This window comes from Streptomyces sp. NPDC001137 (genome assembly GCF_040298885.1).
Classification (GTDB): Bacteria; Actinomycetota; Actinomycetes; order Streptomycetales; family Streptomycetaceae; genus Streptomyces.
The window spans coordinates 114,266-170,394 of the sequence record NZ_JBEPBA010000020.1; the positions used below are offsets into that span (position 1 = coordinate 114,266).

Below are 56,129 nucleotides of genomic sequence, written 5' to 3' on the forward strand. Positions count from 1 at the left end.
TCCGGGCGCGCATGGGGACCACACCTTCCTCCTCCAGCTCGAGGATGGTGCGGAGATACATCTCCGTAGTGTCGATCAGTCCGGACATACGTGCCCCTCGATGAGATCTGCCGGAAGCACGACAGCTTCACGGCGCGTGCGCTGGCCCTGGCTTCAATTCTGACGCATACCACTGACAACCGTGCCTCGCCGTTGGAACCACGGCGTTACGCCCCGGCACTCACCCCCCGTATTGACACGGCACTGGTCCAGACCGCACGGTGATCCGCGACACATCCGCGCCCGGCCCCCACACCGCCCCGGAAGGACCCGCATGAGCGACGGCAAACTGGCCGACCAGTTCTTCGACGCCGCGATCGACCTCCTGCAACGGGTCCGGGACGAGGAGGCACAGTCCATCACGGCGGCCGGCACCCTGCTCGCCGACACCGTCACCGGCGGCGGCCGGCTCTTCGCCTTCGGCGCCGGGCACTCCTCCCTCGCCGCCCAGGACGTCGTCTACCGCGCGGGCGGGCTCGCCCTGATGAACCTGCTCGCCGTACCGGGCGTCGTCGGCGTCGACGTGATGCCGGCCACGCTGGGCTCCGCCCTGGAGCGCGTCGACGGCCTCGCGACCGCCGTCCTCGACTCCTCGCCGCTCCGCGCCGGCGACGCGCTGGTGATCATCTCCCTCTCCGGCCGCAACGCCCTCCCCGTCGAAATGGCCGTCCACGCCCGCGAGCTCGGTGCGAAGGTCATCGGCGTGACCTCGGTGGCGTACGCGACCGAGACCCGGTCCCGGCACAGGTCCGGCACCTATCTGCGCGACCACTGCGACATCGTCCTCGACTCCAAGATCCCGATCGGCGACGCCACCCTCACCCTCGACACCGTCCCCGCCCCCTTCGCCCCGGCCTCCACGGTCGTCACCAGCGCAATCCTCCAGGCCGTCATGGCCACGGCAGCGGGCACCCTCGCCGAGCGGGGCATCGAACCGCCACTGCTGCGGTCCGGAAACGTGGACGGCGGCCACGAGTGGAACGCACGGGTGATGCAGGAGTACGGCGACCGGATCTTCTACCAGCAGTAGCAAGCACCCCGCGTCGCCAGCCTGCGGGCAGCCATCGCCGTCCTAGCCCGCGGGCATGCGTGCCGCCTAGGGCGGCTCCCGACCCAAAGAGAGGCGGCACCCCGCCGGCGCGGGCGAGCAAAACCCACCCCCGGCTCACCCCACCGCCGTGCACCGCCAGGCAGACGTCGGCTACCCCCGCCCCACAACCCCCGCCAAATCCAACGCCGCGGCAATCCGCACGGCGACATCCTCCGCGTACACCGCGTCCACCCGCTCGAACCGACTCCGCCCACTCCCCCGCAGAAACGTCACGACCCCCAACGTCCGCCCCCGGCTCCGCAACACCGCGCACAACGCGTGCACGGCATCCGCCGGCCACTGCCGGGCCTCCGCCCACTCCCGCGCCTGCTCCGCCGGCACCGCACCCACGCTCGCCCGCACGGACCCCGTCCGCTCCACGCACTGCAACGCCGGATGCCCCTGCCCGTACCGCACCGGCAACCCCGCCTGCCCGGTCAGCAGACTCGGCCCCGGTGCCCCGGACGGCGTCGCGGCAACCCGCACCAGCCGTACGGGACCCTCCTCCGCCCCGTCGGCCACCGCACCGCCCGCCACCCGGTCGATCAGCGCATGGTCGGCGAACCCGGCGAGCGCGAAGTCCAGATGCACGGTCGCCGCCTCACCCGGGTCCTCGCACTCCGCGGCCGCCCGGGCGGCCCGGTGCAGCTGATTGGTCCTGAACCGCAGCAGCGCGGCCTCCTGCTCGCTCTGCTTGCCCTCCGTCACGTCCTGGAAGAGCCAGGCGACGCCCAACGGCACCGGCTCCTCCGCGAGCGGCGACGCCAGCCGTACGAAGCCACAGCGCCAGCACCGCCGCTGATCGCCCTCAGGCGTCCGCACACTCACCCAGATCTCGGCCGGTGCCGGCGGCGCACCCTCCGCGAGCACATGCGTGAGCGCGCTCTCCAGCTCCTCCACGCCCTGGGCGAGCAGCTCCCCCAGCGGCCGCCCGAGCGCCGACGTACGCCCGATACCGAGCGCCCGCGCCGCATGGGCGTTCACCACCGCGGGCCGCAGATCGGCGTCGACCAGCACGACACCCCAACTCGCGTCCTCGAACAACGCCTCGCTCAGCGCGATCGACCGCTCCAGATCGATCTGCGCATGCACCTCGCTGAAGGCGCAGTACACACCCGCGGGCTTGCCGTCGGGCCCGCGCACCGCCGCGGACTGCGTCCGCACCAGCACCCGCCCGCCGTCCTTCGTCAGCAGCGCGAACTCGTGGACCTGCCGCCCCGGGGCCTCCATGGCGGACATCAGCCGCCTCTCGACCTCCTCGGCGTCCGCGGGCCGCACAGCCCACCCCGCGAAACCGTGCCGGCCCACCGCCTCGGCCGCGGTCCACCCCAGAATCCGCTCGGCCTCACGATTCCAATGGGTGACGACCCCGCCCGCGTCGAAGGCACACAGCGCCGCATCCATCCCGTCGAGCAGCGCGGCCAGCAGATCGGAGCCGTCAGGGCCCACCGGGCCGGCCCGCTCGGGCTCATCAGGCCCCAGCTCGTCGGTGGTCCCACTACGCCGGGAAGCACTCACCTGGACCCCCTGCCAAGCTGCGTCCGCACGTACGGCGCGTCGGTTCGCTCACTCGCAATCATCTAACTGGAACGTGACGCAGCACACACCGAGTTCCCCAAGATTGAGGGAATCGTTGTAACACCCGCCGATCCCTATGATCCGGCCATCACCAGCCGAAGATCAATCCACAGATCGCTCTCGCCGTCCAGCACATACCGGTCGGTCTCGACGAACCCGCACTTCTCGGCGAACCGCAGCCCGCCCTCGTTCGCCGCCAGCACACACGTCTCGACCACTCCGGCACCCAGCACACGCGCGTGCGCCAGCCCCTTCTCGTACAGCGCCCGCCCGAACCCCCGCCCCCGGAACCCGGGCAACACCCGCGCGATCACCGTGGCCACACCCTCATCACCCACCGGCGGCCGCACGGTCGAACACCCGACGAGAACATCCCCCAGATACGCGTTCTCCAGCCGATACCGCCCGAGCCGCTCCCGCGCCTCGTCCAGGGACATGGCGGCAGGCGGCACGACCGCGTTGTGGACGAACCGCCACTCCTCCAGCATGGCCTCGGAGCCCACGGCTTCGATCCGCAGCGCCGGGCGCCGCGCGTACACCTCGATCTCGATCCTCATCCGGGGATCGGAAAGCCCACACACCATCATCGTCGCCGCCGGCCGCACCTCCCCGAACGCCCGCCGCAGAACGGGCCAGCACGGCTCGAAGTCCTCCCGCTCGGGCAGCAGATACCGCACGCGTACGACATCGGTGAGCCCGGACCCCGCCTCTGCGAGCGCCGCCCCGATGTTCCGTATGCACTGCTCGGCCTGCTCGACCACATCGTCGGAGATCGTCATGGTGGCGTAGTCGAACCCCGTGGTCCCCGAGACGTGCACCCAGTCCCCGTCGACCACGGCGCGGGCGTAGCCGATCTGCTCCTCGAAGGTCGAACCGCTGAGGATCACTCGTCGTTCCGTCATGGTCGAAAAGCTAAGTGAGCAGGGCGACTTGTGATAGCGGGTTATGCCGGGCGAGCTAGCAGTGAGATCGGCTGATCATTCGAGGATTTTGAGTTCTTCGCACGAATGAGCGCCATCTGGCGGTTTGGACACCTGCTTACGGCTTGATCACTAGCGTCGGTCTCACACGTTGAAAGGAGGTCACTCGCTCCCCAGCCGGAAAGGCTGCCGAGTGACCAGCCCAAGTCATCACGATCCGAAGATCAGGGAGGTGCCCCAGATGACTACGTTTCCTGCAGGCGAGCAGACCCACCAGGCTGTGCTTCCTCAGCAGCCTGCTCTGGAATCCGTGGGAGCAGACACCCCTGGGAGCAGGGACGAAACGGCTCACGGACACCCCGCCACCGCGCGGGGCACCGGTAGGAAACATGGGCGAGGGGAGACCGGCGGGCACAGCACCAGGGCCCGTCGGCGTCACGCCAAGAACGTTGCCACGGCAGCGGACGCGGCAGAGAACGGGAGCGGTGACGCTCCCACGCACGACCAGTCGTACACGGGTGGTGTCGGCGCAAGCCGAGTCTTCGTCCTCTCCAAGGACGGACAACCCCTCATGCCCTGCCACCCCGCCCGCGCCCGCGAACTCCTGAGCAAGGGACGGGCCGTGGTCGCTCGGCAGGTCCCCTTCACCATCCGGCTGAAAGATCGCACCCTCGCCGACTCAGAAGTCGACGGCGTCCAATTACGCATCGACCCCGGCTCCAAAGGCACGGGGCTCCACCTCACAGACGAGAAGAAGGAGACCAACGGCCAAGGTGCCACTGTCACCGTCCGACGCGGGCTGATCTCGGTCGAACTCCAGCACCGCGGCGACCAGATCCGCATGTGCATGCAACAACGCGCCGGATACCGACACAGAAGGAGATCGGCCAACTGCCGCTATCGAGCCCCCCGCTACAACAACCGGCCCCACCCGACGGGATGGCTACCCCCCTCTCTGCGGCACCGCGTCGACACCACCTTGTCCCAAGCAACTCGTATGTGCCGCTATGCCCCCGTCACCGAGATCCACATGGAGAACGTCTCCTTCGACACCCACGCCATGAGTGCGGGCAGACCTCTCTACGGAGCCGAATACACACAGGGCCCGCTCGCCGGGACCACAGTCCGCGCCTACCTCAACGCCAAGTGGAACAGCGCCTGCGCCTACTGCGACGCCACTGAGGTGCCCCTGAACATCGAGCATCTACGGCCACGCAGCCGAGGCGGCTCAAACCGCATCTCCAACCTCGTCCTCGCCTGCGTGCCCTGCAACAAGGCCAAAGGCAGCAGATCCGTCGAGTCCTTCCTCGCTCACCGCCCCGACCGATTGGCCCAGATCCTCGAGCAAACTCAAGCATCGCTCCGCGACGCCGCCGCCATGAACAGCACTCAGCGGCGCCTCACGGAGGAATTGGAAAGTCTCGGCAGGCCCGTACACACCTGGCCGGGGGAGCTGACCAAGTCAAACCGCGATGCAATGCGCCTCGACAAGACGCACACACTGGATGCCCTGTCCGTCGGCCGTCTCGATCACGAGAGCGGGGACGCGATCGTACGGTTTCCCTCGCGGGTGCTCGTCGCCAAGGCCACCGGACGCGGCTCCTACGCACGCACCACTCCCGACCGGTACGGATTCCCACGTCTACGGCGGGCTCGTGCGAAGCGGCACTTCGGATACGTCACCGGAGATCTTGTGCGCGCCACCATGCCCTCCGGTAAGTGGGCCGGAACCTGGACTGGACGCATCTCCGTCCGCGCCAGGGGACAGCACAGTCTCAGTACACGAGCGGGGCGGATCAACGTCTCCCACTGGAATCTGCGGCTTCTACAGCGAGGTGACGGCTACGGGTACACCGACCGACCGGAAGCCCTGCCGAGATATCTCCAAAAATGCCTTGAGCGCCATCCGCTTGCTGCTTAGTGTGGCGACCACGTGAGAGAGGAGGTGATCGGGTAAATGAGTGAAACCCGGACGCGCGAGGTGGCTGCGGGCTAGCGGCCCGCCACCACACCCAGTGCGGTGCCGGACCAGCGTGTGCGAGCAACACGCAGCCGGCCTAATCCAACGCAGTCACCCGACCCGCGAGCTCGCCGGTACGTCCGGCCGGCTCCCCCGCCGCAAGGCAGGGGGAACCGAGCTCGCGGGTCGTCTGCGTTCTCGGGGTGCGGGAAGATCTGCGGCAGTGAGCAGCGCCACGTACAGATTCTTCGGTGAGCAGTACTCTGAGCACATGATTTTGCTCGTTCGACGCCGCCATGTGGACTACGTCCGCGTCACGAGCACGGGCTGTCGGCGCTCCGCCTGACCCAACCCCCGTTCTCTTCACCCTTTTCGGCACCGGGCCCCGCCCCACCCTCGGCGGCTGCCTCCTGCCCCGTTCACCTTGCGGACGCACCTCATGACGTACAGCGCGACGATCCCGTCGTACCAGCAGCTCCCGATCATCGACCTCTCGGCCGCCGACCGCGGCCCCCAGGCCCGTACGCTGCTCCACGCCCGGCTGCACAGCGCCGCCCACGACGTGGGTTTCTTCCAGCTCGTCGGACACGGAGTCGGCCCCGCCGAGACTGACGGGCTCGTACGAGCCATGCACGCCTTCTTCCGGCTCCCCGAAACCGACCGGCTCGCCCTCGACAACATCAACTCGCCGCACTTCCGCGGCTACACCCGCACTGGCGACGAACGCACCGCCGGTGCCCGCGACTGGCGCGACCAGCTCGACATAGGCGCCGAACGCCCCGCCCGCACGCCCGGCCCCGACGAGCCCGCCTACTGGTGGCTGCAGGGCCCCAACCAGTGGCCCGCCGCCCTGCCCGAACTGCGCACCGCCGCGCTCGCCTGGATCGACCGGCTGAGCACAGTCGCCCAGCGGCTGCTGCACGAACTGCTCACCGCGATCGGCGCCCCGGCCGACTTCTACGACCCGGTCTTCGGCACCCACGCCCACCCGCACCTCAAGCTCGTCCGGTACCCGGGAACCGCTGGTGACGGCGCCGACCAGGGAGTCGGCGCCCACAAGGACTACGGTTTTCTGACCCTCCTGCTGCAGGACCAGGTCGGCGGTCTGCAGGTGCAACGGGAGGACGGCGTGTTCCATGACGTGCCGCCCCTGGAGGGCGCCTTCGTCGTCAACCTCGGCGAACTGCTGGAGGTGGCGACCAACGGATACCTCGTCGCCACCAACCACCGGGTGGTGAGCCCGGCGGGGGCCACGGAGCGCTTCTCCGTGCCCTTCTTCTACAACCCGCGCCTGGACGCCCGCATCAAGCCCCTGCCCTTCCCGCATGCCTCCACCGCACCCGGCGTGACCGACGACCCGGCGAACCCCCTCTTCGCCGAATACGGCTACAACGAGCTCAAGGGCAAGCTGCGAGCCCACCCGCTGGTGGCGGAACGGCACCACGGGAACCTGCTGACGCCGGTGTGACAAGCGCTGGTGGGGGCGCGGGGCTGCATGATTTTCGGCTCCGCCGCGATGGGGCTCCCCCGCTCGAGCGAAGTCGAGAGTGGGGGAGCGGCCAGCCGTAAAGCATCCGCAGTCGCCCGCGCTTCTTAAGACACCCGGTCAGTGGGCGATGCCGTCGTACCCTTCGATCTCCCGCGGACTACGCGGCCCCGGCCCCACGTACCGCGCGGACGGCCGCACCAGCCGGCCCGTCCGCTTCTGCTCCAGGATGTGCGCCGACCAGCCGGCCGTACGGGCGCACGTGAACATCGAGGTGAACATGTGCGCGGGCACCTCGGCGAAGTCGAGAACGATCGCCGCCCAGAACTCGACGTTCGTGGCGAGGACGCGATCCGGGCGCCGTGCGTGCAGCTCCGCCAGTGCCGCCTTCTCCAGTGCCTCGGCGACCTCGAACCGCGGAGCGCCCAGTTCGCGGGCCGTACGCCGCAGCACGCGCGCGCGTGGGTCCTCGGCGCGGTACACGCGGTGTCCGAAGCCCATCAGCCGCTCGCCCTTGTCGAGGGCCTGCTTGACGTAGGCCTCCGCGTCGCCGGTCCGCTCGATCTCCTCGATCATGCCGAGCACACGGGAGGGCGCGCCGCCGTGCAGCGGGCCGGACATCGCTCCTACGGCCCCGGAGAGCGCCGCGGCGACATCCGCCCCGGTGGAGGCGATGACGCGGGCCGTGAAGGTGGACGCGTTCATGCCGTGCTCGGCGGCAGAGGTCCAGTAGGCGTCGACGGCGGCGACGTGCTTGGGGTCGGGCTCGCCCCGCCAGCGGATCATGAAGCGCTCGACGACGGACTGGGCCTTGTCGATCTCGCGCTGCGGAACCATCGGCAGACCCTGCCCGCGCGCGGACTGGGCGACGTACGACAGCGCCATGACGGCGGCTCGGGCGAGGTCCGCGCGGGCCTGCTCGGCGTCGATGTCGAGGAGGGGCTTGAGACCCCAGACGGGTGCCAGCATGGCCAGCGCCGACTGGACGTCCACGCGGATGTCGCCGGAGTGCACGGGGATCGGGAACGGCTCGGCGGGCGGCAGGCCGGGGTTGAAGGCGCCGTCGACGAGCAGTCCCCACACGTTTCCGAAGGAGACGTGACCGACCAGGTCCTCGATGTCGACGCCCCGGTACCGGAGGGCGCCGCCCTCCTTGTCCGGTTCGGCGATCTCCGTCTCGAACGCGACGACTCCCTCGAGTCCGGGTACGAAGTCGGACATCAGGCGGCTCCTCGTGATGTGTACGACGGATGGGTGGGGCAGATGTACTGCGGAAACGGCGGCTCGGCCGCTGGATCCCCGGTCGGTCGTGCGACTCGCGGTCCTCGGTGGCCACCCTGGTCATGCCCCGCGCGGCTGGTCGCTCAACCAGAACGCACCAGCACGATATCCCCGAGTGCCACTTTTGGGGAGGCTTCGCGGCACTCAGTGCCACAGGCGCTCGTCGTATACGACGGGCGCTCCTGCCGAAATCATGACGGACACCATGCGGAACGGCACCTGCTCATACGGCAGGATGACCGGGTGACCGACCGAGACGCCGCCCCCTTCGATCCCGCCTCCATGCGCAAGCAGTACCGGGCCGAGGGCCTCGCCGAGTCCGATCTGGCCGCCACTCCGGTGGCGCAGTTCGCGCGCTGGTTCCAGCAGGCCGCGACGCAGGCCCATCTCTTCGAGCCGAACGCCATGGTCGTCTCCACGGCGAACGCCGAGGGCCACCCCACCTCCCGCACCGTGCTGCTGAAGCACTTCGACGAGCAGGGTTTCGTCTTCTACACCAACTACGACTCCCGCAAGGCCCGTGACCTCGCGGAGAACCCGTACGTCTCGCTCCTGTTCCCCTGGCATGCGATGGCCCGCCAGGTCATCGTCACGGGCATCGCGCGCCGCACCGGCCGCGACGAGACCGCCGCCTACTTCCGCACCCGTCCGCACGGTTCGCAGCTCGGCGCCTGGGCCAGCGCCCAGTCGAGCGTGATCTCCACCCGCGCCGACCTGGACGCCTCGTATGCCGAGCTGGCCGCCCGCTACCCGGAGGGCGAGCAGGTCCCGGTGCCCCCGAACTGGGGTGGTTTCCGGATCGCCCCGCAGGCGGTGGAGTTCTGGCAGGGCCGCGAGAACCGGCTGCACGACCGGTTGCGGTATGTGGCGGAGGCGGACGGGGGATGGCGGGTGGAGCGGCTCAGCCCCTGAGTTCCCGGTCCAGGATGGCCGCCCACTGGGCGACGACCCGCTCCCGGCGGCCGGTGTCGTCCGTGAGCAGATTGGCGAGGCCGAGGCCGCGGGCCATGTCCAGGAGGCCCTGGACGGTTTCGCGTACGCCGGGGCGGGATTCGTCGGCGGCGAGGAGGTCCACGGCGATGCGGTGGGTTTCGCGGCCGACGTGCGCCTCCAGTTCGGTGACGCGCGGACGAAGCTGTTCCTCGTTGGAGGCGGCGACCCACAAGTGCAGCGCCGCCCGGAAGAGCGGGCCGGTGTAGAGGTCGACGAGGGCCGACACGACCGCCCGCCGGTCTCCGGCCGCTCCCTGCGGGAACAGGGCGCGCAGCGCCGTCGAGCGTTCTTCGGCGACGTATTCGACGGCTGCCGTGAAGAGGTCCTCGCGGGTGGGGAAGTGGTGTTGGGCGGCGCCGCGGGAGACGCCGGCGCGTTCGGCGACGACGGAGACCGTGGAGCCTGCCCAGCCGTGTTCGGCGAGGCAGGCCACGGCGGCTTCCAGGAGGCGCTGCCGGGTGGCTCGGCTGCGGTCCTGCTTGGGTACGCGGTCGGCGCGGTCGACGCCGTTGTCGGTGGTCACAGCACCCATGTGGGATCCCGTCGTTCCAGGAAGGCCGTCATCCCCTCGCGGGCCTGCGGGGAGGCGAACAGCCGGGCCGAGAGCGCGGTGAGGTCGGCCGCGTCCCGGTCGAATGTTTCGAGCACCTTAGCTGTGAGCAGCGCTTTCGTCTCGGCCAGGCCCTGCGGGGCGGCTCGGCGCAGTCCGTCCAGGATGGGTTCGAGTACGGCGTCCACGTCGTCGCCGGTGGCGGTCAGAAGGCCGATGCGGGCCGCCTCGGTCGCGTCCAGGCGCTCGCCGGTGAGGTAGTAGCGGGCGAGGGCCCGGGGGTCGGTGCGGGGCAGCAAGGGCAGGGAGATGACCGCGGGGGCCACTCCGATGCGTACCTCGGTGAAGGCGAAGGTGGACTGGGGCGAGGCGGCGGCGATGTCGCAGGCGGCCAGCAGGCCGAGGCCGCCTGCGCGCACATGGCCGGTGACGCGGGCCACGACCGGTTTGCGCAGCTCGACGATCTGCCGGAGCAGCCCGACGAGTGCGTCCGGGGCCGGAGGGTCGCGGAGGTCGGCGCCCGCGCAGAACGTGTTGCCGGTGTGGGTGAGGACGACCGCGCGTACGTCGGTGTCCTTGGCGCAGTCCGTCAGTGCGTCGGTCAGTTCCCCGACGAGTGCCGCGGAGAGTGCGTTGCGGTTGGCCGGGGAGTCGAGGCTGAGGGTCTCGATGCCACGCGCGCGTGCACGTCCGATCAACGTCATGTGCGCTCCTGAAGTGCTCGGAGTTCGCGGCGGAGGATCTTGCCGGACGCGGCCCGCGGGATGCCGTCGATGAAGGTGACCCGGCGGACGCGTTTGTAGGGGGCGACGCGTTCGGCGACGTACATCATGACCTCTCCTTCGGAGAGGTCGGTGGCGGTGGGCCGGCGGACGACGTAGGCGTGCGGGACTTCGTTGTTGTCGTCGTTGTAGACGCCGATGACGGCCGCGTCGGTGATGCCCGGGTGGGTGAGCAGGAGGGCTTCGAGTTCGGCGGGGGCCACCTGGAAGCCCTTGTACTTGATGAGTTCCTTGACGCGGTCGACGACGAACAGCCAGCCGTCGGTGTCGACGTGGCCGACGTCTCCGGTGTGCAGCCAGCCGTCCGCGTCGATCATCGCGGCGGTGGCGTCGGGGCGGCCGAGGTAGCCCTTCATGATCTGGGGGCCGCGGATGAGGATCTCGCCGGACTCGCCGGCGCCGAGGTCCTTGTCGGGGTCGTCGAGGGAGACGATGCGCATCTCGGTGCCCGCGATGAGTTTGCCGACGGTGCCGGGGGGTGCCTCGTGCATGGCGTCGAGGGGGACCACATGGGTGCCGGGTGACAGTTCCGTCATGCCGTAGGCCTGGCCGACGGGTGGCAGGCCGAGCCGCTCGGAGCAGGCGGCGGCGAGCTGGGCGTCCAGGGGGGCGGCGGCGCTGATGACGTGCTTCAGGGACGAGAGGTCGTACTGGGCGACCAGGGGGTGTTTGGCGAGGGCCAGAACGATGGGCGGGGCCACGAACAGGCTGGTGATGCGGTGGTTCTGGATGGCCGCGAGGAAGGTTTCGAGTTCGAAGCGCGGGAGGACGACGACCGTGGCGCCCTGCCTGAGCGGTGCGTTCATGAGGGCCGTCAGGCCGTAGATGTGGAAGAAGGGCAGGACGGCGAGGATGCGTTCGCCGGGGCCGGACGGCATGACGGGTTCGAGCTGGGCGAGGTTGGTGGCGATCTGGCGGTGCGTGAGCATGACGCCCTTGGGGATGCCGGTGGTGCCCGAGGAGTACGGCAGTGCGGCGACGTCCTCCGCCGGGTCGATGGCGACCTCCGGCTCGGGCGCGGCGGACGCCAGCATGTCGATCAGCGACCGGTGTCCGGGGGCGCTGTCGCAGACGAAGATCTCCTCGACGCCGCCGGCGAGTTCGGCGGCCCTGCGTGCCGATTCCAGCAGGGGTGACACGGTGACGATCCAGCGGGCCGCCGAGTCCTTCAGCTGCTTGGCGAACTCCTCGGCGGTGGCCAGGGGGTGCACGGTGGTGACGGTGGCACCCGCGCGCGTGGCCGCGTAGAAGGCGGTCGGGAAGGCGACGGTGTTGGGGCTGTGCAGGGCGAGCACGTCGCCCTTGCGTACGCCGGCCTCGGCGAGCGCGGCCGCGATGCGCCGGTGGAAGCGGTCCAGTTGCTCGTACGTGAGGGTGGTGCCGTCGGTGCCGTCGATGAGGGCGGGCGTGTCACCGTACTCGGCGGCCCGGCCCAGCACTGCTTCGTGGATGGGGAGCTCTACGGGCGAAACGTCTGCGTACTCGCTGCGGAACACGGTTCCTCCAAGGCAGCCACGACGGTCTAGTACGACTTGGGAAGGCCCAGAGTCTGGTGGGAGACGTAGTTGAGAATCATCTCCCGGCTCACCGGAGCAATACGAGCCACGCGTGCGGCCGTTATCAACGAGGCGAGTCCGAATTCGCGGGTCAGGCCGTTTCCGCCGAGGGTGTGCACGGCCTGGTCGACGGCTCGGACACAGGCCTCGCCGGCCGCGTATTTCGCCATGTTGGCGGCCTCGCCTGCGCCGACGTCGTCTCCGGCGTCGTACAGGTGGGCCGCTTTCTGCATCATCAGGCGGGCGAGTTCGAGGTCGATGTGCGCCTGGGCGAGGGGGTGGGCGATGGCCTGGTGGGCGCCGATGGGGGTTTTCCAGACGGTGCGGTCGCGGGCGTAGGTGATCGCCTGCGCGAGGGCGTAGCGGCCCATGCCGATGGCGAAGGCGGCGGTCATGACGCGTTCGGGGTTGAGGCCGGCGAAGAGCTGGAGCAGGCCTGCGTCCTCGTCACCGACGAGGGCGTCGGCCGGGAGGCGTACGTCGTCCAGGGTCAGCTCGAACTGCTTCTCCGCGGCCTGGAGTTCCATGTCGATCTGGCGGCGGGTGAAGCCGGGAGCGTCCCGCGGGACGATGAACAGGCAGGGTTTCAGGTTGCCGGTTCGGGCGTCTTCTGTGCGGCCTACGACCAGGGTCGCGTCCGCTATGTCCACGCCGGAGATGAAGACCTTGCGGCCGGTGAGGAGCCAGTCTCCGGTGTCCGGGTCGCGGCGGGCCGTGGTGGTGATGCGGTGGCTGTTGGAGCCGGCGTCGGGTTCGGTGATGCCGAAGGCCATGGTTCGGGTGCCGTCGGCGAGGCCCGGGAGCCATGTGCGTTTCTGGTCCTCGGTGCCGAAGCGGGCGATCACTGTGCCGCAGATCGCCGGGGAGACGACCATCATGAGGAGGGGGCAGCCCGCGGCGCCGAGTTCTTCCAGGACGATGGAGAGTTCGGCTATGCCGCCGCCTCCGCCGCCGTATGCCTCCGGCAGGTTGACGCCCAGGTAGCCGAGCTTGGCCGCCTCTGACCAGAGTGCCTCGCGGTCGAAGTCGCGGCCGTGGCGTTTGCCGAGGGCGGCGACTGCTGAGCGGAGGGCTTTTTGTTCTTCGGATTCGATGTGGGCCATCTCGGCTCCTTCGGGGTGCGGGTTGTATGTGGCTGGTCGCGCTCACGCGGCGGTAGCCGCAAATCGATGCAGTCCCGCGCCCCCTACGTTTCCTCCACCACCGCCAGCAATTCGCCGACCGATACCTGTTGGCCAGGTACTACTTCCAAGGCGCTCAGCGTCCCTGTGACCGGTGCTGTGATCTTGTGTTGCATCTTCATCGCCTCCAGCCACAGGAGGGGCTCTCCGGCCTTTACAGGCGCTCCTACGGTCAAGCCCTCGGCGACCTTGACGACCGTTCCCGGCATGGGCGCGAGGAGGGAGCCCGGGGCGTGCTGCGTCGTCGGGTCGGGGAAGCGGGGCAGGGCGGTCAGGCGGGTGGTGTTCACGTACACGTCGTCGCCGTACCGTGCCACCTCGAACTTCCGCTGTACGCCGTCCACTTCGAGTACGACGAGACGCGCGTCCGCGTGTACGACCCGTACCCCGTCCGCCTCCAGGCCCGCCCGCGTGTGGCGGTAGTGGACCTCGTGTTCCTCGCCCGCCATGGCGTACCGCTTGGTCTGCGGCTGGGAGGGGAGGTTGCGGAAGCCGCCGAAGCGGGAGGGATGGGAGCGGGCGTCGGCGAGGGCGGCGGCCAGGGGGGCGTACGGGTCCGGGGTCGGGGTGGTCAGTTCGTGGAGGTGGTGGTCGTAGAAGGCCGTGTCCATGGCGGCCGAGGTGAACTGCGGGTGGCGCAGGGAGCGGACGAGGAGGTCGCGGTTGGTGGTGGGGCCGTGGATCGTGGTGCGCTCCAGGGCTCCGGCGAGTGCGCGGACGGCCTCCGCGCGGATGGGGGCGTGGGCGACGGCCTTGGCGAGCATGGGGTCGTAGTGGACGCCGATGGCGTCTCCGTCGCCGTAGCCGGTGTCCAGGCGGATGCCTTCGGGGGCGGTCAGGCGGTGCAGGGTGCCGGTCTGCGGGGTCCAGTCGTTCGCCGGGTCCTCGGCGTAGAGGCGGGCCTCGATCGCGTGGCCACGCGCGCGTGGAGGGTCGTTCTCCAGGCGGTGGCCTTCGGCGACACGGATCTGCAGGGCCACCAGGTCGATGCCGAAGACCGCCTCCGTGACGGGGTGCTCGACCTGGAGGCGGGTGTTCATCTCCAGGAAGTGCGCCCGGCCGTCGGCGACCAGGAACTCGACGGTGCCGGCGCCCTCGTAGGCGACGGCGCACGCGGCCTGTGTCGACAGCGCGTACAGGTCCTCGACGAGGCTGTCCGGGAGGCCGGGTGCCGGGGCCTCCTCGATGACCTTCTGGTGGCGGCGCTGGAGGGAGCAGTCGCGGGTGCCGAGGGTCCAGATCGTGCCGTGGCTGTCGGCGAGGACCTGGACCTCCACGTGGCGGCCGTGCTCCAGGTACGGCTCGACGAAGACCTCGCCGTCGCCGAAAGCGCTCGCGGCCTCGGCGCGTGCGCCCTCCAGGGCGGCGTCGAGGTCCTCCAGGCGGCGCACGATGCGCATCCCGCGCCCTCCGCCGCCCGCGGCCGCCTTCACCAGGACGGGCAGATCGGCCTCGGTGATCCGCCCTCGTTCCAGGGAGGCGATGCCCATGAGCTCCTTGGCGCGTGTCTTGGACGCCATCGCCTCGATCGCCTCGGGGGGCGGTCCGATCCAGGTCAGGCCGGCGTCGATGACGGCGCGTGCGAAGTCGGCGTTCTCGGAGAGGAAGCCGTAGCCGGGGTGGACGGCGTCCGCGCCGGAGGCGACGGCCGCCTTCACGATCAGGTCGCCGCGCAGGTACGTGTCCGCGGGCGCCGCGCCGGGCAGCCGTACCGCCGTGTCGGCCACGCGCGCGTGGAGGGCGTTTTCGTCGGCGTCGGAGTGCACCGCGACCGTTCGGATTCCCAACTCACGGCAGGTGCGGAAGATACGGCAGGCGATCTCGCCGCGGTTCGCCACCAGGACAGACGTAATCATGAGCCTCACATCCGGAAGACGCCGAAGCCGCCGCGCGCACCCTCGTACGGCGCGGTGTGGATGGCGGACAGGCACAGGCCCAGGACCGTGCGGGTGTCGCGGGGGTCGATGACGCCGTCGTCGTAGAGCCGCCCGGACAGGAACATCGGCAGCGACTCGGACTCGATCTGCTGCTCCACCATGGCGCGCAGGGCGGCGTCGCCGTCCTCGTCGTACGGCCGGCCCTTCGCGGCCGCCGACTGCCGGGCGACGATGGACAGGACTCCGGCGAGCTGCTGCGGGCCCATGACGGCCGACTTGGCGCTGGGCCAGGCGAACAGGAAGCGGGGGTCGTAGGCGCGGCCGCACATGCCGTAGTGACCGGCGCCGTAGGAGGCGCCCATCAGGACCGACAGATGGGGCACCTTCGAGTTGGAGACCGCGTTGATCATCATCGCGCCGTGCTTGATGATGCCGCCCTGCTCGTACTCCTTGCCGACCATGTAGCCGGTGGTGTTGTGCAGGAAGAGGAGCGGGATGTCGCGCTGGTTGGCCAGCTGGATGAACTGGGCGGCCTTCTGGGACTCCTCGCTGAAGAGGACCCCCTGGGCGTTCGCCAGCACCCCCACGGGATAGCCGTGGAGCGTGGCCCAGCCCGTCGTCAGACTCGCCCCGTACAGCGGTTTGAACTCGTCGAAGTCGGAGGCGTCGACGATCCGGGCGATGACCTCGCGCGGGTCGAAGGGGGTCTTGAGGTCCTCCGGGACGATGCCCAGGAGTTCCTCGGCTGGGTACTTGGGGGGTTCGGCCGGTCCCGGATCGCCGTAAGCCTTGCGGTGGTTGAGGCGGGCGACCACCCGCCGGGCCTGGCGAAGGGCGTCCGGCTCGTCTACGGCGAAGTAGTCGGCGAGACCCGACACGCGCGCGTGCATCTCGGCGCCGCCGAGGGACTCGTCGTCGCTCTCCTCGCCGGTCGCCATCTTGACCAGGGGCGGGCCGCCGAGGAAGACCTTCGCGCGTTCCTTGACCATGATCACGTGGTCGGACATGCCGGGGATGTACGCGCCTCCGGCGGTCGAGTTCCCGAAGACGACGGCGACGGTGGGGATGCCGGCCGCCGACAGCCTCGTCAGGTCCCGGAAGATGGCGCCCCCGGGGATGAAGATCTCCTTCTGGGAGGGCAGATCGGCGCCGCCCGACTCCACCAGGCTGATGCAGGGGAGGCGATTGGCGAGCGCGATGTCGTTCGCCCGCAGGGCCTTCTTCAGCGACCAGGGGTTGCTGGCGCCGCCGCGTACGGTCGGGTCATTGGCGGTGATCAGGCATTCGACCCCCTCCACCACGCCGATGCCGGTGACGAGCGAGGCGCCCACCGCGTACTCGCTGCCCCAGGCGGCGAGCGGGGACAGCTCCAGGAAGGGCGTGTCCGGGTCGAGGAGCAGTTCGATGCGTTCACGGGCGAGCAGCTTGCCGCGCCTGCGGTGCCGTTCGACGTACTTCTCGCCGCCGCCCGCGAGGGCCTTGGCGTGCTCGGCGTCGAGGTCGGCCAGCTTGGCGAGCATGGCCTCGCGGGCCGCCCGGTAGTCCGGGCCGCTGGTGTCCAGGGTGGTCGGCAGAACGGTCACAGGAGGGCCTCCGGGATGTCCAGGTGGCGGGAGCGCAGCCATTCGCCGAGGGCCTTGGCCTGCGGGTCGAAGCGGTGCTGGGCGGCGACGCCCGCGCCGAGGATGCCCTCGACGACGAAGTTGAGGGCGCGCAGGTTCGGCAGGACGTGCCGGGTGACGGGCAGCTCGCGGCTCTCCGGGAGCAGTTCGCGGAAACGGTCCGCCGTCAGCTCGTGGACCAGCCACCGCCACGCCTCGTCCGTCCGCACCCACACGCCCACGTTGGCGTTCCCGCCCTTGTCGCCGCTGCGGGCGCCGGCGACGAGGCCGAGCGGGGCGCGCCGGGTGGGCCCGCCAGGGAGGGGTTCGGGCAACTCCGGGCTCGGGAGGTTCGCGAGTACGAGCGTGTCGTGTGCCGGGGCTATGGGAACCCGGCGCCCGTCGTAGAGGACCGCCACATGGTCGACGGCTCCATGGGGGACGTACACATCCTCGAAGACCCCATAAGGCGCGCCCTTTCCGGGTGGCGCCAGCACATGGAAGCCGGGGTAGCTGGCCAGTGCCAGTTCCACGGCCGCTCCGCTCAGTGCCCGCCCGACGATCCGCTCGTCCGGGTCCCGCACGACGAGCCGGAGCAGCGCGCTCGCCGTCTCCTCGGTCGGGGCGTCGGGACGGTCGGTGCGGACGAGCTCCCAACTGACCTCGTGCGGCCGGGACTTGGCGTCCGCGAAGGCGGCCTCCATCTGTTCCCGTACGAGCGTGGCCTTGGCCTCGATGTCGAGGCCGGTGAGGACGAAGGCGACCTCGTTGCGGAAGCCGCCGAGGCGGTTGAGGCCGACCTTGAGGGTGGGCGGCGGGGCCTCGCCGCGCACGCCTTCGACGCGGACGCGGTCGGGGCCGCTCTGGGTGAGGCGGACGGTGTCCAGGCGGGCCGTCACGTCCGGTCCCGCGTAGCGGGCGCCGGCCGTCTCGTACAGCAGCTGCGCGGTGACCGTGCCGACGTCGACGAAACCGCCCGTGCCGGGGTGTTTGGTGATGACGCAGCTGCCGTCCTCGTGGATCTCGGCGAGGGGGAAGCCGGGGCGCCGGAGGTCGCCCGCGCGTTCGCTGAAGAAGGCGTAGTTCCCGCCGGTGGCCTGCGCCCCGCACTCCAGCACATGCCCGGCGACGACGGCTCCCGCGAGCCGGTCGTAGTCGCCCGTTCCCCATCCGAAGTGCGCGGCGGCGGGCCCGGTGACCAGCGCCGCGTCCGTCACGCGCCCCGTGACGACCACGTCCGCGCCCTCCCGGAGGCAGGCCGCGATGCCGAAGCCGCCGAGATAGGCGTGGGCGGCGAGACTGTCCGGGTAGCCGGCCTTGAGGTCATCACCTTCGACATGTGCGACACGGACGGGAATGCCGAGCCGGTCCGCCAACCGCCGTACGGCGTCGGCGAGTCCGGCGGGGTTGAGGCCACCGGCGTTCGTGACGATCTTGACGGAGCGTTCGTGGGCGAGGCCGAGGCACTCCTCCAGTTGGCGCAGGAAGGTGCGGGCGTATCCGGCGGCGGGGTCCTTCAGGCGGTCGCGTCCCAGGATCAGCATGGTCAGCTCGGCGAGATAGTCACCGGTCAGCACGTCCAGCTCACCGCCGGTGAGCATCTCCCGCATGGCGTCGAAGCGGTCGCCGTAGAAGCCGGAGGCGTTGCCGATGCGCAGGGTCGCCGTCATGCGGTGCCGCCGCCCTTCGGCGGGCGTCCGTCACCCGGCGGGCCCGCGAAGGCCTGGGCGATGTCGAGCCAGCGGTCGGCCTCGGAGCCCTCCGTGCGCAGGGCGAGGTCGGTGCGGTGGGCGCGCTGGGTGACCAGGCGGCAGAAGTCGAGGGCGGGGCCGGTCACGCGGTCCGTGGCGTCCTCGGGGCCGTAGACCCACAACTCGCCGCTCGGGGCGGTCAGTTCGACACGGAACTCCTCGAACGGCGGAGTCAGCCCGTGCACGCCGAAGGCGAAGTCGCGGGTGCGGACGCCGAGGCGGACGATGTGCCGGAGCCGGTCGGTGGGGGTGCGGGCCACACCCAGCGCGTCCGCCACGTCCCCGCCGTGCGCCCAGGTCTCCATGAGGCGGGCGGTGGCCATGGAGGCGACGGACATCGGAGGGCCGTACCAGGGGAAACGCGCCCCCGTCGGCGCCGCACGGAGGGCGTCCGCCAGGGCCTTGCGCCCGGCCCGCCAGTCCGCGAGCAACTGCTCGGGCGGCTTCCGGGCGCCCTCCTCCGCGCCGTTGTCCACGAAGTCCCCGGGCTGGGCCAGCGCCTTCTCGACCTCGCGGGCGAAGGCGTCCTGGTCGGTCACGGCCAGCACGGAGGAGTGGTCGGTCCAGGCGAGATGCGCGATCTGATGGGCGACGGTCCAGCCGGGCGCCGGGGTCGCGAGCGCCCACTGCTCCGGGCTCAACTCGGCCACGAGCAGGTCGAGTTCCTCGCTCTCCGCGCAGAGATCGTCGATCACGGGCGTCGGGTCAGCCATGGGGCGAGCATGGCAGGAGGCCCAGAAACAAGCAAGCGTGCTTGCATTAATTTGTTTTCCACAGGCTGGAGACCTGTCCGCAACCGAATGGCTACCCTCGGTGAATGGAGGTGATCGCCGTGCATATCCGCGAACTTGATCCCAGTGCGTCTCCGCTGGACTACTACGGCTTCGAGCTACGGCGTGCTCGGGAGGCAGCGGGGCTGACTCAAGCGGCCCTCGGTTCGATCGTGTTCTGTACGGGGTCGCTGGTCGGCCAGGTCGAGACGACGCTGAGGGTGCCGACGCGGGAGTTCTCCGAGCGGGTGGATGCGGCGCTGGGGACGGACGGGACGTTTTCGCGGTTGGTGGGGCTGGTTCTGCGCAACCAGTTGCCGAGTTGGTTTCAGCCGTATGCGGAGATGGAGGCGCGGGCGGCGTACATCTCCGCGTTCCAGGCCCAGGTGGTCTACGGGCTGCTGCAGACCCCCGCGTACGCGCGAGCGCTCCTCGGGGTCCGCGAGGACGGCGACCTCGACGCCAAGGTGGCGGCGAGGCTGGATCGGCAGCGCATCCTGGACCGGGACGAACCGCCGGTGATGTGGGTGGTGTTGAGCGAGGCGGTGCTGCATCAGGAAGTCGGTGGCCGGGAGGTCATGCGGGAGCAACTGGCGCATCTGCTGACCATGCAGGAGCGAAAGTGGCTGGACATCCAGGTGCTGCCGTTCGGAGCGGGCGCGCACACCGGGTTGATGGGCTCGTTCAACCTCCTGCGCTTCGCGAACGACCCGGACATCGTGTACACGGAGGACTTCATCCAGGGGCACATGACGGCCAACACGGACGCTTTCAAGGAAGGTTCAGCCCGTTACGATCATCTTCAGGCCGCGGCCCTCTCGGTCGAGGACTCGGCAGCGCTGATCGCCGGTGTACGGGAGGAACGGTATGCAAAACCATCAGGACCTGACCGGAGCGCGGTGGCGTAAGTCGTCATACAGCGGCGACACGGGAGGTGACTGCGTGGAAATAGCACCCCTGGCCGCATGCATAGCCGTCCGCGACTCCAAGAACCCCCCGGCAGGGATCCTCACCCTCAGCCCCGCCGCCTTCTCCGCCTTCGTCCGAGGTGCCGTCGAGAACGCTCGCGGCTGAGTACGGGTGCTCATGCGTGTCGCCGCCCGGCGCGGCACGCTGCACGCATGACCGACACCCTCGTACGCCCGGCCCGCCGCCTGCCCTGGTCGCGCAGAACGCGGCTGGGCGTGGACCTCGCCCTCGCGATCCCGCTGTTCCTGCTGGAGGCGGGGTGGCTCGTGCTGGACTGGATATACGGCTACGGGCTGGAGGTATGGGCGGCGCAGGGGGACCAGGCGCGGATCAACGCTGCTGCCCTCGCGCACATGGAGCGGTTACGGGAACTGCAGATCGCCGTACTCGTCCTGGCGGTCGTCGCGGGAGTCTTCCGTGCTCGCTGGACCGTGGTCGCACACCTGCTGGTGGCCCTCCTGGCCGGCGGAGCGCTGACGGCCGCGCAGCGCGAGTGGAACCACGACCACTCCCCGCCACCCGGTTGCGTCCGCTACGGCGCGAACTGCTGAAAATTGGGGCGCGCCGCCCGCAGCCCGGGCAGTACGGTCCTCCGGTGATCGATGAGGACGGTTACTTCGGGGAATCCGTGGCGGCGGGGTACGACGAGTCGACGGCGGAGATGTTCGCGGCGGACCGGCTGGATCCGGTGGTCGACCTGCTGGCGGAGCTTGCCGGGAGCGGGCGGGCGCTGGAACTCGGCATCGGGACGGGACGAGTGGCGCTGCCGCTCGCGCGAAGAGGCGTCGAGGTGCACGGCATCGACATGTCCCGGGCGATGGTCCAGCGGATGCGGGCCAAGCCCGGGGGTGACGCGATCGGCGTGACGATCGGAGACTTCGCGACGGCCAAGGCGGAGGGCCGGTTCTCGCTGGCGTACCTGGTCTTCAACACGATCAACAACCTGACCTCGCAGGACGACCAGGTCGACTGCTTCCGCAACGTCGCCGAGCATCTGGAGCCCGACGGCCGCTTCGTCGTCGAGGTGGGCGTCCCCGATCTGCGCCGGCTGCCGCCTGGGCAGAACGCCGTACCGTTCCGGGTGGAAGACGGACGGCTCGGGTTCGATCTCTACGACGTCGCCACCCAGTCGATGAGCTCGCATCATGTGCGGATCGACGGCGAGGGCCACGGTTCGTATCTCGCCGTCCCGTTCCGCTACGTCTGGCCTTCGGAACTGGACCTCATGGCCCGGCTGGCCGGGATGCGGCCGTGCGAGCGGTGGGACGGCTGGACCCGCGAACCGTTCACCAGCGACAGCCGACAGCACGTGTCGGTCTGGGAGAAGCCCGGCGGCTGACCGCGTCCGGCACCGGCCGTCAGGCCTCCGGCACCGGCGCCTTCCCCCGCCCCACCTGCGTCCGCACCGCCCCCATGCTCGCCCCGATGACCAGGGCGATCGCGGCGGCCTGCCAGGCGGAGAGGGACTGGCCGAGGATGAGGAAGCCGGCGGTCGCGGCGAGGGCCGGTTCCAGGCTCATCATGATCGCGAAGGTGGACGCCGGGAGGCGGCGCAGGGCCAGGAGTTCCAGGGTGTACGGGAGCACCGAGGACATGATGGCCACGGCCGAGCCCAGCGCGATCGTCGTCGGGTCGGTGAGCTTCGCGCCGGATTCGGCGATCCCCAGCGGGAGCATGAGCAGCGCCCCGACCGCCATGGCCAGCGCCAGCCCGTCCGCCTGCGGGAACCGTCGGCCCGTACGCGCACTGAAGACGATGTACGCCGCCCACATGGCGCCCGCGCCCAGCGCGAAGGTGACGCCGAGCGGGTCGAGGCCGTCGAAGCCTCCGCCGCCGAGCAGGAAGACGCCGGTGAGGGCGAGTCCGGCCCAGACGACGTTGAGCGCGCGGCGGGAGGTCAGGACCGACAGGGCGAGCGGACCGAGGACCTCCAGGGTCACCGCCGGGCCGAGCGGGATGCGGTCGACCGCCTGGTAGAAGAGGCCGTTCATCGTGCCCAGGGTGATACCGAAGACGATCACTGTGCCCCAGTCGGTGCGCGAGTGGCCGCGCAGCTTGGGGCGGCAGACCAGCAGCAGGACGACGGCCGCGGCGAGGAGGCGGAGGGTGACCACGCCGAGCGCGCCCGCCCGTGGCATCAGGTTCACCGCCAGGGCGGCGCCGAACTGCACCGAGACACCCCCGGACAGGACCAGGCCGACCGGGCCGAGGGAGCCACGTCGGTGCGGGGCCGTCGGGGTGTGCACCGCTGACGGAGAGGTGGTGGTGCTGGGGCTGGTCACGGGCGGTCCAGGTGCTCGGCTCGGGGTTCACGGTTTGTTCATCGCGATGCACTGCCAGGTCCAGGGTAGTGCACTTGGTCAGGCGTGTGAACCCGTTTTACAGCTGTCCTGCATGCTGGACACGGCGGCCTCAGATGCCGGACCAGGGCTCCTCGTCGTGGAAGACGGGGCCTTATGAAGCTGAGAGCGAGCGCCCCTTCCCCAGTCCGTCCGCCAGCACCTCGGCCAGATGCCTTCCGCGCACCCCGGCGAGCTGCTCCAACTGCGTCCGGCAGGAGAACCCGTCCGCCAGCACGACCGTCTCCTCAGCCGCATCCCGCACCGCCGGCAGCAGCTGTTCCTCCGCGCAGGCCGCCGACACCTCGTAATGGCCCTTCTCGAAGCCGAAGTTGCCCGCAAGGCCGCAGCAGCCGCCCGCCAACTCCCCGGTGAGCCCCGCGGCTTCGCGCAGCCGGCGATCCGCGCCGTCGCCGAGGACCGCGTGCTGGTGGCAGTGGGTCTGGCCGGTGACCGGGCGGTCGAGGGCGGGCGGCACCCAGTCGGGGGCGTAGCGCTCCAGCGCCTCCGCGAAGGTCAAGACCGAGGCGGCGAGGCGGGCGGCGCGCGGGTCGTCGTGCAGCAGCTCCGGCAGGTCCGTGCGCAGGGCCGCGGCGCAGCTGGGTTCCAGGACGACGAAGGGCGGGAAGGTCTCGGCCGCGCCCGGGGGGACCAGGACGTCGAGCTGGTCGAGGGTCCGGCGCAACACCTCCCGGGCGCGGTCGAGTTGGCCGGTCGAGAGGTACGTCAGCCCGCAGCAGACGGGGCGGTGCCGGGGCAGCCTGGGCAGCGGGGCCGGCGTCAGCCCCGCCGCCTCCAGGACCCGCACGGCCGCCTTCCCCACCTCCGGCGAGAGGTGCTCCGTGAAGGTGTCCGGCCACAGCAGGACAGGCCTGCCGAAGGACTCCTCGTACTCCAGTCCCAGCTCACGGATCATCCGCCGCTCCCGCGCCCTGGCCCGGCGCCCGAACCACCGGGTGAACGTCTCGGTCGCCACCCGCGGAATCCGCCGCTCGGGCGCGATCCCGCCCAGCCGCTTGGCGAGCGCCGCGGGCGGGCCGACGGAGGCGAGGAGGTTGACGAGCCGGGCGGTGCGCGTGCGGGCCACCAGCCGCAGCCACACCGGCAGCCGTCCCATGCTGTAGTGCGCGGCCGGGCGGCGCCGCCCCGCGTAGTGGTGGTGCAGGAACTCCGCCTTGTAGGTGGCCATGTCGACCTCGACCGGGCAGTCGGAGCGGCACCCCTTGCAGGACAGGCACAGGTCGAGCGCGTCCCGCACCTCGGCCGACCGCCAGCCGTCGGTGACGACCTCGCCGGCCAGCATCTCGTGCAGCAGCCGGGCACGCCCGCGCGTGGAGTGCTCCTCCTCGCCGGTCGCCCGGAAGGACGGGCACATGACGGACGTCCCGGGCGCGGAGGTCGTACGGCACTTGGCGACGCCCACGCAGCGCCGTACGGCCGCGGAGAAGTCGCCGCCGTCGGCCGGGTAGCCGAAGGCCACGTCGACGGGCTCGCGCGGCAGCACGGAGAAGCGGAGGTTCGCGTCGAGCGGGGCCGGACGGACCAGCATGCCGGGGTTGAGGAGGTCGTCGGGGTCCCAGACGCCCTTCACCCGCCCGAAGAGGGCGACCATGTCCTCGCCGTACATCCTCGGAAGCAGTTCCGCCCGCGCCTGCCCGTCCCCGTGCTCCCCGGACAGCGATCCGCCGTGCGCCACGACCACGTCCGCGAGCTCCTGCGAGAACCGCCGGAACCGCCCGACGCCCGCCTCGCTCAGCAGGTCGAAGTCGATACGGACGTGGATGCAGCCGTCCCCGAAGTGCCCGTACGGGGTGCCGCGCAGCCCATGGGAGGTCAGCAGCCGCCTGAAGTCCCGCAGATAGGCGCCGAGCCGCGCGGGCGGCACCGCGCAGTCCTCCCAGCCCGGCCAGGCCTCGCTCCCGTCCGGCATCCGGGTCGCCGTACCACTGGCGTCCTCCCGGATCCGCCACAGCGCCCGCTGACCGCCCGGATCGGTGACGACGAGCGAGTCGACGACATCGGCGGCCCGGACGATCGCCTCGGCACGCGCGCGTGCCTCCGCCTCCGTCTCCCCGCCGGTCTCCACGAACAGCCAGGCCCCGCCCCGCGGCAGCCCCGCCGTGGCCGGCACCAGATCGGCCGCCATCCCCTCCACCGTCAGCGGACCGTACGGCAGCAGCCCGGCCGCGGCCTCCGCCGCCGCACTCTCGTCGGCGTACGCCAGCACGGCCAGCGCACGCGCGCGTGGCGCCTCGACGAGCCGTACGACGGCCTCCGTCAACACCCCCAGCGTGCCCTCGCTCCCGCAGAAGGAACGGGCGACATCGGCCCCCTTCTCCGGCAGCAGCGCGTCCACCGCGTACCCGGAGATACGGCGGGGCAGCTCCGGAAACCCGGTCCGCAGCCGCGCCAACTCCCCCTCCACCAGTCCCCGCAGCCCGTCCGGCGCCCCGCCCCACCCCTGCCCGAGCCGCAGCCGCTCCCCGCGCCCGGTGACCACGTCCAGCTCCCGCACGCTGTCCGCGGTGGTCCCCCACGCCACCGAGTGCGAGCCGCACGAGTTGTTGCCGATCATCCCGCCGAGCGTGCAGCGGCTGTGCGTGGAGGGATCGGGGCCGAACCGGAGTCCGTGCGGCGCGGCGGCCTCCTGCAACCGGTCCAGAACGAGCCCCGGCTGGACGACGGCCGTACGGGCCTCGGCGTCCAGTGACACGATCCGGTTCATGTGCCGGGTGAAGTCCAGCACGACACCGGTCCCGGTGGCCTGCCCGGCGATGGAGGTGCCACCCCCGCGCGGCACGACGGGCACCCCGTGCGCCCGGCAGACCTCCAGCACGGCGGCCACGTCGTCGGCGTCTGACGGGGCCACCACCCCCAGCGGGACACGCCGATAGTTGGACGCGTCCATCGTGACCAGCGCCCGGGCGGCAACGTCAAACCGCACCTCACCCCGGACAACCTCGCGCAAACGTGCCTCGAGATCCACCATGGGGCCAGCCTCTCAGCCCGTCCGGCGTTTGAGGACGAGGCCGTTCAGGCCGAAGGGGCGTCTGGGGGCGCAGCCCCCGGTTCCGACGCGCACGACACCGCCGTCTCACCCGACGGACGAGGTTTCACCCACGTTTCGCGAAAGAGCTAACCTCACCCCGTGGCTGAGATCCAGATTCCCGCTGACATCAAGCCCGCCGACGGACGTTTCGGCGCGGGCCCCTCCAAGGTGCGGACGGAAGCGCTGGACGCGCTGGCCGCGACCGGTACCTCCCTCCTCGGCACCTCCCACCGCCAGGCCCCGGTCAAGAACCTGGTCGGCAAGGTGCGCGAGGGCATCAGTGAGCTGTTCTCCCTGCCCGAGGGCTACGAGGTGATCCTCGGAAACGGCGGCTCCACCGCGTTCTGGGACATCGCGACCCACGGCCTGATCGAGAACAAGTCGCAGCACCTCAATTTCGGCGAGTTCTCCTCGAAGTTCGCCAAGGCGGCCAAGCTGGCCCCCTGGCTGGCCGAGCCGACGGTCATCGCGAGCGACCCGGGCACGCACCCGGACCCGCAGGCCGAGGCGGGCGTCGACGTCTACGCCTTCACCCACAACGAGACCTCCACCGGTGTCGCCATGCCGATCAAGCGCGTGGCCGGCGCCGACGAGGGCGCGCTGGTCCTGGTCGACGCCACCTCCGGCGCAGGCGGCCTCCCGGTGGACGTCTCCGAGACGGACGTCTACTACTTCGCCCCGCAGAAGTCCTTCGCCTCCGACGGCGGCCTGTGGATCGGCGTCTTCTCCCCGGCCGCGATCGAGCGCGCCGAGCGCGTCCACGCGTCCGGCCGCCACGTCCCGGAGTTCTTCAGCCTCCCCACGGCGATCGACAACTCCCGCAAGAACCAGACGTACAACACCCCGGCCCTCGCCACCCTCTTCCTGCTGAACCAGCAGCTGGAGTGGCTCAACGGCCAGGGCGGTCTGGACTGGGCGGTCCGCCGCACGGCGACCTCCGCCCGCACGCTCTACGGCTGGGCCGAGGACATCAAGTACGCCAACCCGTTCGTCACCGACCCGGCCAAGCGCTCCCAGGTCATCGGCACGATCGACTTCACCGACGAGGTGGACGCGGCCGCCGTCGCCAAGGTCCTGCGCGCCAACGGCATCGTCGACACCGAGCCCTACCGCAAGCTGGGCCGCAACCAGCTGCGCGTCGCGATGTTCCCGGCGATCGACCCGGCGGACGTCGAGGCGCTGACGAAGTGCATCGACTACGTGATCGAGAAGCTGTAACTCCCGCGTCAAACCCCGTAGTTCCGCAGCTTGTTGCAGGGCCCTGTCGGTGACGGGGCCCTGTTCCTTGGGTACGGCCGTGGCATGAACAGACCGATACCGGGCACCGTGCAGATCGCGGTGCGCCACATCCTCAGCGACAACACGACCGGCGTGCTGACCAAGACCCGCACGATCACCTGGCGGGACACCCGGCACCGGGTGCGCCGGCCGGCATCGGGCAAGCACACCGTGGAACTGACCTGCTCGGCGTGCGACGTCGCCGTCCTGGCCGAGGTCCGCGACGAGGCCGGCACCCGCAGGACCACCACCATCCTGCGGACCCTTGCCGCACTGTCCGTGCTCGTCCTCGTCGTGGCCTTCGGTTACGCCGTCCACGAAGGCGGCAAGACGCTGCCCGAGGGTCAGTCGGAGCCGGTCCTGTTCCCCATCAGCATCATCGCGATCGCCCTCATGTTCCTCGCCGCTCCCCTGTTCTTCCTCAGGAGCCTGCGCTACACCGGCGTCAGCATGCTCAACGCCCCCAAGCTCCACGGGATCATGCCGGTGCGCGGCTGACGTCCTTCGACGACGAGCAGGGCGCCCGGTGTTCACCGGGCGCCCTGTTTGTTCGGTCCTGCTTCAGTGCTGCTTCAGCGCTTGTCGGCTCAGCCGCGGAAGCCGAGGAGACCGTGCAGACGGGCCCCGCTCGGCGCCGTGGCCGGCTGTCCGGCGGTCGCCGCGGACATCACCGAGGCCGCGGCCTCCGGCTTGGGGTCGGGGGTCTTCTTGCAGACCGCGTCGGCCACACCGCTGCCGCGCGGCACCGTGCCGTCGGTGAGGTACTTCACCAGGTACTTGTCGAGGCAGGCGTTGCCGCTCAGCGAGATGCCGTGGTTGCCGCCGCCCTGCTCCACCACCAGGCTGGAGTGCTTGAGCAGACGGTGCACGGTGACGCCGCCCTGGTACGGGGTGGCCGCGTCGTCCGTCGCCTGGAAGAGGAGCACCGGCGGGAGCTTGGAGTTGGCGACGTTCACCGGCTTCAGGGTCTTCGTGGGCCAGAACGCGCACGGCGCGTTGTACCAGGCGTTGTTCCAGGCCATGAACGGGGCCTTGGAGTACACCTTCCAGTTGTCCTTCTGCCACTGCTTCCAGTCGCGCGGCCAGGAGACGTCACGGCACTGCACGGCGGTGTAGATGCTGTAGCCGTTGTCACCGGAGGCGTCGATGGCCGCGATGCTCTCGTACGCCTTGACCAGCAGGTCGGTCTTCTTGTCGTTCACGTAGGACGCGAACGCCTTGGCCAGCGTGGGCCAGTAGCCGTTGTAGTACCCGCCGGGGATGAAGATGTCCTCCAGCTCGGAGGCCCCCACCTTGCCGCCGGCCGGCGTCTTGGCGAGGTCCGCCCGCATCGCGTACCACTTGGCCTCGATCTTGGCCGGGTCGGTGCCGAGCTTGTACGTGCTGTTGTACTTGGCGATCCAGGCCATCAGCGCCTTGTGCCGGGCGTCGAAGGCGTAGTCCTGCCCGATGTTGTCGTCGTACCAGACCCCGTCGGGGTCGACGATGGAGTCCAGCACCAGGCGGCGCACCCGGTTCGGGAAGAGCTTGCCGTAGACCTGGCCCAGGTAGGTGCCGTACGAGTAGCCGAAGTAGTTGATCTTCTTCGCGCCGAGGGACTTGCGGATCGAGTCCATGTCCTTCACGGCGCTGATCGTGTTGATGTACGGCAACACGTCCTTGTACTTGGTGCCGCAGGCCTTGGCGAAGGACTTGGCGCGCGCGAGGTTGGCCTTCTCGATCGCGGCCGTGCTGGGCACGGAGTCCGGGCGGACCGGGTTGAAGTAGCCCGGCACGCAGTCCAGGGCGGGCTTGCTCTTGCCGACGCCGCGCGGGTCGAAGCCGATGACGTCGTACTGGCTCGCGACCGCCTTGGGGAGCGCGGACGCGACGAAGCCGGCGAGGGTCAGGCCGCTGCCGCCGGGGCCGCCGGGGTTGACCAGCAGCGGGCCCTGGTAGCGGTGCGCTGTGTGCGGCACGCGGGACAGGGCGATGGTTATCTTCCGCCCCGTGGGCTTCGCGTAGTCCAGGGGCACCTTCACCGACCCGCACTGGAGGGTCGGGTAGTCGTCCGTGCCGCACTTCTTCCAGGTGATGCTCGACGCCTGCGCGGACTGCGCGGACTGCGCGGACTGCGAGGCGTCGGCCTGGGCCGGGACGGCGGTGAGCGAGCCGGCGAGGACGACGGTGGCACCGCACAGCACGGCTGTACTTCTTCTCATGAAGGTCCTTCAGAGCATGGGGGGTTGGGCAAGGGTCGGAAGGTTGGCGGTCCTGGCGCGATCTTTTCGGAAAAGCATGCCGCCGGAGAACATCCCGACCGAAAATTTGAACCAGCTGTGATCCGGCGGCCCCGGCCGCGTGGACGACACGGAGGGGGTGCCCGGCCGATTGCCGGGCGCCCCCTCCCTCATGCCACCGGACGGGTCGCGTCGCTCAGGCCGCCGTGCAGATCACGGTCGGCACGCTCCCGCCTCCCGGCGCCCCGCCGAACCCGAGGCTCGCCGAACCGCCCACGGCCACCGTCCCGTTGTGAGCGGCGTTCGTGGCGGTCACCGTCGCCCCGGACTGTGTGTACGACGCGTTCCACATGTTCGTGACCTTCTGCGAACCGCTCCAGGTCCAGATCACCTTCCATGAACTGATCGCGCTCGTCCCGGTGTTGGTCACCTTCACCTCGGCGTTGAAGCCGCTGCCCCAGTCGCTGCTGACGGTGTAGGCGGCGGTGCAGGCAGCCGTGCCACCACCGCCGCCACCCCCGCCCCCTCCTCCGCCGCCGTTCGACGGGAAGCCGGGCGCCTTGATGCTCGCCAGATACCCGTCCTTCACGGTGTCGACGGTCTGCCAGTCGTCCTTCAGGATCCCGCCCGTGTCACCGGAGTTGGGGTTCCAGGACCAGAACGTCCAGTGGAAGGAGTCGGCCCCGTACGTCGACGTCGGCCGCAGATAGTCCACGAGGGCCGCCAGCCACTTCTGGTCGACGGTCGACTGGAGCGTCGTACCGAACTCGCCGACCCACACGGGCGCGATGTTCTGCTTGAAGATGTAGCCCCAGTACTTGTCCCAGACGCCCGGCATGTTGGCGGGGAACGCCGGATCGCTGAACCAGGGCTGCTGGGCCACGCTGGTCGCGTAGTCGTGGGCGGAATACACGACCCGGTTCGCCACGTCGAGCCGCACCGGGTACTGGGCGACGCCCATCAGGTTGCCGCCCCACCACCCCGACACGCCGGCGTACGTCTGCACGCCCTCGACGAAGATCAGCAGGTCGGGGTTGACGGAGAGCACCGCGTTGCCGGCCCGCTCGGCGGCCAGCCGCCAGTCGGTCGCCGTGTCGCCGCAGCCCCAGCAGGCCGGATCGTGGGGCTCGTTGTGCAGGTCGATGCCGATGACGGCGTCCTGGCCCTTGTAGCGGGCCGCCAGCGCCTTCAGATCGGCGATCCATGTCGACTCGGGGACGGCCGCCGTGTACCAGAGCGCCGACTGCCCGCCCGAGTCCGGCCGGTGCCGGTCGAGGATGACCTTGAGGCCGTCCTGGCCCGCGTACGCCACCAGCTTGTCCATGACCTGGAGGGAGCTGAGCCCCTGTAGATCGGCGTTCTTGCCGCTGCTGAAGTCGATGCTGTTGGGGACAGTGGACGACTTGAAGATGTCGTCGCTGTAGGGCAGCCGGATGGTGTTGTAACCCAGTGACTTCATCTGGTCGATCATGGACTTGTAGTCGCGGGACCAGAGACCGTGGACGACGTGGTTGCCGGTCTCGAAGCCGAACCAGTTGATCCCGGCGATCCGGACCGGCTGCCCGGCCGCGTCGAGTATCTGGCGGCCGCTGGTGTGCCAGTAGCCGGCGCCGGGGGCGGCGGCCGCGTGTGCTGTGGAGGCGCCGAGCCCCAGCGGTAACAGGAGCGCCGCGGCAACGGCGCACAGCGCTCTTCGCAGGCTGCGGAACATGTCGCTGCTTCCTCTCGGGAGGCGCGGGCCCGGAGCGAGTGGGAGCGCTCCCACAACCCGGCACCTCCATGGAAGCCATGTCACATGGACACGTCAAGCTCTACGGCGTCGGTCAGCGGCGCAGCAGCCGCCGGATCCCGAAGACCACCGCTGCCGCGACGGCGACGGCGAGCGCACCGACCTTGAGATTGCCGCCCACACCGCCGCTGCTCCCGCCCGAGGCACTGGAACTCCCGCTCGCGGAGGGCGACTTTGAACCCCTGCTCCCGCCCGGCGCGTCCTGCGCCTGCACGGAGCTGTCGGCGCCCTCGCTGCCGTACATGAGCTTCGAGCCGTCGACGGAGTAGGTGACGGACTCGCCCTGCCCCTGAAGCGGAACGTTCAGCCGCCCCTTGCGTTTGAGCTTGCCGCCGTTCCAGTCGTAGTAGATCCCGCCGAAGTAGCCGCGCACGGCGAGCTGGTTGTCGTCCGGGGAGATGGCGGCGTCGGTGGCCCAGAGGTCGACGGTGGCGACGGGCCTGAAGTAGTTGGTGCCGGAGGCGGAGAGCGTGGCCGGTCCCTCGTACAGGTGCCCGCCGTTCTCGTTCTTGTCGATGATGTAGGCGCGCCCGGTCTTGGGATCGACGACGAGCGACTCGGCGTTGCGCGCCCCGTCCGAGTACTTGACCACGTACTGCGTGGCCCGCACGGTCTGGTCGACCAGCTTCTTCGGCTCGGGCAGCCGGTAGATCCACACATACGGCCACTTGCCGCCGAGGTTGTCGCCGATGTCGCCGACGTAGATCTGGTTGTCTGGGCCGATGGAGATCGCCTCGACATCGCGGGGTGAACCGATTCCGCTGAGGGTGACGCGGGCGACCGTCTTCCCGGTACTGCTGTCGACGGCGTAGATGTACGGGCCGTCGTCGCTGTCGTTGTGGGTCCAGTAGACGCCGGGGTGCAGATGGGAGGCGGCGAGGCCGCTGGACTCGGTGATGCGCGAGTCCTTGATGGTGAACCCCTGGTCACCCTTGCCGTCGCCGTCGGCGGCGGATGCGGGCACGGCGAAGGCGCCCACGAGAAGGACCCCGGCGAGGAGAGCGAACGGTCGGCGCATGTCCCCAAGCCTGCCATCCCGGCCCGCTGTTCACGGGCGGGGCGCGGGCAGGGGCGCGTGGCAGGCCTCACACCCCACCCGTCCCATTGGTCCCTCCCTGAACCCTCCCCGATCGTCCATCATGAGCGGATGCTTAGGTTCATGCCGGTCGGCGACTCCATGACGATCGGAAGCGCGGGCGAGCACACCTGGCGCTACCGGATGTGGGAGCACCTGCGCGAGACGTACGGCGCCCCGTTCGCCCTGGTCGGCCCGCGCGAGACGCTCTACGACAAGGCGGCGGACGCGCCGGTGTCCTACGAGTACGCCGACCCCGACTTCCCGCGCGCCCATCTGGCGGGCTGGGGCGAGGGCTGGCTGCACATGGCGCCGCTGATCGGGGAGGCGGTGCGTACGCAGCGGGCGGACGTGCTGCTGGTGTCGCTGGGCCTGATCGACCTGGGCTTCTACACGAACGCGGAGCAGACGGCGGAGAACGTGCGGGCGTTCGTTGTGGCGGCGCGGGAGGCGAACCCGCGGGTGCGCATGGTGGTGCTGCCGGTGATCCCGAACGTACGGGCGGAGTCGGACCCGCCGTTCGCGGCGGAGGTGACCCGTTTCAACGAGCTGCTGGCGAAGACGATCGCCGACGTCGACGAGCCGTCCTCACCGCTGCTGCTCGCGTCGGTGCCGGAGTCGTACGACATCCACTTGGACACGTACGACGGCACGCATCCCAACGCGAGCGGTGAGCATCGGCTGGCGGAGGCGTTCGCGGAGGCGATGTATCAGGCGTGGGACCTGGGCGAACCGTACGTGGCTCGAACAAGGTGACTTGATCGGCGCGTGTCCCGGTCACCGTGCGTATCGTTGTACTGCGCGGCTGCACTCGAACGTGGGCAGCCGGGGAGGAGCGCCACGATGACCGTCCTGGAGGACAGGATCGAGATGGCCGACGCCGACGCCAACACCAAGCGTTTGGACGAATGGTTCGAGCGCCTTGAGCGTATGCCCGTCCCCGAGGGATTCAGGGTCGAGATCGTCGGGGGCAACGTCCACATGACGCCACAGCGGGACACTCACTGGGAAATCATCCGCGAGATCCTCTTGTCCTTCGTGGACCGCTTCGGGAGGAAGACCAGGATGTTCTCGGACGTCCGCATCGACTTCCCGGGCTTTGAGAACGGCTTCTGTCCCGACCTCGCCAAGCTCAGCGACGCGGCGCAGAAGGACGACACGGGACACTGGCGGTACCAGGACGTCGAGTTCGTCGCCGAGGTCATCTCGAAGGGAACCGCCGCCAACGACTACGGCCCCAAGAAGACGGCGTACGCGGTCGCCGAGGTCCCCGTCTACGTCATCGCCGATCCCTATCAGGGGCGGTGCCACGTCTACACCGACCCCAAGGACGGCGACTACGCCGTACGGACGTCCGTGGACTTCGGCACCGACATCGACCTCACCGGCACCATCGTCGACCTCACCCTCAAGACCGACGACTTCCCCCGCGACTGAACCCGGCGCCCTCCCGCGCACGGCGGAAAGCCGGTGGGAAAAGCCAGTGACCGAAGATCACGCCGGCGGCAGACTGCCCCCATGACCTCCCCAACGCCTGATGCCAAGGCCGACCTGCACTTCTACCTTCAGTCCGCCCGCGATGCCCTGCTCTGGAAGCTCGAAGGGCTCTCGGAGTACGACATCCGCCGCCCGCGCACACCGACCGGCACCAACCTCCTGGGCCTGGTGAAGCACGCGACCGGCGTGGAGCTGGGCTACCTCGGCGACACCTTCGGGCGGCCGTTGTCCGGCGGGCCGCTTCCCTGGATGGCAGCGGGCGGTGAACCCAACGCGGACATGTGGGCCACCGCCGACGAGTCCCGGGAGTACGTCGTGGACCTCTACCGCCGGGTGTGGGCACACGCGGACGCGACGATCGACGCGCTGCCGCTGGACACGATCGGCAAGGTGCCGTGGTGGCCCGACGGCAGGGACGAGGTGACCTTGCATCACGTCGTGGTCCGTGTGATCGCCGACACGCACCGGCACGCCGGGCACGCCGACATCCTCCGCGAACTCACGGACGGCGCGGTGGGGATGAACCAGGGCAACGACAGCATGCCGTCGAGTGACGCGGCCTGGTGGGAGAGCCACCGGGACCGGCTGGAGCGTGCGGCGCGGGAGGCCGGCGGGAAGCCGGCCTGATCACCGTTCAGCTTCGGGAGGCCGTGCCGCCACCGGTGGGGCGCGGCTTCGAAGCGGCCGAACCGCCCTTGGACGCAGGGGACTTGGCATTTGCGGGCGTCTGGCGATGACGGTGGCGCGAGATGTTCCTGCGTGGGGGCCGGGTCAGCGTGATCTGGCGGACCAGTTGCTGGAAGCAGGCCAGGGACGCGAGCGTCGGCAGGGCCGCCGCGGCGACGCCGGTGAAACTCCTGTCGGCCTCGGCCACGCAGAGTGACATCGCAAGGAAGGAGAAGAGCAGAACGACGAACCAGGAGTGCACGGCCCTGCGTTGGTGAAGGGCGCTGCGCAGGATGGAGAGCGAGGCCACCATCCAGGGGCCGTAGACCAGAAGCGGCCACCAGGTCAGTATTCCGCCCTGCGTGGCCGAAGCGACGTGCCGCAGAGGCGCATAGGCCACCATGCCGCCGAACACGCTCACCATCGAGACGATCACGGCGGCGAGCGCGGCGATCAGAAAGCTGACGGTCTGCAGCCATGTGAAACGGAAGCGCAGCCGGAACCGCACTTTCCGATGCCGGACGGTTCGGCGCCGGATGGGGGGCAACTCGGCGGTGATCCTCGCCAGGTTGTCCATCGACTCGCCCGTGTAGTCGACATCGGGCGGCGGCGGCTCGCGACGAGGCGGCGGCGACACGCTGCCCGCCTGCTCCGCCGTCACGGCGTTCTGCAGGAGGGACGTGAGTTCCTCGACCGGGTCCCAGCCCTCCACCAGGGGGCCGGTGGCGTACATGTCCTCTGCGGGGCCCCGGTGCCGGCCGGTGGCCAGCCCGGTGGGGTAGTCACCGGGATACCGTTCGTGGGGGGTGAAGGAAAGATCCAGGTATTCGTCGTTCATGGAGGTCCGCCCCCGTCATGTAACCGCGTGGCAGCCGGACCGTCCCTGATCGTTCCACCGCCGCCCGAGTTCCTCCTGCGCCGTGTCCAGAATTCCCAGGAACTCGCTGAAGAGGGTCCCGGTGACCTGCAGTTCGATCCGCGCACCGTCCCCATGCAAGGTGCCGCACGCATCGGCCGCCGAGTACGCCGCCGCGGGCGTGAAGGTGTAGCGCCCCACTGTCACCGCACGGGCGGGGGGCAGATCCTCCGCGGTCGCTCCGGAACGGTACGGGTTAAGGAACCTTGCTTTCGCCATATTCCGCTAACGCCGCGTCCCCTCCTCCGGATGCGCGGCAAACGAGTGAGGCCAATTCGACGAAAACATCGACTAGAGCGTTTGTAATCCAGCAGTTTGTCTTTTGAATTCTTCTCGGACAGCGAAGATCATTTGGAGGGGTAGATCATTTCCTGCGGAATCCCTTGCCTAGAGTGCGCTCCAAGTCGTTGGCTGGGTGGTCATGAAGTACACGCAGCTCGGACGCACCGGACTCAAGGTCAGCCGACTGGTCCTCGGCACGATGAACTTCGGACCGCAGACGAACGAGGCCGACAGCCACGCGATCATGGACGCGGCGCTGGACGCCGGCATCAACTTCTTCGACACCGCCAACGTGTACGGCTGGGGCGAGAACAAGGGCCGTACGGAAGAGATCATCGGCAACTGGTTCGCCAAGAGCGCGGCCCACCGCGACAAGGTCGTCCTCGCCACCAAGGTGTACGGCAACATGGCCGCCGACGGCGAGTCCTGGCCCAACCACGACAAGCTCTCCGCGCTGAACATCAGGCGCGCGGTCGACGCCAGCCTGAAGCGGCTGCGGACCGACCACATCGACGTCTACCAGTTCCACCACGTCGACCGCCGCACCCCCTTCGAGGAGATCTGGCAGGCGATCGACGTCCTGGTCCAGCAGGGCAAGATCCTCTACGTCGGGTCCTCCAACTTCCCCGGCTACAAGATCGCCCAGGCCAACGAGATCGCGGCCCGCCGCGGCGGCACCATCGGTCTCGTCAGCGAGCAGTGCCTCTACAACCTGGCCGAGCGCCGCGCCGAGATGGAGGTCATCCCGGCCGCGCAGGAGTACGGCCTCGGGGTCATCCCCTGGTCACCGCTGCACGGCGGCCTGCTCGGCGGCGTGATCAAGAAGGAGGTCGAGGGCGGGCGCCGGGCGAGCGGCCGGGCCGCGGACGCCCTCGCCAACACCACGATCCGCGCCCAGATCCAGGCGTACGAGGACCTGCTCGACAAGCACGGCGTGGAACCGGGCGAGGCCGCCCTGGCCTGGCTCCTGACCCGCCCCGGAGTCACCGGCCCGATCGTGGGCCCGCGCACGGCCGAGCAACTGGAGTCCGCGATCAGGGCGGCGGAGCTGGAACTGAGCGACGAGCTCCTGGCCGGCCTGGACGAGGTCTTCCCGGGCCCGGGCCCGTCCCCGGAGGCCTTCGCCTGGTAGCGCCCTGAGCAGGAGCGCCCCTATAGGGGCGCGGGGAACTGCGCGACAAGCCACATACGGCCCGCACCCGGCAACGAACGCGCAGTTCCCCGCCGCTCCCCCGCAAAGCCCTACCTACCGAGGGCAGCCGTCACCGCAACCACGACGAACAAAAGAACAAGCGCACCGGCCATGATCCGGTTCCGGGTTTTCGGGTCCACGCATCGAGCCTAACCGGCGCCCCCGAGCCCCCAACGGGCGACCGCCTCGTAACGCGGCTGCTCCCCCGGCACCCCGGACCTCGGCAGCTTGCTCCGCACCAGCACCAGCTCCCCCACCGTCCACGTACGGCTCGTGAACTCCCCGAGGGCGGCGACATACGGCCGTACGTCCACCGCGTCCCGGCTCCGCGCCACCGTCAGATGCGCCTTGTACCGCCGGTGCTCCCCCATCGCCACCCCCGCCTTCCGCGCCGCGGCCTCCGCGCGGTCGGCGAGCAGCCGCAGGGCCGCCAGTCCCCCCTCCGCGCCCACCCACAGCGCCCGCCCGTGCCCGAACTGGCCACCGCCCCGCAGGGCCAGCTCGAAGGGCTCGGATCGTCGTGCCGTCCGCTCCAGCCGGGCCGACAGCTCCGGTACGAGGTCGTCGTCGACCTCTCCGTAGAAGGCGAGCGTGAAGTGCCACCCGGGACGGCTTGTCCAGCGCAGCTCCTCCGCCCCGGGCAGCTTCTTCAACTGGGCCACTTCGGCGGCCAGTTCACCGACAACGTCCTCGGGCGGCAGCACGGCGGCGAAGAGTCTCATGGGCCCAGTCTGCCGGGCGTGTCCCGGGCGCCGTGCGTATCGTTGTACCGCGCGGCGGCACCCGTCCATCGGGGTCGCCGGGGAGGAGCGCCAACGATGTCCCTCCTGGACGACAGGATTGCGATGGCCGAGAGCGGTGAAGAGCTCACACTCGACACGATGTTCGAGTGGCTGGAGAAGATGCCCATCCCCGAGGGTTACAAGACGGAGATCGTCGGGGGGAGCATCAGCATGGCGCCGCAACGGGACACCCACTGGGAGATCATCGCCGCCATCTACGACCAGCTACGCGCCAAGTACCCCCGCCGGCGCCTGAAGTCCGACGTCCGCATCGACTACCCGGGGCACCTCAACGGATTCGCCACCGACGTCACACTGCTGGCAGAGGACGCGGAACCGGACGCCAAGCGCCGCTGGCGCTGCCAAGACGTCGAACTCGTTGCCGAAGTGATCTCCAAGGACACCGCTCACAACGACTACGGTCCGAAGAAGGCCGCCTACGCCGCGGCCGAGGTCCCGGTATACCTGATCGTCGACCCCTACAAGGGCAAGTGGTATCTCCACACCGTGCCGAAGGACGGCGACTACCACGGCGAGGTGAGCCTCGACTTCGGCGACGAGATCGACCTGACCGGGACCGTCGTCGGGCTCGTCCTCAAGACGGACGAGTTCCCCCGCGACTGACCTGGCCGGTCGCATCACGCCGCCGCGGCCAGCTCCTCCCGTCGCTCCCGCGGCACGAACCGCACCTGCGGGTGGCCGTGGCTCCAGCCGACCGACAGCCGCAGTCCGCCGACCCTGGCCAGGATCACACCGATGGTGACGGCCGCCGCGGTGGCGATCGCGCCGCCCACGGCCAGGCCCGCCCGGACGCCGTACGCGTCCGTGACCCAGCCCGCGATGGGTGCGCCGATCGGGGATCCGCCGAGGAAGACCATCATGTAGAGGGCCATCACCCGGCCGCGCATGGCGGGGTCGGTGGCCATCTGGATGCTGGTGTTGGCGGTGACGTTGATCGTCATGCCGAACATGCCGATCGGGGCCATCAGCAGGGTGAACAGCCAGAGAGAGGGTGCGGTCGCGGCCACCAGTTCCAGGGCGCCGAAGGCCGCCGCCGCCCCGATCATCACCCGCATCCGGGCCGTGCCGCGCCTTGCGGCCAGGAGTGCGCCCGCCAGGGAGCCGACCGCCATCACGGTGTTGAAGGCGCTGTAGGACCCGGCGCCCGCGTGGAAGACGTCGTCCGCGAAGGCCGAGAGGTAGACCGGGAAGTTGAAGCCGAAGGTCCCGATGAACCCGACCAGGACGATCGTCCAGATCAGGTCGGGGCGCCCGGCGACATAGTGGAGTCCCTCCCGCAGCTGGCCCTTCCCGCGCGGTGCCCGCTCCACGACGTGCAGCTCGCGCGCCCGCATCAGCAGCAGACCGGCGACCGGGGCGACGAAGGACAGGCCGTTGAAGAGGAACGCCCAGCCGGTGCCCACGCCGGTGATCATCAGACCGGCCACGGCGGGGCCGACCAGCCGGGCGGACTGGAAGTTGGCGGAGTTGAGGCTGACCGCGTTCTGCAGCTGGTCCGGGCCGACCATCTCGGAGACGAAGGACTGGCGGGCCGGGTTGTCGACGACCGTGGCGAGGCCCACGGCGAAGGCGGCGAGGTACACGTGCCAGACCTGGACGTGGCCGGAGAGGGTGAGCGCGGCGAGCGCGATACCGGTGACGGCCATCGAGGTCTGCGTGAAGAGCAGCGTGCGGCGCTTGGGCAGGCGGTCGACGAGGACCCCGCCGTAGAGGCCGAGGAACAGCATCGGCAGGAACTGCAGGGCCGTCGTGACGCCGACGGCCGTGGCGGAGCCGGTGAGGCTCAGGACCAGCCAGTCCTGGGCGATGCGCTGCATCCAGGTGCCTATGTTGGAGACGACCTGGCCCATGAAGAACAGGCGGTAGTTCCTGACCTTCAGCGAGCTGAACATCGAGGACTTGCGGGACATCGGGGGTGAAGCGGGGGTAGTAGGTGTCGGTGCGGGGGCGGAATCTGCTCCGGGTCCCGTACTCAAAAGGGTTCGCCTCCTCGTGACTGCGACTGCAACGGACACCGGAGGAGCTGCTTAGAGATGTGCGAGCTTCTCCAGCACGGGGGCGGCGGCGCGCAGTTTCGCCCACTCGTCCTCGTCGAGGCCGCCGACCAGGTTGGCCAGGAACGCGTTCCGCTTGGCGCGGCTCTCCGCGAGCATGGCCTCGGCCTGTTCGGTCTTGGTGACGACCTTCTGGCGCCGGTCCTCGGGGTGCGGCTCCAGCCGGACCAGCCCCTTGGCCTCGAGCAGCGCGACGATGCGGGTCATCGACGGCGGCTGCACGTGCTCCTTGCGGGCGAGCTCGCCCGGTGTGGCGCTACCGCAGTTGGAGAGGGTGCCCAGCACCGACATCTCGGTGGGGCTGAGCGACTCGTCGACCCGCTGGTGCTTGAGTCGACGGGACAGCCGCATGACAGCTGATCGCAGGGAGTTCACGGCGGCAGCATCGTCGCCATGGCTGAGGTCCGACATGTTCTTTAGCGTAACTCATTACTCTCGCTAAATACCAGGCGGGACGCGCCCGGCGTCCGTGACACGCGCCACTGAAGGGGAACATCACTCATATGGGTGATCGAGACGCGGAACGTGACACACCGCGCCGAAGGGTGCCGCGACCCTCGTAGGCATGGGGACCAGTGTGCTCAGCCTGCGGATAGACAAAGAGCTGCTCGAACGGCTCCGGCACCACGCCGCCAAAAGAGGAATGAGCGTCCAGGACTATGTCGTCCGGACGCTCATTCGGGATGACTTCGACGAGCGCTTCCAGTCCGCCGTGGAGGAGACCGAGAGGTTCTACGGCGTCACGTGAGACCGAGCGCGGGCATGAGGTAGTAGAAGCCGAACACCGCCGCGACGACGTACATCGCCACCGGGACCTCCCGGCCCCGGCCGGCCGCCAGGCGCAGCACCGCGAAGGTGATGAAGCCCATGCCGATGCCGTTGGTGATCGAGTAGGTGAACGGCATCATCACCATCGTCACGAAGGCCGGGATGGCGATCGTGTAGTCGGCCCAGTCGATCTCCTTGATGGAGCCGGCCAGGATCAGGAAGCCCACCGCGAGCAGGGCCGGGGTGGCCGCCTGGGACGGCACCATGGTGGCGACGGGGGTCAGGAACAGGGCGAGGGCGAACAGCCCGCCGGTGACGACGTTCGCGAAGCCCGTACGGGCGCCCTCGCCGACGCCCGCCGTGGACTCCACGAAGGCGGTGGTGGCCGAGGAGGAGCTGGCGCCGCCGGTCGCGACCGCGAGGCCGTCGATGAACAGGACCTTGTTGATGCCCGGCATATAGCCCTGGGCGTCGGTCAGCTTGGCCTCGTCGCTGACGCCCATGATCGTGCCCATCGCGTCGAAGAAGCACGACAGCAGCACGGTGAAGACGAAGAGGACGCCGGTCAGCACACCGACATGGGAGAAGCCGCCGAACAGGCTGACCTTGCCGATCAGACCGAAGTCCGGGGCTTCGACAGGATTGCCGGGCCACTTGGGCGTGGTGAGGCCCCAGGTCGGGACCTTGGCGACGGCGTCGATGATCAGCGCGAGGACCGTCATCGTGACGATCGAGATCAGGATCGCACCGGAGACCTTGCGCACGATCAGCACGAAGGTGAGCAGCGCGCCCAGGATGAAGACCAGGACGGGCCAGCCGGTGAGGTGTCCCGTGCTGCCGAGCTGGAGCGGGACGGTGGTCTGGGCGACGTCCGGGATCCGGGAGACGAAGCCCGAGTCCACCAGACCGATCAGCATGATGAACAGGCCGATGCCGATGGAGATCGCCTTGCGCAGGCTGTAGGGCACGGCGTTCATCACGCGCTCGCGCAGTCCGGTGGCCACCAGGAGCATCACGATGAAGCCGGCCAGGACCACCATGCCCATGGCGTCCGGCCAGGACATCCGGGGAGCGAGCTGGAGCGCGACGACCGAGTTCACACCCAGACCGGCGGCGAGCGCGATCGGCACGTTGCCGACGACGCCCATGAGGAGGGTGGTGAACGCCGCCGTCACGGCGGTCGCCGTGACCAGCTGGCCGTTGTCGAGCTGGTGCCCGTACATGTCCTTCGCGCTGCCCAGGATGATCGGGTTCAGCACGATGATGTAGGCCATCGCGAAGAACGTGGCGAAACCGCCGCGGATCTCGCGCGGCAGGGTGCTGCCACGCTCGGAGATCTTGAAGTAGCGGTCGAGGGCGCCGGAGACGGGCGCCTTCCCCGGGTGTTCGGGGGTGGGGACCTTGGCGGGGGCCGAGGTGGACATTGGAGGTTCCTACGAGCAGAAGTGGACACGCGCAAACGGTTTCAGTATGAACATATGAGTCCGGTGGCGCTATCTCCGCGCGTAGACCCCATTGCCTCGTAAGCTGTGCGCATGGCGAAGTGGACCCCCCAGCACGAGGCGCCGGAGCCCCTTGAGGGCCCCGTGGTCGCCACCATCACCGGCGGCACGATCCTCTGGTTCGTCCTCTTCCTGGTGCAGCTTCCGTTCTACGGCTGGTTCGAGGACCACGGGCACCTGTGGTGGCTGTGGACGTGCCTGGCGGGGGGCGTGCTCGGGCTGTACGGCGTCTGGTTCGTCCGGAAGCGGGACGCCGCCATCAAGAGGGCGGCGGCACTGAAGTCGGAGTCCGCCGAACAGCCCGTACCGGAGTAGGCCGTACAACCACCGCACGAGTTGGCTCCTCCCCAGGTCGGATCTTCCGGGCACTCGGCGGGTGAAGGCGTAAATCCGCACGTACCGTCGAATGCATGACGCACATCGACGCGGGCGCGGAGCTCGACCCTGTGCACCCTGTTCCTGTTCCGGTGCCGGCGCGGGGGCTGACCGCGGCCGAGGTGGCCGAACGGGTCGCTGGAGGGCAGGTCAACGACGTTCCGGTGCGCAGCAGCCGGTCGATGGGCGAGATCGTCCGGGCGAACGTCTTCACGCGGTTCAACGCGATCATCGGTGTGCTCTGGCTGATCATGCTGTTCGTCGCGCCGTTCCAGGACAGCCTGTTCGGGTACGTGATCATCGCCAACACCGGGATCGGCATCATCCAGGAGTGGCGGGCGAAGAAGACCCTCGACTCGCTCGCGGTGATCGGGGAGGCGCGGCCCACGGTGCGGCGGGACGGGGTGGCCGGCGCGATCAGTACGTCGGAGATCGTCCTTGACGACCTGATCGAGATCGGGCCGGGGGACAAGGCCGTCGTCGACGGGGTGTGCGTGGAGGCCGACGGGCTGGAGATCGACGAGTCGCTGCTCACCGGTGAGGCCGACCCGGTGGTCAAGAAACCCGGGGACCAGGTCATGTCGGGCAGCTTCGTGGTGGCCGGCGGGGGCGCCTTCAAGGCCACCAAGGTGGGCCGCGAGGCCTACGCCGCCCAGCTCGCCGAGGAGGCCTCCCGCTTCACCCTGGTCCACTCCGAGCTGCGCACCGGTATCTCGACGATCCTCAAGTACGTGACGTGGATGATGATCCCGACCGCGCTCGGCCTGGTCGTCAGCCAGTTGGTGGTCAAGCAGCACGGCTTCAAGGACTCGGTCGCGCGGACGGTGGGCGGCATCGTCCCGATGGTCCCGGAGGGGCTGGTGCTGCTGACCTCGGTCGCCTTCGCGATAGGTGTCATACGACTTGGCCGAAAACAGTGCCTCGTCCAGGAGCTCCCCGCCATCGAGGGCCTCGCCCGCATCGACACCGTCTGCCTCGACAAGACCGGCACCCTCACCGAGGGCGGCATGGACGTCACGGAGCTCAGGCCGTTGCAGGGCGCCGACGAGTCGTACGTACGCAAGGTCCTCGGCGCCCTCGGCGAGTCCGACCCGCGGCCCAACGCCTCCCTCCAGGCGATCATCGACGCCTACCCGGACGTCGAGGACTGGCGCTGCACGGAGTCCCTGCCCTTTTCCTCCGCCCGCAAGTACAGCGGCGCCACCTTCAGCGAGGGCAACGGCGAGTCGAGTACATGGCTGCTGGGGGCGCCCGACGTGCTGCTGGCCGCCGGCGATCCCGCCCTCAAGGAGACCGGGCGGCTCAACGAGCAGGGCCTACGGGTGCTGCTGCTCGCCCGGGCCGGCCGCGACCTGGACGATCCCGAGCCCGCGAACGGAGCGAGGCCCACCGCCCTCGTCGTCCTCGAACAGCGACTGCGCCCCGACGCGGCGGACACCCTGCGCTACTTCGCCGACCAGGACGTCCGTGCCAAGGTCATCTCCGGCGACAACGCCGTGTCGGTCGGCGCGGTGGCCGCCAAACTGGGGCTGACCGGCACGACCGTGGACGCCCGCCACCTGCCCTCCGAGCAGGAGGAGATGGCGAAGTCCCTGGACAAGGGCACGGTGTTCGGACGGGTCACCCCGCAGCAGAAGCGGGACATGGTGGGCGCCCTCCAGTCCCGCGGGCACACGGTCGCGATGACCGGTGACGGCGTGAACGACGTGCTGGCCCTGAAGGACGCCGACATCGGCGTGTCCATGGGCTCGGGTTCGGAGGCCACCCGGGCGGTCGCGCAGATCGTGCTGCTGAACAACAGCTTCGCGACGCTGCCGTCGGTGGTGGCGGAGGGCCGGCGGGTCATCGGCAACATCACGCGGGTGGCGACCCTGTTCCTGGTGAAGACGGTCTACTCGGTGCTGCTGGCGGTGCTGGTGGTGTGCTGGCAGGTGGAATACCCGTTCCTGCCGCGCCACTTGACGCTCCTGTCGACCTTGACGATCGGCGTCCCGGCCTTCTTCCTCGCCCTGGCCCCCAACAAGGAACGGGCGAAACCCCACTTCGTACGGCGGGTGATGCGGTACTCGGTCCCGGGCGGGGTGGTGGCCGCGGTGGCGACCTTCGTGACGTATCTGATGGCCCGTCACTACTACACGGGGCCGGGTCAGCTGGACGCGGAGACCAGCGCCGCCACGCTGACCCTGTTCCTGATCTCCATGTGGGTCCTGGCGATCATCGCCCGCCCCTACACCTGGTGGCGGATCGCCCTCGTGGCCTCGATGGGCGTGGCGTTCCTCTTCGTGCTGACCGTGCCGCAGCTCCAGCACTTCTTCGCGCTGAAGCTGGTCGGCGAGACGATGCCGTGGGTCGCGGTCGGCATCGCGGCGGTGGCGGCGGTCGCCCTGGAGCTGCTGTGGAGGGTGGTCGACCGCCGCTTTCCCGCCTAGCGGGTGAGGATGCTTACTGCACGTCGACGAAGTCGCCCGTGGCGTTGACCGCCGGGGTGGTCGAGGTGCCCGCGAAGGAGTAGCGGTAGTAGCCGTCGACCGTGGCGGTGGTCGTCGTCTTCAGGTCACCCGTGGTGCTGGTCTTGATGGTCTTCAGCGTGGTGTAGGTGCTGGAGCCCTTCTTGCGGAACTGCAGCTTCACCGGCTGGGTGCTGTAGCCGTGGTACTTGTTGTCCTCCCAGTTGGCGCGGGAGAGCTTGCCGACCACGGTGATGGTCTTGCCCTTCTTCACCGGCTCCGGGGTGGCGTTGACCGTCAGCTTGGAGTTGCGCTGGACGAGGGTGCTGCCCAGGTCGCCCTGCACGGAGAAGTCCCCGGTGCTGTACTGCAGCGCGATCGCGCCGGCCGACCACTTGCCCGCGTCCGAGTTGAGCAGGTCACCGGCGGTGTCCTCCTCGTTCAGCGGGAAGATGTCGATGTCGCCCGTGCAGGTGGCGGTGGTGTCCGAGGTGGCCGTGCAGGTGGCGGGCAGTTCGCCGCCGAGCACGTTCTCGGCGCTGTTGATCGAGCTGCCCTTGTAGATGAGGGGGCCGCTGTCGAAGTCGCTGGAGTTGATGTCGTAGTTCGCCCCGTGGGTCAGCGTGTAGGTGACCGTGGTGGCGACGTGGTTCGTGGTGCCGACCTTGACCGCCTTGGCGATCTTGAGGTCGGAGAAGGTGACACCCAGGTCCGCGGCGGCGGCGTCGCTGCTGAACGCGGTCTTGCCGGAGTGCGCGGCGAGAATCTTCGCGGCCTCCGTCTTGAACGACGGGGCGTCGGCGGCGTGCGCGGTCGGCAGGGCGAAGGCGGAAAGGGCCAGGGCGCCGGAGACGGCGGCCACGGTGGCACGTATGCGCATGTGTTCCCCAAGTGGAGAAAGTGATCGTGGAGCCTGTTGGCTCAGGGGGTCAGATCCGTGACGGTTGTGAAAAGTTGTACGGCCGAAGACGATTTTTGGCGGGGATTGCAAATCCCTTGCCAAGATCGGAAACCAGCCCTCCCGGAGTTCCCTCCGGGACGGGATACCGAAAGGTGCCGCCATGAGGTTCCTCGTCACCCGCTACGCCCAGGACGAGGACACACCGCGGTCGGTCACCGACGTCTCGTCGGTGGGCGCCGGCGCCTTCGCGGCGCTGTTGGAGATTCCCGCGGCCCGGCTCACCGACGTGTATCCGCTTCAGCGCGAGCACGCGGACGGGTTCCACCGGCTGACCGGCCTCGCCCTCGACCTGGACCGCTTCGTGTACTTCCTCGAGGTGGCAGCGGACTGACAGGGCGGGCCCGTCAGTCGAACCACCGGTCCCGCGCCAGCTCCTCCGTCCGGGACGGGTCCTCCAGCAGGGCCGCCACCTCGAAGCGCCGCGGCCACTGGCCCGCCGCCCAGGCGAGGCCGGCGGCGACGCCCTCCAGGGTGGCCGCGTGCAGGACCCCGTCCGCCGTCAGGCGCCAGTCCAGCTCCACGCCGTCGACGACGAGTTCCTCGTGTTCGACGTAGGTCGCGGGGGTGCCGGCCCCCAGCAGGACCCGTACCGAGTCCGGTACGTCGTGTTCGGTGCCCTCGGAGGTGACTTCTCCCGTCACGGACTCGCTCAGGCGCCGCACCTGGAACAGTTCGGCCAGCTCGGCGGCCCGGGAGGGGCGTACCGGCAGGAGGGGCACCCCCTCGGTGAAGGGCAGCAGGTCCGGGGAGTCGACGACCACGGCGTCGGCGGCGTCCACGACCTCGACCCGGCCGTCCACGACGGCCCGCAGCTCGTCCGGCAGGGTCACCTGCTCGGGGTCCAGGTCGGCCAACGCGCCGTAGAGGGCGTGCAGTTGGGCTCCGGTGACCTCACGGTCCGGGTCGGCGAGGCGGTCCAGGAGTTCGGCTGCGCCGCCCGGCTCGTCGAGCAGGGCCGACACCGAGGTCCGTACGCCGAGCGCCCGCAGCACCTGTTCGTCGTCGAAGCCGGTCGCGTCGGCCTCGTCGTACAGGCCCCGCAGGAGGGGGTCGCCGCCGGAGGCCAGCAGGCCGGCGGGGCGGCGGCCGTCGAGGACCGGGTGGCCGCGCAGCCACCAGGCCGTGTAGGGGCGTACGACCTCGTGCGTGCCGTCGGGCAGCAGGATCCGCACCGGCTGGGTGAGGGCGTCGCGCAGGGGCGGCTGGGCGAGCAGGGCGAGGGCCTGCGGCCACTTGTCGTCGTCGACCAGGTCCAGGTCCCGTACGGCGACCAGTTCGGTGGCGACCGGCGGTACGGGCGTGTCCGGGAAGCGGTCGAGGACGTCCTCGCTCCACACGTCCACGGCGTCCAGCAGCCCCGCGTCGTCGGGTTCGGCGTAGTCGCCTTCGCGCGGCTCCAGTTCGTCGGGGTCGAGGACGACGTCGGTGGCCCGGACGAGGGCGAAGTTGGCGAGGACACCGCAGGCGGCCAGCGGTTGTTCGCCCCACTTCTCGGCCAGTTCGGCGTCCACGGTGGCGAGTTCGTCCGCCCGCATGACCTGGTGGAAGGGGCTGCCGGGGAGGACGAGTTCGCCGGCGGGGGCGAGTTCGCCGTCCTCGTCGGGCAGGGCGAGGGCGCCGAGCCACGGTTCGTCGCCCGGTTCCAGACCGGCGTCCCGTACGAGAGCGAGCACCGTCTCGGCCAGTTCCTCCGCGTCGGGCGCGTCCTGCTCCCAGTCGAGGCCGCCCTCGTCGTCGAGGGAGGCGGCCACGGCGGCCCGTACCTGCGGGGTGGTGAGGACGGCGCGGGGTGTCGCCGGGAGGGCGCCCAGCTTCTCCAGGAGGGGGTGGGCCGCGTCCGGGTGGGCCACCTTCAGGCCGAGCCGGGCGAGCACCTCCGGGTCGATGCGCCCGGCGTCGGCGGTGGGCAGGAGCACCTGGCGCGGGCCGATGGTGGTACGGCCGTCGGCGAGCGGCACGGGCAGCCCGGAGAGGCGGTCCGGGTCGACGCCGGCGAGGCTGTCGTAGAGCCGCCGCCACCAGCCGGGCTCCTTCTCGAGACCGGCGAGGCGGTCGATCGCGTCGGTGAGCGGGACACGGGCGACGCCCAGGGTCCGCAGTTCCACGCGTCGTTCGAGCCCGGCGGGCAGGAGGGTCGGGAGCACCTCGGCGAGGACCTGCACCGTGTCGTGACCGGCGCCCTCGACGATCTCGGCGTCGCGGGGGCGCAGGGACTCCGGGAGGTCGGAGTCGTGGTCGTGGTCCTGGTCCTTGCCGGGTTCGGCTGCGGGCGGGAGGAAGGCCGGGTGGGCGGGCGGGAGAAACTCAGTCCGCGGGAGGCGTTCGAGGATCGCCTGGCGCAGTGCGCCGTCCAGCTCGCCCTTGCCCAGGGGGCCGGGGACGAGGTCGATGACGCCGCCGGTCACCGGGCGCCAGTCGGCGAGGAGTTCGGCGTACGCGTCCGCCGCGCGCTGCACGAGGAAGTCGGTGAGGGGGCCGGGGGCCGCGTGCCGGCGGGTGGTGTCGAGGGGGAAGGAGGCGATGAGCAGGGCGGGGACGCCGAGGGGCTCGTCGCTGGGGGTGGGGGCGTGGACGACGGCGCTGGTGCGGGGGCGGGCGGGGGTGCTGTCGGTGGCGTTGACGGGCACGGCCCAGGTGAGGGACCAGTGCGGGCGGAGGCGTTCCTCGACGGGGCGGTCGGCGAGGAGGTCGGGGGTGAGGGGGCCGTGGGCGGCGGACGTACGCCAGTGGGTGGTGCCGCTGCGGGAGTCGTCCACGACGGTGAAGGAGCCGTTGGTGCGGCGGCTGAGGGTGCGGGGGCTGTCTCCGTTGATCTCGACGACGACCTCTTCGAGGCCCGGGAGGGCGAGGAGCAGGGCGTCGTCGACGGCGCCGAGGAGGCGTTCGGCGAGGTCGGTGGCGGCGGCGTCGCGCAGCGGCAGGATGACGGCGGTGTCGTACGGGGCGGGGGCGGTGCCCTCGGCGGCGAAGGGGAGCCTGAGGAGCGGGACGTGGCCGTCCCGGCGGCGGATCTCGTCCCCGAGGCCGGGGCTGTGCCGTGCCGTGTCGGCGGCGAGTTCCCGGGCCTCGGCGAGGGACCAGCGGACGCCGCCGTGGCGGCCGACGAGGGCGGGTTCGTCGGTGACGGCGAGTACGGCGGCGAAGCCGACGCCGAAGCGGCCGACCGCGGTGTCGTGGGCGTCGCGTTTGGCGGAGGCGCGGAGGGTGGAGAGCGACTCGACGCCGGTCGCGTCCAGGGGGGCGCCGGTGTTGGCGGCGACCAGGACGCCGTCGCGAAGGGTGAGGCGGAGGCGGCCGGGGACGGCTGCGCGGGCTGCGGCGTCGGCGGCGTTCTGGGCGAGCTCGACGACGAGGCGGTCGCGGTAGCCGCCGAGGACGAGGTCCTCCTCGGCGTTGGCGTCCTCGCGGAAGCGGGCGGGGCTGGTGGCCCAGGCGTCGAGTACGCCTCGCCTGAGGCGGGCGGTTCCGAAGGGGTCCGCGCCCTCGGGTGCAGGCCGCACGAACTTGCTCACGTTGGCTCTCCTCATCGGCCCTCATCGGCGTGAGCTCGAAGGTACCGCGAGTTGTTCTCCGCCCCCGCCGCCCCTACCCTCCCCCACTCTCGGCTCCGCTCGAGCGGGGGGACCCCCATCGACCCCAGGGGCGCTGCCCCTTCGACCCCGCCGGGGCTCCGCCCCGGACCCCGATCGGCCTGAACGGCCTCGTCCTCAAACGCCGGACGGGCTGAAAGATGCCGACCCGCGCCAAAAATCTCGGCCCGCGGCCCGCCCCAGGCGGGTGGGTGGGGGATCGGGATGGCGAGAAGTTCCTCAATCGCCGGACGGCCTGAAAGATGCGCACCGGCCGTAGAACATCAGCCCGTCCGGCGTTTGAGGACGAGGCCCCTTAAGGGCCGACGGGGGTCTGGGGGCGGAGCCCCCAGCAGGTGGTCGCCGGGTTACGAGTGGCCCAGGTCCGCTGCTTCCCCGTCGGAGACGGCCGGTACGGATCCGGAGTCCGCCGCCGGCCGCAGGGGGAACGGGTCCACCCGGGTCTCGTCGATCACCGGCGGAGCCGGCTGCGGGGGCTTCGGCATGACCGCGGCCTCCGAGTGGCCCCCGCAGCCGTAGGCCAGGGAGACCACGTGGCCGTCGGCCGGGGAGAACTCGTTGGCGCAGACGCCGAAGGCCTGGCCCAGGGAGCCGCCGATCGGCTGGAGGAAGCCGCAGCTGACGCAGGACGCCGGTGCCGCCTGCGCCATCGGCGTCTTCGCGCCGAACGACTCCTCCCAGCGGTCCGCGGCGACATGCAGGCCGTAGCGGGACAGGACTCGGGCGCGGCGCATGCCCAGTTCTTCGGCGACGGCAGCGATGGAGCCCCGGGTCGGGGCGACCGGGAGGTTCGCGGGGGCGGCCGCGGTGACCTCCGCGTCCTCCGCCTCCACCAGCTCCGCCATCTCCTCGGAGACCGGCGAGTCGGGCGACGGCTCGTCCTCGCCGGAGTAGCCGGGCTCCAGGCGGAGGTCCTCGGCGTCCGTGGGGAGGAGATCCCCCGGGCCCATGTCGCCCGGGCGCAGGCGTTCGCTCCACGGCACCCACTCCGGCGCGAGCAGCGCGTCCGGGCCGGGGAGGAGGACCACCTCGTCCAGCGTGACGAACTTGGCGCGGGAGGCGCGGGCGACCGTCACGGCCCAGCGCCAGCCGCGGTACCCGAGTTCCTTGCACTCGAAGAAGTGCGTGACAACGCGGTCGCCCTCGGACTCCAGCCCCACATGCTCGCCGACCACGCCTGGTGCGGCGGCCTCCTCGGCGGCGGCGCGGGCGAGGTCGACGGCCTCGGCGCACAGGCGGTCGGGGGTGCGGCTTCGCGTTGTCGCTGCGCTCACAGGTATCGCTTCTCTCCTACGCCGTCACTCGGGTGCGCCGGCCTGAAGGCGGTGGGTGCGGACGGAGCGGACCGGGGGACCGCGTCGACGTCCGCGCCCGATCGCACTCGGGCGCACCTCATGCATCCATTCTGCGGGATGTCCGAGAGGCGCGCGGCCGAGAACGTTCGCCACGACGCGCTACGCACGCTACCTTCTCCCGACCGCTCGGCCTACACCGACGGGAGGTTTCCCCTCGCGGGCCCGGCAACTATCTGGCATGCACCTGGGAAAAGCAGAGGAACTACGCGCCCATACGCGCGGTAACCGCACTACACACAGGTTTCTCGGGGCACTATGACGGAGTGGCAGCCGCAAGGACGCCCCAAGGAGCCGCCGGGGTCGGTGGGACGAGGGGCCGCAGTCGTGGTGGCGGTTCGGGCCGGCTCGGCGGGTCCGTCCGCGCGGTCGGCCGTGCGCTGCACTTCCCGGTGACCGGAACGGCCCGCGGGATCAGAAGGGCCACGCATGCGCACGGGGCCGGTGAGTCCGGCCTCGGCAAGCTGATCGAACTGCACGCCGTGAACGGTGCCGGTGACGTCATGGTCACCGTCGCCCTCGCCTCCACCGTCTTCTTCTCCGTGCCGACCGACGAGGCGCGGGGGCGGGTCGCGCTCTACCTCGCCATCACCATGGCGCCCTTCACCGTCCTCGCCCCCGTCGTCGGCCCGCTCCTCGACCGGCTGCCGCACGGCCGCCGCGCCGCGATGGCGGGCTCGATGCTCGCCCGGGCGCTGCTGGCGCTGATCATCGCCGGGGCCGTCGCCGGCGGCGGCCTGGAGCTGTATCCGGCCGCGCTGGGCGTGCTGGTCGCCTCGAAGGCGTACGGGGTGGTCAGAAGCGCGGTGGTGCCCCGGCTGCTGCCGCCCAAGTTCTCCCTGGTGAAGGCCAACTCCCGGGTCACGCTCGGCGGTCTGCTCGCCACCGGTGTCGCGGCGCCGGTCGGGGCGGGGCTGCATGCCATCGGTCCGCGCTGGCCGCTCTACGGCGCCTTCGTGATCTACATCTGGGGCATGTTCCTGTCCTTCTCCCTGGCGCCGAAGGTCGACTCGGCCAAGGGCGAGGACACGGCGCTGCTGGCGGCGGACGAGCAGCATCTGCACGGGCCGCACATCAGGCCGGTCAAGAAACCGGGCCTCAGGACCGTCGGTATCGCGGTCACCCATGCGCTCGGCGCCAACGCGGCCCTGCGCTGGCTGTCCGGGTTCCTGACCTTCTTCCTGGCCTTCCTGCTGCGCGAGCATCCGCTGACCGGCGAGAGCGCGGCGGTGTCCCTGGGCCTGGTGGCCGTCTCGGCGGGCGCGGGCAACGCGCTCGGTACGGCGGTCGGGGCCTGGCTGCGGCAGCGGGCGCCGGAGATCATCGTCGTGACGGTGCTGCCGATCGTGCTCGGCGTGGCGATCACGGCCGCGATCTTCTTCGGCGCGTTCCTGGTGGCGTGCCTCGCCGCGTTCGCCGGGTTCTCGCAGGCGCTGGCCAAGCTGGCGCTGGACGCGCTGATCCAGCGGGACGTGCCGGAGACGGTGCGCCCGTCGGCGTTCGCGCGCTCCGAGACCATGCTGCAGATGGCCTGGGTGCTGGGCGGCGCGATCGGGATCGTGATGCCGCTCAACGGCCCGGCTGGGCTGTCCCTGGCCGCCGCGGTGATCGCCCTGGGCTGGCTCACCACCGTCCGCGGGCTGCTCGGCTCGGCCCGGCACGGGGGCGCGGCCAAGCCTCGCGTGGCGTAACACAGGGGCACGCCGCCCCCCAGGTAAAGAGAGCGTCGGACACGCCCTATAGCCTTCGCCCATGACCTCGATGCAATCCGATGCTGTGCGACGCCGCCGCGCCGTCGCCGCCGCCGGCGCCGTTTCCGCCGGACTGCTCGTCCTGTCGGCGTGCGACAAGCCGACGCCGCTGTCCACCATCACGGTCGGCCGCTCCTCCGTCAGCTCGGAGGCCACCTGCGGCGGCGAGGGCAAGTCCCTGCAGACCGCGGACCTGGCGAAGTGCCTGAAGGACAAGGACATCAAGTCCATCAAGGTCGACCCCGACGACACCGTCCGCTTCGGCGTCGACCCCAAGATCGCCGACAAGCGGTGGACGGTCCTGATGAACGGTCAGCCCCTGACCGAGGACAGCGACAAGACCTACCGCACCATCCCGGGCAGCGTCTTCTTCAACGCCCAGTACGGCGCCCAGGGCAACTCCACCCTGGTCACCATCAAGGCGGGCGACGGCAAGAAGGGCGGCAGCACCGTCACCGGCCTGTGGTCCTTCAAGCTCAAGAAGAACGACTGACCCCGCCTGCCGAGCCCGCCGGGTCCCTCGTGTCTTCGGTACGTGTCCTCGTGGCCACCGCGGTCCCCGTCGAACGGGACGCGGTGGCCCGGGCGTTCACGGGCGAGGGCCACCTGGTGATCGCCGCCGGTGTGGGCCCGGCGCTCGCCGCCGCCTCCACCGCGACCGCCCTCACCACCGCCGCCCTGAGCGGCAGCCCCTACCACCTGGTGATCTCCGCCGGGATCGCCGGCGGTTTCCAGCCCGCGGCTCCCGTCGGCTCCCTCGTGATCGCCGACGAGATCACCGCGGCCGACCTGGGCGCCGAGACGCCCGACGGCTTCGTCCCGGTGACGGAGCTCGGCTTCGGGACCGTCACCCATCGTCCGCCAAAAACACTCGTACGAGACCTCGCGGCCGCGACCGGGGCGCCCACCGGCGCCGTGCTCACCGTCTCCACCGTGACCGGCACCGCCGAGCGCGCCGCCGCCCTGCGCGCCCGCCACCCCCGCGCCCTCGCCGAGGCCATGGAGGGCTTCGGGGTGGCCGAGGCGGCGGCCGCGCACGGCCTGCCCGTGCTGGAGATACGCGCGGTCTCCAACCCGGTCGGCCCGCGCGACCGGGCCGCCTGGCGCATCGGCGACGCCCTGACGGCCCTGACGGAGGCCTTCGGGAAGCTGGCGCCCGTACTGGAGAGTTGGAACCAGCATGACCACTGAGCCCGTACACCCCGCACGGTCCCTGCAGATCGCGTACTCCCCCTGCCCGAACGACACCTTCGTCTTCGACGCCCTCGCCCACGGCCGCGTCCCCGGCGCGCCCGCGCTCGATGTGACCTTCGCGGACATCGACATCACCAACGGCATGGCGGAGCGCGGCGAGTTCGACGTCCTGAAGGTGTCGTACGCCGTGCTGCCTTACGTCCTCGACGAGTACGCGCTGCTGCCGTGCGGGGGTGCGCTGGGCCGGGGCTGCGGGCCGCTGGTGCTCACGCGTGGGCCCGGTGACCTGACGGGCCGTACCGTCGCCGTCCCGAGCGAGAAGTCGACGGCGTATCTGCTGTTCCGGCTCTGGGCGGCCGACACGGTGCCCGGCGGCGTCGGCGAGATCGTCGTCATGCCGTTCCACGAGATCATGCCCGCCGTCCGGGACGGGAAGGTCGACGCGGGGCTCGTCATCCACGAGGCGCGCTTCACGTACCAGAACTACGGCCTGCACAAGCTGGCCGACATGGGCGAGCACTGGGAGGACACCACCGGGCTGCCGATCCCGCTGGGCGCGATCATCGCGAAGCGGTCGCTGGGGGCCGAGGTGCTGACGGGCCTCGCCGAGTCGATCCGCTCGTCCGTACGCGCCGCCTGGGACGAGCCCGAGGTCTCCCGGCCGTACGTCATGGAGCACGCCCAGGAGATGGACCCGGCCGTCGCCGACCAGCACATCGGCCTGTACGTCAACGAGTTCACCCACGACCTCGGCATGGACGGCTACGCAGCCGTACGGGGGCTGCTCACACGTGCCGCGGCCGAGGGGCTGGTGCCGCCCCTCGGCCCGGATGCGCTCGAATTCCCGTAGCGGATACGGGAATTGTTGAGGGTTATACGTCCAGCTGGTCGGCGACCGCGCGCAGCAGGCCCGCGATCTTCTTGCCGGAGGCCCGGTCGGGGTAGCGGCCCTTCTCGAGCATCGGCGTGATGTTCTCCAGGAGGGTCGTCAGGTCCTGGACGATGGAGGCCAGTTCGTCCGGCTTCTTGCGGGTGGCGGCCGCCACCGAGGGGGTCGGGTCCAGGACGGTGACGGAAAGTGCCTGGTCGCCGCGCTGGCCGGCGACCACACCGAACTCCACTCGCTGGCCCGGCTTGAGGCTCTCGACTCCGGCGGGGAGGACCGAGGAATGAACGAAGACGTCGCCGCCGTCGTCGCGGGAGAGAAAGCCGAAGCCCTTCTCGCTGTTGAACCACTTGACCTTGCCGGTAGGCACGTCTGTCCTCGTCCTCGTACTCGTCGGAAAACTGCTTCGGAAACGGCTCTTGATAGCACTCGGGCGGGTCGTCGCGGACCCGCCGGTACCAAGGCTAATGGTCTTCAGGCCGGTGACAAGACGTCGCCGGGTTGTTCCTTCGCGCAGGGAACTACCCTGGTCCGGTGCGTGACAAAACCCAAACGAATTCCGCCGAGCCCGGTGACCGACTGATCCGTGCCGGTGCCATCGTGTTCTTCCTCGGTGCCCTGGCCACACTCGTCACTGTGGCTCCGCTGTTCCTCCACGCGAAGCCATTTCCGACGTACATGTTCGGGCTGAGCATGCTCATGGGGGTCGGCTTCCTGATCGCCGGCGCCGGAGTGCTGCGGTCGATCGCGGCGGGCCGCCGTCAGGCGCGCGCCGGGCGGTAGTCCGCGAGCCAGCCGGGGAACTCCGTGAGGTCCCCGAGCACCACGTCCGCCCCGGCCGCGCTCAGCTCCTGCGTGCTGCACGGTCCGGTCGCCACGGCCACCGACAGCGCGTCCGCCTTGCGCGCGCCGCGTACGTCGCCGATGTGGTCGCCGACGTAGATCCCGGCCCCGTGCTCGCGCAGCGCCTCCGCCTTCTGCTCGGCCCACAGGTCGCCGACGACCTCGTCGGGGTGGATGCCGAGGTGTTCCAGGTGCAGCTTGGCGTTCGGCTCGTACTTGGCGGTCACGACGATCGCGCGTCCGCCGGCCGCCCGCACGGCGGCGATGGCCTCACGGGCGCCCGGCATCGCGGGGGTCGCGGCGATGGCGATCGTCGGGTACATCGAGCGGTACAGGTCGGCCGTCTCCGCCAGCTGCTCCTCGGGGAACCAGTTGATCAGCTCCTCGGCGAGGGGTGGTCCCAGGCGGGTGATGGCCAGGTCGGCGTCGATGTACGTCCCGGTGCGCTCGGACAGGGCCAGGTAGCAGGCGTGGATGCCGGGGCGGGAGTCGATGAGGGTCATGTCCAGGTCGAAGCCGACGGTGGGCGGGAACGGGGTCGTGTAGGCCATATGGGTCATTGTGCCTATTGGCTCGATCGCTTTCGTCGAGTGGCGGCTGCGGGTGGGTGGGGGTTGATCGCGCCCACGCGGCGGAGCCGCATGTCGATACAGCCCCGCGCCCCTTAAAGCCGCCTCTGTGAGCGCCAGGTGATGAAGAGCGCCGACAGGACGGCCGCGCCCCTCACCACCCACGGCCACGTCTCCGCGATCGCCTCGTTCATGTGGCCCTGGGGTATGGGGGTGCCCCAGCGGCCGGTGTTTCTGCCCCAGAGCCAGACGAGGCCGGCGGTGAGGGCGAGGCCGGGCATGCCGATGACCGCCCACTTCGACTCGTTGCGGGTGAGCCGGCGGGAGGCGTAGGCGATGAGCCAGCCG

The 56,129-nt window shown here is 70.3% G+C and carries 53 protein-coding genes (2 of these 53 running past the window's edge); 24 read left to right on the forward strand and 29 right to left on the reverse strand.

Annotation, left to right across the window (positions count from 1 at the left end):
- A protein-coding gene (locus tag ABT254_RS32640) for an iron-dependent transcriptional repressor DtxR (RefSeq protein WP_030941023.1) crosses the window boundary here: on the reverse strand, positions 1–88 show its start. 605 nt of this gene lie to the left of the window's left edge; the window shows 88 of its 693 coding nt (coding positions 1–88); the start codon lies at positions 86–88; its stop codon lies beyond the left edge, outside the window.
- Positions 89–313: 225 nt separating this feature from the next.
- Between ABT254_RS32640 and ABT254_RS32645 the strand changes: the two genes are divergently transcribed.
- On the forward strand, positions 314–1,069 hold the full coding sequence (locus tag ABT254_RS32645) for an SIS domain-containing protein (RefSeq protein ID WP_351478030.1): 756 nt from the start codon (positions 314–316) through the stop codon (positions 1,067–1,069).
- A gap of 171 nt (positions 1,070–1,240) precedes the next feature.
- On the opposite strand, the gene ABT254_RS32650 is transcribed toward ABT254_RS32645, so the two are convergent.
- Positions 1,241–2,647 (reverse strand): PAS domain-containing protein, encoded by a 1,407-nt coding sequence (locus ABT254_RS32650; RefSeq protein ID WP_351478033.1) that lies wholly within the window; start codon positions 2,645–2,647, stop codon positions 1,241–1,243.
- Positions 2,648–2,781: 134 nt separating this feature from the next.
- Positions 2,782–3,609 (reverse strand): GNAT family N-acetyltransferase, encoded by an 828-nt coding sequence (locus tag ABT254_RS32655; protein ID WP_351478036.1) that lies wholly within the window; start codon positions 3,607–3,609, stop codon positions 2,782–2,784.
- 259 nt (positions 3,610–3,868) lie between these two features.
- Here ABT254_RS32655 and iscB point away from each other — a divergent pair, with 259 nt between their 5' ends.
- Positions 3,869–5,548: an RNA-guided endonuclease IscB gene (iscB, locus tag ABT254_RS32660; RefSeq protein ID WP_351478039.1), complete on the forward strand. Its 1,680-nt coding sequence runs from the start codon at positions 3,869–3,871 to the stop codon at positions 5,546–5,548.
- 478 nt (positions 5,549–6,026) lie between these two features.
- On the forward strand, positions 6,027–7,055 hold the full coding sequence (locus ABT254_RS32665) for an isopenicillin N synthase family dioxygenase (RefSeq protein ID WP_351478042.1): 1,029 nt from the start codon (positions 6,027–6,029) through the stop codon (positions 7,053–7,055).
- Positions 7,056–7,193: 138 nt separating this feature from the next.
- Here the strand turns inward: ABT254_RS32665 and ABT254_RS32670 are convergent, their stop codons facing one another.
- Positions 7,194–8,294 (reverse strand): citrate synthase 2, encoded by a 1,101-nt coding sequence (locus ABT254_RS32670; RefSeq protein WP_351478045.1) that lies wholly within the window; start codon positions 8,292–8,294, stop codon positions 7,194–7,196.
- A 303-nt stretch (positions 8,295–8,597) separates the two neighbouring features.
- Here ABT254_RS32670 and pdxH point away from each other — a divergent pair, with 303 nt between their 5' ends.
- Entirely contained in the window at positions 8,598–9,266 is a 669-nt protein-coding gene (pdxH, locus tag ABT254_RS32675) for a pyridoxamine 5'-phosphate oxidase (RefSeq protein WP_351478048.1), read from the forward strand.
- On the opposite strand, the gene ABT254_RS32680 is transcribed toward pdxH, so the two are convergent.
- The 8 genes from ABT254_RS32680 to ABT254_RS32715 form a co-directional block, all read right to left on the reverse strand.
- The gene (locus tag ABT254_RS32680; RefSeq protein ID WP_351478051.1) at positions 9,256–9,879 is read right to left on the reverse strand and encodes a TetR/AcrR family transcriptional regulator; all 624 of its coding nucleotides are present in this window, start codon (positions 9,877–9,879) and stop codon (positions 9,256–9,258) included. The two genes, pdxH and ABT254_RS32680, sit on opposite strands and share 11 nt — an antisense overlap.
- Positions 9,867–10,601 carry an enoyl-CoA hydratase family protein gene (locus ABT254_RS32685; protein WP_351478054.1) on the reverse strand — a complete coding sequence of 245 codons (735 nt, stop codon included), beginning with the start codon at positions 10,599–10,601 and terminating at the stop codon, positions 9,867–9,869. Before ABT254_RS32685 ends, ABT254_RS32680 begins: the two co-directional genes overlap by 13 nt.
- Positions 10,598–12,175: a 4-coumarate--CoA ligase family protein gene (locus tag ABT254_RS32690; RefSeq protein ID WP_351478057.1), complete on the reverse strand. Its 1,578-nt coding sequence runs from the start codon at positions 12,173–12,175 to the stop codon at positions 10,598–10,600. The genes ABT254_RS32685 and ABT254_RS32690 overlap by 4 nt, the downstream gene beginning before the upstream one ends.
- A 26-nt stretch (positions 12,176–12,201) precedes the next feature.
- Positions 12,202–13,338, reverse strand: coding sequence for an acyl-CoA dehydrogenase family protein (locus ABT254_RS32695; RefSeq protein ID WP_351478060.1), 1,137 nt, complete (start codon positions 13,336–13,338; stop codon positions 12,202–12,204).
- Positions 13,339–13,421: 83 nt separating this feature from the next.
- The gene (locus tag ABT254_RS32700; protein WP_351478063.1) at positions 13,422–15,272 is read right to left on the reverse strand and encodes an acetyl/propionyl/methylcrotonyl-CoA carboxylase subunit alpha; all 1,851 of its coding nucleotides are present in this window, start codon (positions 15,270–15,272) and stop codon (positions 13,422–13,424) included.
- A 5-nt stretch (positions 15,273–15,277) separates the two neighbouring features.
- Positions 15,278–16,876, reverse strand: coding sequence for an acyl-CoA carboxylase subunit beta (locus ABT254_RS32705; RefSeq protein WP_351478065.1), 1,599 nt, complete (start codon positions 16,874–16,876; stop codon positions 15,278–15,280).
- Entirely contained in the window at positions 16,873–18,564 is a 1,692-nt protein-coding gene (locus ABT254_RS32710) for an acyclic terpene utilization AtuA family protein (protein WP_351478068.1), read from the reverse strand. The genes ABT254_RS32705 and ABT254_RS32710 overlap by 4 nt, the downstream gene beginning before the upstream one ends.
- Positions 18,561–19,358, reverse strand: a complete 798-nt coding sequence (locus ABT254_RS32715) for a TIGR03084 family metal-binding protein (protein ID WP_351478071.1) — start codon at positions 19,356–19,358, stop codon at positions 18,561–18,563. Before ABT254_RS32715 ends, ABT254_RS32710 begins: the two co-directional genes overlap by 4 nt.
- A 104-nt stretch (positions 19,359–19,462) precedes the next feature.
- On the opposite strand from ABT254_RS32715, the gene ABT254_RS32720 reads away from it, so the two are divergent.
- Genes ABT254_RS32720 through ABT254_RS32735 form a run of 4 tightly spaced genes read left to right on the forward strand, consistent with a single transcriptional unit; the run spans position 19,463 to position 21,723 of the window.
- Positions 19,463–20,323, forward strand: coding sequence for a helix-turn-helix domain-containing protein (locus ABT254_RS32720; RefSeq protein ID WP_351478074.1), 861 nt, complete (start codon positions 19,463–19,465; stop codon positions 20,321–20,323).
- Positions 20,324–20,357: 34 nt separating this feature from the next.
- Positions 20,358–20,489, forward strand: a complete 132-nt coding sequence (locus tag ABT254_RS32725; protein ID WP_351478076.1) for a DUF397 domain-containing protein — start codon at positions 20,358–20,360, stop codon at positions 20,487–20,489.
- Positions 20,490–20,536: 47 nt separating this feature from the next.
- Positions 20,537–20,935, forward strand: coding sequence for a DUF6234 family protein (locus ABT254_RS32730; protein WP_351478079.1), 399 nt, complete (start codon positions 20,537–20,539; stop codon positions 20,933–20,935).
- 44 nt (positions 20,936–20,979) lie between these two features.
- Complete coding sequence (locus tag ABT254_RS32735) at positions 20,980–21,723, forward strand: class I SAM-dependent DNA methyltransferase (protein ID WP_351478082.1); 744 nt, start codon at positions 20,980–20,982, stop codon at positions 21,721–21,723.
- Positions 21,724–21,742: 19 nt separating this feature from the next.
- On the opposite strand, the gene ABT254_RS32740 is transcribed toward ABT254_RS32735, so the two are convergent.
- Together ABT254_RS32740 and ABT254_RS32745 are read right to left on the reverse strand one after the other, a co-directional pair.
- On the reverse strand, positions 21,743–22,666 hold the full coding sequence (locus ABT254_RS32740) for an EamA family transporter (protein ID WP_351478085.1): 924 nt from the start codon (positions 22,664–22,666) through the stop codon (positions 21,743–21,745).
- A 172-nt stretch (positions 22,667–22,838) separates the two neighbouring features.
- Positions 22,839–25,712 carry an FAD-binding and (Fe-S)-binding domain-containing protein gene (locus ABT254_RS32745; RefSeq protein ID WP_351478088.1) on the reverse strand — a complete coding sequence of 958 codons (2,874 nt, stop codon included), beginning with the start codon at positions 25,710–25,712 and terminating at the stop codon, positions 22,839–22,841.
- Between the two features lie 159 nt (positions 25,713–25,871).
- Between ABT254_RS32745 and serC the strand changes: the two genes are divergently transcribed.
- Together serC and ABT254_RS32755 are read left to right on the forward strand one after the other, a co-directional pair.
- Positions 25,872–26,990 (forward strand): phosphoserine transaminase, encoded by a 1,119-nt coding sequence (gene serC, locus ABT254_RS32750; RefSeq protein ID WP_351478091.1) that lies wholly within the window; start codon positions 25,872–25,874, stop codon positions 26,988–26,990.
- A gap of 84 nt (positions 26,991–27,074) precedes the next feature.
- Positions 27,075–27,548: a hypothetical protein gene (locus ABT254_RS32755; protein WP_351478093.1), complete on the forward strand. Its 474-nt coding sequence runs from the start codon at positions 27,075–27,077 to the stop codon at positions 27,546–27,548.
- 89 nt (positions 27,549–27,637) lie between these two features.
- On the opposite strand, the gene ABT254_RS32760 is transcribed toward ABT254_RS32755, so the two are convergent.
- The 3 genes from ABT254_RS32760 to ABT254_RS32770 form a co-directional block, all read right to left on the reverse strand.
- A complete protein-coding gene (locus tag ABT254_RS32760) occupies positions 27,638–29,251 on the reverse strand; it encodes an alpha/beta hydrolase (RefSeq protein WP_351478096.1) in 1,614 nt (537 codons plus the stop codon).
- 214 nt (positions 29,252–29,465) lie between these two features.
- A complete protein-coding gene (locus tag ABT254_RS32765; RefSeq protein WP_351478099.1) occupies positions 29,466–30,980 on the reverse strand; it encodes a cellulase family glycosylhydrolase in 1,515 nt (504 codons plus the stop codon).
- A gap of 112 nt (positions 30,981–31,092) precedes the next feature.
- Positions 31,093–32,076 (reverse strand): WD40 repeat domain-containing protein, encoded by a 984-nt coding sequence (locus ABT254_RS32770; protein WP_351478102.1) that lies wholly within the window; start codon positions 32,074–32,076, stop codon positions 31,093–31,095.
- A 129-nt stretch (positions 32,077–32,205) separates the two neighbouring features.
- Here ABT254_RS32770 and ABT254_RS32775 point away from each other — a divergent pair, with 129 nt between their 5' ends.
- From ABT254_RS32775 to ABT254_RS32785, 3 genes are all read left to right on the forward strand, one after another.
- Complete coding sequence (locus ABT254_RS32775; protein WP_351478105.1) at positions 32,206–32,889, forward strand: SGNH/GDSL hydrolase family protein; 684 nt, start codon at positions 32,206–32,208, stop codon at positions 32,887–32,889.
- An 87-nt stretch (positions 32,890–32,976) separates the two neighbouring features.
- On the forward strand, positions 32,977–33,570 hold the full coding sequence (locus tag ABT254_RS32780; protein ID WP_351478109.1) for a Uma2 family endonuclease: 594 nt from the start codon (positions 32,977–32,979) through the stop codon (positions 33,568–33,570).
- Positions 33,571–33,651: 81 nt separating this feature from the next.
- On the forward strand, positions 33,652–34,257 hold the full coding sequence (locus tag ABT254_RS32785) for a DinB family protein (RefSeq protein WP_351478112.1): 606 nt from the start codon (positions 33,652–33,654) through the stop codon (positions 34,255–34,257).
- Positions 34,258–34,264: 7 nt separating this feature from the next.
- Here ABT254_RS32785 and ABT254_RS32790 read toward each other — a convergent pair whose 3' ends face one another.
- Positions 34,265–35,134, reverse strand: a complete 870-nt coding sequence (locus ABT254_RS32790; RefSeq protein ID WP_351478115.1) for a DUF2637 domain-containing protein — start codon at positions 35,132–35,134, stop codon at positions 34,265–34,267.
- 15 nt (positions 35,135–35,149) lie between these two features.
- Complete coding sequence (locus tag ABT254_RS32795) at positions 35,150–35,353, reverse strand: hypothetical protein (RefSeq protein ID WP_344399661.1); 204 nt, start codon at positions 35,351–35,353, stop codon at positions 35,150–35,152.
- Positions 35,354–35,633: 280 nt separating this feature from the next.
- Between ABT254_RS32795 and ABT254_RS32800 the strand changes: the two genes are divergently transcribed.
- Positions 35,634–36,626, forward strand: coding sequence for an aldo/keto reductase (locus tag ABT254_RS32800; RefSeq protein ID WP_351478119.1), 993 nt, complete (start codon positions 35,634–35,636; stop codon positions 36,624–36,626).
- 209 nt (positions 36,627–36,835) lie between these two features.
- On the opposite strand, the gene thpR is transcribed toward ABT254_RS32800, so the two are convergent.
- On the reverse strand, positions 36,836–37,408 hold the full coding sequence (gene thpR / locus ABT254_RS32805; protein ID WP_351478122.1) for an RNA 2',3'-cyclic phosphodiesterase: 573 nt from the start codon (positions 37,406–37,408) through the stop codon (positions 36,836–36,838).
- 96 nt (positions 37,409–37,504) lie between these two features.
- On the opposite strand from thpR, the gene ABT254_RS32810 reads away from it, so the two are divergent.
- Positions 37,505–38,092 (forward strand): Uma2 family endonuclease, encoded by a 588-nt coding sequence (locus ABT254_RS32810; RefSeq protein ID WP_351478125.1) that lies wholly within the window; start codon positions 37,505–37,507, stop codon positions 38,090–38,092.
- A gap of 14 nt (positions 38,093–38,106) precedes the next feature.
- Here the strand turns inward: ABT254_RS32810 and ABT254_RS32815 are convergent, their stop codons facing one another.
- Positions 38,107–39,465, reverse strand: a complete 1,359-nt coding sequence (locus ABT254_RS32815; protein WP_351478128.1) for an MFS transporter — start codon at positions 39,463–39,465, stop codon at positions 38,107–38,109.
- 51 nt (positions 39,466–39,516) lie between these two features.
- Positions 39,517–39,954 carry a MarR family winged helix-turn-helix transcriptional regulator gene (locus ABT254_RS32820; RefSeq protein ID WP_351478131.1) on the reverse strand — a complete coding sequence of 146 codons (438 nt, stop codon included), beginning with the start codon at positions 39,952–39,954 and terminating at the stop codon, positions 39,517–39,519.
- 154 nt (positions 39,955–40,108) lie between these two features.
- Here ABT254_RS32820 and ABT254_RS32825 point away from each other — a divergent pair, with 154 nt between their 5' ends.
- On the forward strand, positions 40,109–40,291 hold the full coding sequence (locus ABT254_RS32825; protein ID WP_351478134.1) for a ribbon-helix-helix protein, CopG family: 183 nt from the start codon (positions 40,109–40,111) through the stop codon (positions 40,289–40,291).
- Here the strand turns inward: ABT254_RS32825 and ABT254_RS32830 are convergent.
- On the reverse strand, positions 40,284–41,735 hold the full coding sequence (locus ABT254_RS32830) for an NCS2 family permease (RefSeq protein WP_351478137.1): 1,452 nt from the start codon (positions 41,733–41,735) through the stop codon (positions 40,284–40,286). The genes ABT254_RS32825 and ABT254_RS32830 overlap by 8 nt on opposite strands.
- A gap of 111 nt (positions 41,736–41,846) precedes the next feature.
- Between ABT254_RS32830 and ABT254_RS32835 the strand changes: the two genes are divergently transcribed.
- The gene (locus ABT254_RS32835; RefSeq protein WP_351478140.1) at positions 41,847–42,128 is read left to right on the forward strand and encodes a DUF2530 domain-containing protein; all 282 of its coding nucleotides are present in this window, start codon (positions 41,847–41,849) and stop codon (positions 42,126–42,128) included.
- 95 nt (positions 42,129–42,223) lie between these two features.
- Complete coding sequence (locus ABT254_RS32840; RefSeq protein WP_351478143.1) at positions 42,224–44,617, forward strand: HAD-IC family P-type ATPase; 2,394 nt, start codon at positions 42,224–42,226, stop codon at positions 44,615–44,617.
- A gap of 13 nt (positions 44,618–44,630) precedes the next feature.
- Here ABT254_RS32840 and ABT254_RS32845 read toward each other — a convergent pair whose 3' ends face one another.
- Positions 44,631–45,515, reverse strand: a complete 885-nt coding sequence (locus tag ABT254_RS32845) for a hypothetical protein (RefSeq protein WP_351478146.1) — start codon at positions 45,513–45,515, stop codon at positions 44,631–44,633.
- 181 nt (positions 45,516–45,696) lie between these two features.
- On the opposite strand from ABT254_RS32845, the gene ABT254_RS32850 reads away from it, so the two are divergent.
- Entirely contained in the window at positions 45,697–45,927 is a 231-nt protein-coding gene (locus ABT254_RS32850) for a DUF7683 domain-containing protein (protein WP_351478149.1), read from the forward strand.
- 13 nt (positions 45,928–45,940) lie between these two features.
- On the opposite strand, the gene ABT254_RS32855 is transcribed toward ABT254_RS32850, so the two are convergent.
- Positions 45,941–49,108 (reverse strand): sacsin N-terminal ATP-binding-like domain-containing protein, encoded by a 3,168-nt coding sequence (locus ABT254_RS32855; protein WP_351478152.1) that lies wholly within the window; start codon positions 49,106–49,108, stop codon positions 45,941–45,943.
- A 425-nt stretch (positions 49,109–49,533) separates the two neighbouring features.
- Positions 49,534–50,460 (reverse strand): DUF3027 domain-containing protein, encoded by a 927-nt coding sequence (locus tag ABT254_RS32860; protein ID WP_351478155.1) that lies wholly within the window; start codon positions 50,458–50,460, stop codon positions 49,534–49,536.
- A gap of 344 nt (positions 50,461–50,804) precedes the next feature.
- Between ABT254_RS32860 and ABT254_RS32865 the strand changes: the two genes are divergently transcribed.
- From ABT254_RS32865 to ABT254_RS32880, 4 genes are all read left to right on the forward strand, one after another.
- On the forward strand, positions 50,805–52,229 hold the full coding sequence (locus ABT254_RS32865; protein WP_351478158.1) for an MFS transporter: 1,425 nt from the start codon (positions 50,805–50,807) through the stop codon (positions 52,227–52,229).
- A gap of 61 nt (positions 52,230–52,290) precedes the next feature.
- The gene (locus ABT254_RS32870) at positions 52,291–52,782 is read left to right on the forward strand and encodes a DUF2771 domain-containing protein (RefSeq protein ID WP_351478161.1); all 492 of its coding nucleotides are present in this window, start codon (positions 52,291–52,293) and stop codon (positions 52,780–52,782) included.
- A gap of 29 nt (positions 52,783–52,811) precedes the next feature.
- Positions 52,812–53,480: a futalosine hydrolase gene (locus ABT254_RS32875; RefSeq protein WP_351478164.1), complete on the forward strand. Its 669-nt coding sequence runs from the start codon at positions 52,812–52,814 to the stop codon at positions 53,478–53,480.
- Positions 53,470–54,333, forward strand: coding sequence for a 1,4-dihydroxy-6-naphtoate synthase (locus tag ABT254_RS32880; protein ID WP_351478167.1), 864 nt, complete (start codon positions 53,470–53,472; stop codon positions 54,331–54,333). The genes ABT254_RS32875 and ABT254_RS32880 overlap by 11 nt, the downstream gene beginning before the upstream one ends.
- A gap of 22 nt (positions 54,334–54,355) precedes the next feature.
- Here the strand turns inward: ABT254_RS32880 and ABT254_RS32885 are convergent, their stop codons facing one another.
- A complete protein-coding gene (locus tag ABT254_RS32885; protein ID WP_351478168.1) occupies positions 54,356–54,739 on the reverse strand; it encodes a cold-shock protein in 384 nt (127 codons plus the stop codon).
- 164 nt (positions 54,740–54,903) lie between these two features.
- Here ABT254_RS32885 and ABT254_RS32890 point away from each other — a divergent pair, with 164 nt between their 5' ends.
- The gene (locus ABT254_RS32890; RefSeq protein WP_030941140.1) at positions 54,904–55,152 is read left to right on the forward strand and encodes a hypothetical protein; all 249 of its coding nucleotides are present in this window, start codon (positions 54,904–54,906) and stop codon (positions 55,150–55,152) included.
- On the opposite strand, the gene ABT254_RS32895 is transcribed toward ABT254_RS32890, so the two are convergent.
- Positions 55,131–55,772, reverse strand: a complete 642-nt coding sequence (locus tag ABT254_RS32895; RefSeq protein ID WP_351478170.1) for an HAD family hydrolase — start codon at positions 55,770–55,772, stop codon at positions 55,131–55,133. The two genes, ABT254_RS32890 and ABT254_RS32895, sit on opposite strands and share 22 nt — an antisense overlap.
- Positions 55,773–55,876: 104 nt before the next feature.
- Positions 55,877–56,129: the end of a hypothetical protein gene (locus ABT254_RS32900; protein ID WP_351478173.1), read on the reverse strand. Its footprint extends 719 nt past the window's final position; 253 of the gene's 972 nt are visible here — the last part of the coding sequence; its start codon lies beyond the right edge, outside the window; it ends in the stop codon at positions 55,877–55,879.

What these genes read in the sequence shown, in the direction of transcription:
- ABT254_RS32645 (WP_351478030.1), top strand. Translation starts at nt 314, where the DNA reads ATGAGCGACGGCAAACTGGCCGACCAGTTCTTCGACGCCGCGATCGAC.
- ABT254_RS32655 (WP_351478036.1), bottom strand. Translation starts at nt 3,609, where the DNA reads ATGACGGAACGACGAGTGATCCTCAGCGGTTCGACCTTCGAGGAGCAG.
- iscB (WP_351478039.1), top strand. Translation starts at nt 3,869, where the DNA reads ATGACTACGTTTCCTGCAGGCGAGCAGACCCACCAGGCTGTGCTTCCT.
- ABT254_RS32665 (WP_351478042.1), top strand. Translation starts at nt 6,027, where the DNA reads ATGACGTACAGCGCGACGATCCCGTCGTACCAGCAGCTCCCGATCATC.
- ABT254_RS32670 (WP_351478045.1), bottom strand. Translation starts at nt 8,294, where the DNA reads ATGTCCGACTTCGTACCCGGACTCGAGGGAGTCGTCGCGTTCGAGACG.
- ABT254_RS32680 (WP_351478051.1), bottom strand. Translation starts at nt 9,879, where the DNA reads ATGGGTGCTGTGACCACCGACAACGGCGTCGACCGCGCCGACCGCGTA.
- ABT254_RS32685 (WP_351478054.1), bottom strand. Translation starts at nt 10,601, where the DNA reads ATGACGTTGATCGGACGTGCACGCGCGCGTGGCATCGAGACCCTCAGC.
- ABT254_RS32695 (WP_351478060.1), bottom strand. Translation starts at nt 13,338, where the DNA reads ATGGCCCACATCGAATCCGAAGAACAAAAAGCCCTCCGCTCAGCAGTC.
- ABT254_RS32700 (WP_351478063.1), bottom strand. Translation starts at nt 15,272, where the DNA reads ATGATTACGTCTGTCCTGGTGGCGAACCGCGGCGAGATCGCCTGCCGT.
- ABT254_RS32710 (WP_351478068.1), bottom strand. Translation starts at nt 18,564, where the DNA reads ATGACGGCGACCCTGCGCATCGGCAACGCCTCCGGCTTCTACGGCGAC.
- ABT254_RS32715 (WP_351478071.1), bottom strand. Translation starts at nt 19,358, where the DNA reads ATGGCTGACCCGACGCCCGTGATCGACGATCTCTGCGCGGAGAGCGAG.
- ABT254_RS32720 (WP_351478074.1), top strand. Translation starts at nt 19,463, where the DNA reads ATGGAGGTGATCGCCGTGCATATCCGCGAACTTGATCCCAGTGCGTCT.
- ABT254_RS32730 (WP_351478079.1), top strand. Translation starts at nt 20,537, where the DNA reads ATGACCGACACCCTCGTACGCCCGGCCCGCCGCCTGCCCTGGTCGCGC.
- ABT254_RS32745 (WP_351478088.1), bottom strand. Translation starts at nt 25,712, where the DNA reads ATGGTGGATCTCGAGGCACGTTTGCGCGAGGTTGTCCGGGGTGAGGTG.
- ABT254_RS32755 (WP_351478093.1), top strand. Translation starts at nt 27,075, where the DNA reads ATGAACAGACCGATACCGGGCACCGTGCAGATCGCGGTGCGCCACATC.
- ABT254_RS32760 (WP_351478096.1), bottom strand. Translation starts at nt 29,251, where the DNA reads ATGAGAAGAAGTACAGCCGTGCTGTGCGGTGCCACCGTCGTCCTCGCC.
- ABT254_RS32765 (WP_351478099.1), bottom strand. Translation starts at nt 30,980, where the DNA reads ATGTTCCGCAGCCTGCGAAGAGCGCTGTGCGCCGTTGCCGCGGCGCTC.
- ABT254_RS32770 (WP_351478102.1), bottom strand. Translation starts at nt 32,076, where the DNA reads ATGCGCCGACCGTTCGCTCTCCTCGCCGGGGTCCTTCTCGTGGGCGCC.
- ABT254_RS32775 (WP_351478105.1), top strand. Translation starts at nt 32,206, where the DNA reads ATGCTTAGGTTCATGCCGGTCGGCGACTCCATGACGATCGGAAGCGCG.
- ABT254_RS32780 (WP_351478109.1), top strand. Translation starts at nt 32,977, where the DNA reads ATGACCGTCCTGGAGGACAGGATCGAGATGGCCGACGCCGACGCCAAC.
- ABT254_RS32785 (WP_351478112.1), top strand. Translation starts at nt 33,652, where the DNA reads ATGACCTCCCCAACGCCTGATGCCAAGGCCGACCTGCACTTCTACCTT.
- ABT254_RS32790 (WP_351478115.1), bottom strand. Translation starts at nt 35,134, where the DNA reads ATGAACGACGAATACCTGGATCTTTCCTTCACCCCCCACGAACGGTAT.
- ABT254_RS32800 (WP_351478119.1), top strand. Translation starts at nt 35,634, where the DNA reads ATGAAGTACACGCAGCTCGGACGCACCGGACTCAAGGTCAGCCGACTG.
- thpR (WP_351478122.1), bottom strand. Translation starts at nt 37,408, where the DNA reads ATGAGACTCTTCGCCGCCGTGCTGCCGCCCGAGGACGTTGTCGGTGAA.
- ABT254_RS32810 (WP_351478125.1), top strand. Translation starts at nt 37,505, where the DNA reads ATGTCCCTCCTGGACGACAGGATTGCGATGGCCGAGAGCGGTGAAGAG.
- ABT254_RS32820 (WP_351478131.1), bottom strand. Translation starts at nt 39,954, where the DNA reads ATGTCGGACCTCAGCCATGGCGACGATGCTGCCGCCGTGAACTCCCTG.
- ABT254_RS32825 (WP_351478134.1), top strand. Translation starts at nt 40,109, where the DNA reads ATGGGGACCAGTGTGCTCAGCCTGCGGATAGACAAAGAGCTGCTCGAA.
- ABT254_RS32830 (WP_351478137.1), bottom strand. Translation starts at nt 41,735, where the DNA reads ATGTCCACCTCGGCCCCCGCCAAGGTCCCCACCCCCGAACACCCGGGG.
- ABT254_RS32835 (WP_351478140.1), top strand. Translation starts at nt 41,847, where the DNA reads ATGGCGAAGTGGACCCCCCAGCACGAGGCGCCGGAGCCCCTTGAGGGC.
- ABT254_RS32840 (WP_351478143.1), top strand. Translation starts at nt 42,224, where the DNA reads ATGACGCACATCGACGCGGGCGCGGAGCTCGACCCTGTGCACCCTGTT.
- ABT254_RS32845 (WP_351478146.1), bottom strand. Translation starts at nt 45,515, where the DNA reads ATGCGCATACGTGCCACCGTGGCCGCCGTCTCCGGCGCCCTGGCCCTT.
- ABT254_RS32850 (WP_351478149.1), top strand. Translation starts at nt 45,697, where the DNA reads ATGAGGTTCCTCGTCACCCGCTACGCCCAGGACGAGGACACACCGCGG.
- ABT254_RS32870 (WP_351478161.1), top strand. Translation starts at nt 52,291, where the DNA reads ATGACCTCGATGCAATCCGATGCTGTGCGACGCCGCCGCGCCGTCGCC.
- ABT254_RS32880 (WP_351478167.1), top strand. Translation starts at nt 53,470, where the DNA reads ATGACCACTGAGCCCGTACACCCCGCACGGTCCCTGCAGATCGCGTAC.
- ABT254_RS32895 (WP_351478170.1), bottom strand. Translation starts at nt 55,772, where the DNA reads ATGACCCATATGGCCTACACGACCCCGTTCCCGCCCACCGTCGGCTTC.